This is a genomic window from Kitasatospora sp. NPDC054768 (genome assembly GCF_053612025.1).
The window spans coordinates 30,190-75,991 of the sequence record NZ_JBSHBN010000023.1; the positions used below are offsets into that span (position 1 = coordinate 30,190).

Here is a 45,802-nt window from a genome sequence, read left to right on the forward strand (position 1 = left end):
GCTCGCCCGCCGGCTGTCGTGGTGTGGCTACCGGGTGGTGGGGTTTGGGCGCCCGCCCCCTCCCCCAACACCGCGCCACCGACTTCCCACGCCCCCGGCTCCCACTCCACGCCCCCGGCTTCCCACTCCGTGCCACGCGCGGCCCCGGGCTCAGCGGCCGCCGACCGCCTGCTTGACCAGCGTCCGCCCGAAGTCCCACATCAGTCCGCTCCCCCGGTGGGCCTCGTCCATGATGTCGGTGAAGGCTTCCATGAACCGGTCCACATCGCGCTCGGTGATGATCAGCGGCGGGATCAGCTTGATCACTTCCAGGTGGTCGCCGGACACCTGGGTCAGGATGCGGTGCCGCTGCAGCAGCGGCACCACCACCATCTGTGCGAACAGCCCCTTGCGCGCCGCCTGGAGCGCGGTCCAACCGGTGCGCAGCTTGAGCGACTTGGGCCGGCCGAACTCGATCCCGATCATCAGCCCGCGCCCGCGCACCTCGGCGAGCAGCTCGTAGGTGTCGACCAGTGCGGCCAGCCGTTCACGGAAGTGGTCGCCCACCTTGCGGGTGTTCTCCACCACCTGCTCGTCGCGCATCACCTCCAGGGTCGCCAGCCCGGCCGCCATGGCCTGGGCGTTGGACCCGAAGCTGGCCGAGTGCACCAGCACCCGGTCCATCGAGGAGTACACCTTCTCGAAGATCCAGCTCTTGCCGAGCGTCGCCCCGATGGGCACGTACCCGCCGGACAGGGCCTTGGCCGCGCAGACGAGGTCGGGCAGGACCCCGTCCTCGTGCTGGTAGGCGAAGAACTCGCCGGTGCGGCCGATGCCGGTCTGCACCTCGTCGCAGATCAGCAGCGCCTTGTGCTCGTGCAGCAGGGCCTGGGCGGCCCGCAGCCAGCCGGGCGGCGGAGCCTGGACGCCCTTGCCCTGGATCGGCTCGACGATCAGCCCCGCGACGTCGCCGCGCTTCAACTCCTTGGCCAGCGCGCCGAGATCGCCGAGCGGGATGGCGGTGTCCGGCAGCAGCGGGTCGAAGCCCTTGCGGAATCCGTTCTCCCCGTTGACCGAGAGCGAGCCGGTGGTCAGCCCGTGGAAGGCGTGGTCGGCGTAGAGGATCCGCCGGCGTCCGGTGACGTACCGGGCGAACTTGAGCGCGGTCTCCACCGCCTCGGTGCCGCTGTTGCCGAAGAACACCCGGTCCAGTCCGGGCGCGTACGACAGCAGCCGCTCGGCCAGCAGTCCGGGCAGCGGCGGGCAGTCGAAGCGGACCAGGTCCGGCAGGTCGAGGTCCATCACCTGCTGGACCGCCGAGCGCACCACCGGGTGGTGGCGGCCGAGCGCGAAGATCCCGAAGCCGGCCAGCATGTCGAGGTACTCGTTGCCCTCGGCGTCGTAGAAGTACTGGCCCTCGGCTCGCTCGTAGTACTTGTCGAAGCCGATGGTGTGCAGCATGCGCGGCAGCTGCGGATTGAGGTATCGGCTCTGCAACTCGTAGCGCTCGCCGCCGCGTTCGGCGATCAGGGCGGCGAGGTCGAAGGGGCGGTCTGGGTCAGCCGGCATGGCGCGGGTTCGCTCCTCGGGTCGGTAGCAGGTTCTTGGCGAAGACGGCGGTCTGGGCGGCGACCCCGGTGCCGGTCAGTCCGGCCTCCTCCAGGATCTCCCCGCGCGAGGCGTGGCCGAGGAACTCCTGGGGCAGGCCGAGCACCCGCACCGGCACGTCCACGTCGGCGTCGCGCAGCGCCTGGGCGAGGACCGAACCGACGCCGCCGGTACGGCCGTTGTCCTCGACGGTGACCACCAGCCGGTGGGCGGCGGCCAGTTCGGGCAGCGCCGGGTCGACGGGCTTGACCCAGCGCGGGTCGACCACGGTCGCGGTGAAGCCCTCGGCGAGCAGCAGCCGGGCCGCGTCCAGGCAGGCGGAGGCGGTGGTGCCGACCGCGACCAGCAGGATCTCCGGCACCCGCCCGGTGCGCAGCAGCACGTCCACCCCGCCGATCCGCTCCACGGCCGGCACCGCGGGTCCGACGTTCCCCTTCGGGAAGCGCACGACGGTCGGGGCGTCCTTGACCTCGACGGCCTCGCGCAGCTGGGCGCGCAGCTGTTCGGCGTCGCGGGGTGCGGCGAGCCGCAGGCCGGGGACCACCTGGAGGATCGACATGTCCCACATGCCGTTGTGCGAGGCGCCGTCCGGCCCGGTCACCCCGGAGCGGTCGAGCACGAAGGTGACGCCCAGCCGGTGCAGGGCGACGTCCATCAGGACCTGGTCGAAGGCCCGGTTGAGGAAGGTCGCGTAGACCGCGACCACCGGGTGCAGCCCGCCGGTGGCCAGCCCCGCCGCACTGGTGACGGCGTGCTGCTCGGCGATCCCGACGTCGAAGGTCCGCTCCGGGTAGGCCTTGGCGAACGGGGCCAGGCCCACCGGCTGGAGCATGGCCGCGGTGATCGCCACCAGGTCCGGCCGCTCGGCGCCGAGGGTGACCAGCTCGTCCCCGAACACCGAGGTCCAGGAGACGCCGCCGCTGGGCGAGATCGGCAGGCAGGTATAGGGGTCGATCGGGTTGACGGCGTGGAAGCGGTCGGCCTCGTCCTGCTCGGCCGGCCGGTAGCCGCGCCCCTTGACGGTCAGGCAGTGCACGATGACCGGCCCGCCGAAGTTGCGGGCCTGGCGCAGCGCCTGTTCGACCGCGCCCAGGTCGTGGCCATCGATCGGTCCGAGGTACTTGAGGCCGAGGTCCTCGAACATGCCCTGCGGGGCGAAGGCGTCCTTGAACCCCTTCTTGGCGCCGTGCAGCGCGTCGAAGATCGGCTGGCCGACCAGCGGGGTGCGCTGCAGGGCCTCCTTGCCGAGGGCGAGGAAGCGCTCGTAGCCCTGGGTGGTGCGCAGGGTGGCCAGGTGGTTGGCGAGGCCGCCGATGGTCCTGGCGTAGGAGCGCTCGTTGTCGTTGACGACGATGACCAGCGGCCGGTCGCGCGCCTCGGCGATGTTGTTGAGCGCCTCCCAGGCGAGCCCGCCGGTGAGCGCGCCGTCGCCGATCACCGCGACGGTGTGCCGGTCGTGCTGGCCGAGCAGTCGGGCGGCCTTGGCCAGGCCGTCGGCGTAGGAGAGCGCGGTGGAGGCGTGCGAGTTCTCGACCAGGTCGTGCTCGGACTCGCCGCGCGAGGGGTATCCGGAGAGTCCGCCGCGCATCCGCAGCCGGCTGAAGTCCTGGCGGCCGGTGAGCAGCTTGTGGACGTAGCTCTGGTGGCCGGTGTCGAAGACGATCCGGTCGTACGGCGAGTCGAAGACCCGGTGCAGCGCGATGGTCAGCTCCACCACGCCGAGGTTGGGCCCCAGGTGGCCGCCGGTGCGGGTGACGGCGTCGATCAGGAAGTCGCGGATCTCGTCGGCGAGCAGCGGGAGTTCGGCCGCCGGGAGCTTGCGCAGCTCGGCCGGCGACGTGACGCGGGAGAGCAGTGACATGGGTACACCTCACGACTCGGAGCGGTGCGGTGGCGCCTCCGGCCGGCCCGGGCGGCGCGGGGCCCGGCCCGGTTCGGGAACGGGCCCGGCCCGGTTGGGCGGAGCCGGCCCGGGCGCGTGCCCGGGCCGGGGTGCCGACCCGGGGGCCGGCTCCCGTCTCAGCGGCCCTTGTTGCCGCTGACGGTCTCGGTGATGGCGCGCAGCGACTGCTGGAGCGAGCCCATCGTCGCGAGGACGGCGGTCGGCTCGTAGCCGCAGTGGGCCATGCAGTTCTCGCAGCGCGGGTCCTTGCCGCGGCCGTACTTGCTCCAGTCGGTCTTCTCGACCAGTTCGCGGTAGGTCGGCACGTAGCCGTCGGCCATCAGGTAGCAGGGCCGCTGCCAGCCGAACAGCGAGTAGTTGGGGATGCCCCAGGGGGTGCACTCGAAGTCGGCCTTGCCCTCCAGGAAGTCCAGGAAGAGCGGGCTGTGGTTGAGGCGCCAGCGCTTGCGGTTGCCGTCGGCGAAGGCCTTGCGGAAGAGCTCCCTGGTCTGCTCGACGCCGAGGAAGTGCTCCTGGTCGGGGGCCTTCTCGTAGGCGTAGGCGGGCGAGATCATCATCTCGTCCACCTTGAGCTCGTCGTTGAGGTAGTCCAGCACCTCGATGACGGTCTGCGGGGTGTCGGTGTTGAAGAAGGTGCTGTTGGTGGTGACCCGGAAGCCGCGGCGCTTGGCCTCCTTGATCGCGGCCACCGCCTCGTCGAAGGTGCCCTCCTTGGCCACGGACTCGTCGTGCCGCTCGCGCATGCCGTCGATGTGCACCGCGAAGGTGAAGTACGGCGAGGGCGTGAACTTGTCCATCTTCTTGCGCATCAGCAGCGCGTTGGTGCAGAGGAAGACGTACTTGCGGCGCTCGACCAGCTGCCGGACGATCTCGTCGATCTGCGGGTGCATCAGCGGCTCGCCGCCGGCGATCGAGACCATCGGGGCACCCGACTCCAGGACCGCGCCGACCGCCTGGGCCACGGGCATCCGCTGCTTCAGGACGCCCGCCGGGTGCTGGATCTTGCCGCAGCCCTCGCAGGCGAGGTTGCAGGCGAAGAGCGGCTCCAGCTCCACGATCAGCGGGAACTTGTCCCGGCGCTTGAACAGCTTCTGCTGCATGAGGTAGGTGCCGACCCGCACGGTCTGGCGCAACGGCATGGCCATGGCTAGCTCGCCTCCTGGGGGAGCGTCGAGGATGTGGGGTGGTTCAGGTCTGCGGAGCCGGGCGCGCGCTCCTGCCGGTACCAGTCGACCAGGGCGGGGACCGTCGCCCGCAGGGTCCGCCAGGCACGCACCCCGGCCGGGAGGGTGCCGAACCGCAGCAGCTCGTGCTCGGGTGTGTCCACCACCACCCGCAGGACGGCCGCCGGCAGCGCGGGCCGCACCTCGCACAGCGCGGCCAGGACGGCGGCGGCCTCCATGTCGACGGCGAGCGCGCCCTGGAGGTGCAGGGCGCGCCGTTCGATGCCGCGCACCACGTGGTCGGCGGTGTGGTGGACGCCGGTGTGCACGGTCAGGCCGCGCTCCTTCAGCGCCCGGGTGAGCCCCGGGCCGGAGTCGACCGGGTACAGGTGGCCCTCGGCGTCGCGCACGCCGTCGGCGGCCACCACGTCGCCGGGCAGGACGCCGGGGCCGACCGCGGCCCCGAAGCCGGCCACCACCACGGCGCCGTAGCCGGTGGGGGCGGAGCCGAGCAGCCGTCGGACGGCCGTCCCGGCGCGCCGCCGGCCGACCCCGGTGCGCACCAGTACCGGGGAGCCGCCGACCGCGCCGCGCCAGTCACCGCCGCGCAGGGCCCAGACCTCGGGGCCCAGGGCGCAGAGCACCAGCAGGGGCGCGGTGGTCACCGGGCCGCCCCGATCGCCGGGGCGCCGTCGGGCCGGCCCGTGCCCGGGGCGCCGTTGAGGTAGCGGCCGAGCGCGGTGACCGGGAAGACCAGCCGGTACAGGTGGTAGTTGATGGAGAAGTCCCACGGGAAGCCGGTGCCGGTGAACTGCGGCTCGTCCCAGGTGCCCTCGGGCAGCTGGGTGCGCACCAGCCAGTCCACGCCGCGCTCCACCGCCGGGTTGGCCCGGCCCTGCGGCCCCTCGCCGGCCGAGAGCAGCGCCATCAGCGCCCACGCGGTCTGCGAGGCGGTGGAGTCGCCGCGCCCGGCCCAGCGCGCCGGGTCGTCGTAGGAGCGCATGTCCTCGCCCCAGCCGCCGTCGGCGTTCTGCCGGTCCTCCAGCCACCGCACCGCCCGGCGGATCGCCGGGTGCTCGTCCGGGACGCCGGCCGCCACCAGGGCGGGCAGCACCGAGCCCGTGCCGTAGATGTAGTTGGTGCCCCAGCGGCCGAACCAGGAGCCGTCCGCCTCCTGGTTGCGCAGCAGCCATTCGACGCCGCGCCTGGTCCGGGGGTCGCGGGAGCGGCCGGTCTCGGCGAGCATCTCCACCACGTGCGCGGTGACGTCGGCGGACGGCGGGTCGACCACCTCGCCGAAGTCGCAGAACGGCAGCTTGTTGGGCAGCGTGCCGGTGTTGTCCACGTCGAAGGCGCCCCAGGCGCCGTTCTTGGACTGCATGCCGAGGTTCCACAGCACGCCCCGGTCCACCGCCGCGTCGACCTTGCCCGGATCGGGGTGGGCGACCCGGCGCAGCGCGAGCACCACCTCGGCGGTGTCGTCGATGTCGGGGTAGGTGTCGTTCTCGAACTCGAAGGCCCAGCCGCCGGGGGCGAGCCCGGGCCGCTTCACGGCCCAGTCGCCGGGCTTGCGGATCTCCTCGCCGAGCATCCAGTCGACGGCGGAGACCAGCGCCGGGTGGTCGGCCGGCACCCCGGCGTCGACCAGGGCGATGGTGGCCAGGCAGGTGTCCCAGACCGGGGACTGGCAGGCCTCCAGCCAGCGCTTGCCGTCCTCGGTGTGCACGGTGAAGCGGTCGAAGGAGGAGAGCCCGGCCTTCACCACCGGGTGCTCCAGCTCGTAGCCCTCCAGGTGCAGGGCGATCAGCGAGTAGACGGCGGGGGGCTGGATGCCGCCCCAGCAGCCGTCGGCCTCCTGCCGTTCGACGATCCAGCGGCAGGCCTGCGAGACGGCCAGTCGGCGCAGCGGGCGGAAGGCCCGGCGGTGGTAGGCGTGCAGCGCCTTGTCGAGGCGTTCGAAGAGGCCGTCCCAGGTGGTGGCGGGGGCGAGCGGCCGGTGGGGGTACGGGTCGTTCGGGTCGGTGTGCAGCTCGGTGAGCGCGAAGGGGGCGGGACGGACCGGGCGGTGGGACGAGACGACGGTCAGCGGGACGATGGTCTGGCGGGCCCAGCAACCGAAGGCGTAGATGTTCAGCGGCAGCCACTTGGGCAGGAAGATGATCTCGGGCGGCATCTCGGGCAGCCGGTCCCAGGGCCACCAGCCGAACAGGGCGAGCCAGATCCGGGTGAACACCCGGGCGGCCGCGATGCCCCCGGCGGAGCGGACGTAGCGCGCGGCGGCCAGCATGTGCGGGGCGTCCGGGTCGTCGCCGGCCAGCTTGAGCGCGACGTACGCCTCGACGGTGGTGGACAGCTCGGGCGGTCCGCCGTGGAAGGTGGACCAGGTGCCGTCCTCGCGCTGCTGGGAGCGGATCCACTCGGCGGTGGCGTGGGTCAGCTCCTCGGTGCGGATTCCGAGGAACTGGCGGAGCAGTAAGTCCTCGGCATCCATGGTGACGTTGGTCTCCAGGTCGCCCTTCCACCAGCCCTCGGACGACTGCAGGGAGAGCAGGTGGGTGGTGGCGCGGGTCAGGGCCTCCCGCGCGTCGGCCGGCCGCAGGTCCGCCCCACCGGCCGGCCGGAGCTGGTCGGTGTCCTCGGGCTGCCACCGCCCCGTGCCCAGCAGGGCCGGGGGGCGGTCGCCCACCGCGACCGGCTCGGGATCGTACTCAGGGTCGAGCCGGCCGTCCGCGGTTGCTGTCAACGTAACGTCACCTCTCTCGTACCACCACGAATTCGGCGAGTGCGACGAAGTGCTCGCGCACCTCGTCGGTCATGGGCACCTCGTCCAGGGCGGCGAGGGCAGTCGTGTGCTGGCGGCGGGCTTCCTCCTGGGTCCAGGCGCGGCCGCCGGCCTCCTCGATCAGCGCGGCCCGGTCGGCGAGCTCGGGCTCGCTCTCCTCCCCGCGTCCCTTCGGGTCGGCCAGTTGCTCGGCGAGCCGGCGCGAGGCCGCTCCGCCCTCGGCCAGTGCGGCGGCCACCGGCAGGGACTTCTTGCGCTGGCGCAGGTCTCCCCAGTGCGGCTTGCCGGTGACCTCGGTGGCACCCCAGATGCCGAGCAGGTCGTCGACCGCCTGGAAGGCCAGGCCGAGGTGGTGGCCGTAGCGCTGGAGCGCGCCGGAGACCTTGTCGTCGGCGCCGGCCAGGACGGCGCCGATCGCCGAGGCGGCGGCCAGCAGGGCCGCCGTCTTGCCGCCCTCCATCTCCAGGCACTCCGCGACCGTGACGCTGTCGCGCTGTTCGAAGGCGACGTCCATGGCCTGGCCGTCGATCAGCCGGCGGGTCGCCGTGGTGAGCAGTCGGACGGCACGCGCGGCGTCGGTGGCGCTGGCGCCGCCGGTCACCGCGGCGTCGAGCAGCACCTCGGTGCCGAGCGTCGCCAGGGCGTCGCCGACCAGGATCGCCTGGGCCGGCCCGAAGACCGTCCAGGCGGTGGCCCGGTGCCGTCGGGTCTCGTCACCGTCCATCAGATCATCATGGAGGAGGGAGAAGTTGTGCACCAGTTCAACCGCGACCCCGCCGGGCACCCCCACCTCGGCCGCCGCGCCGGTGGCCCGGGCGGACAGCAGCGCCAGCGCCGGGCGCACGGCCTTGCCGCCGTCCCCCGTCACCGGCGTGCCGTCCCGGTCGATCCAGCCGAAGTGGTAGGCGGCGACGGTGTCCATGGGTGCGGCCAAACGGGCGACGGCGGCCCGTAGCGGCGGGGTGCAGAGCGTACGGCTGCGGGCGAGCAGCTCCGGCACCGAGACCGGTTCGGCGTGCGCCGTGCCTCCGACGGCGAAGCCGGTGCGTGACTCCACGTGCGTTCCCTCTCCCTCGTGGTGCCGGACCGCACGGGGCGGCCGGGTGCCGGCAGTGCGGCAGGTGTCGAATCGAGTGCCGGTGCCGATGGTGCCGGTGTCGGTGGTGCCGATATCAGTGGTGCCGGTGTCGGTGGTGCCGGTGCGGCCGGACGGGCCGCGGCCGGTGGTTGCGCCGATGCGCTCGACGGTACGCCCGTCGGCTCTGGCGGGCTCTCCGGCGGCGGGGCCCGCCGTCACCTGGGCCACCTCCCGTCGCCGCGGTCCACCGGCACCCGGGTGCCGGCCGCGGCGAGCGCGGCGTCCGCCGCGGCGTGGCCGCTGCGCACGGCCCCTTCCATGGTCGCGGGCCAGCCGGTGGCCGTCCACGATCCGGCCAGCAGCAGGCCGGCGACGTCGGTACGGGCCGACGGGCGCAGCGCCCCGTTGCCCGGGGCCGGGTCGAAGGTGGCGGTGCGCTCCCGGGTGACGAAGAAGTCCAGCACCTCCGCCTGGGCCGCGGCCGGCAGCAGCCGGCCCAGCTCCGGCAGGTAGCGGCGGCGCAACTCGGCGACCGGGAGGTCGATCTCGTCCTGCGCGGCGGACTGCGACAGCGCCAGGTACTGGGCGCCCGGGTGGGCCCGGCCCAGCGGGGCGGCGGCCAGGCCGGAGTGCGCCGTGCGGTCGAAGACCCACTGGACCGGGGAGCCGAGCGCGGCGAAGAACGGCCGGCGCAGCACCTTGCGGTCGTAGATCACGTGCACGTTGAGGATCGGCGCGGTGCCGAAGCCGGCCAGCCGGTCCTGCCCGGGGATCGCGTTCGGCGGCAGCAGCGCGGCCGTGCTGTCCTGGGCGCCGGCCAGCACGACGGTGTCGGCGGTGAGCAGTTCCCCGCTCTCCAGCCGGACGTCGTGCTGCGGCGCGGCCGGCTTCAGTTCGGCCACCCGCGACCGCAGCAGCACCCGGACGCCGGCCCGCTCCAGCTCGGCGAGCGCCCGGTCGTGGTGGATCGTGCCGAGCGGGACGGCGGAGACGCCGATGTCCGAGGCGCCCGGGTCGGAGAGCAGACCGGTCTTGAACACCATCCCGGCGAGCGCCATCGACACCTGGTCGGCCCGGCCGTTCAGGGTGGCGACGCCGACCAGGTCCCACAGGGCGGCCTGGGTGGCGGCGTTCTGCCCGTTGCGGCGCAGCCACTCGCCGAAGGAGATCGCGTCCAGCTCCGGGTCGGCGAGGTCCAGCCGCCGCAGGGCGAGCGCGCCGCGGACCACCCGGGCGCGGTCGGCCGGGGACAGGTGCGGGTAGCGGGCCAGGCTGGCGGCCAGGTGCAGCGGGACGGGCAGGCCGGCCCGGCGCAGCCGCCCGAGGGTGCGCACCGGGGCGGCCTGCGGCCCGGTGACGGAGAGCACCGGGATGTCGAGGCGCTCCTGGAGGTGGACCAGCCGGGTGGCGCCGAGCCGCTCCAGCAGGCCGCGGTAGGCGGTGCAGCAGCGCAGGTAGACGTGCTGGCCGTTGTCGACGGTCAGCTCACCGCGCTGGAACGAGAAGGCCAGGCCGCCGAGCCGCGGCCGCCCCTCGGCGACGGTGACCCGGTGGCCGGCCTCGGCGAGGCGCAGTGCGGTGGTGATCCCGGCCAGACCGCCGCCGACCACGACGGCGGCCGGGCGCGCGGCATCGGCTCGCCCGGTCATCGGCCCTCCCCCTCGCAGTCGGTGGACCGCCCGCAGGCGGTCGCTGAAGCCGGTACTCGTCCGGTCGGCACGGAACTACCCGCACGTGATTCCACGCTGACACAGCGTGACAGAACTGGTGTGAGAATCAAGAACGCCCCCCGGCGAGCCCGGAAAGCGCCACATACGCCTTCTCCCAGCCCGGCAGGGAGACCCGGCCGCGCAGCACCGACTCCGGGTCGGTGGCGATCCGGCCGAGCAGTCGGTGGTAGATCCCGGCCATGGCGGCGGTGCAGGCGCGGCTGCGGCGGTCGAGCATCGGCAGCAGCCGCAGGCCCTCCTCGAAGGCCGCCTGGGCGCGGGCGGCCTCGAAGGCCACCAGGCCGGTGAAGTCCGCGCCGACCGGCGGCTCCGGCAGGGCGAAGCCCTGCTCGCAGCCGAACCGGACCAGGTCCTCGGCGGGCAGGTAGGTGCGGCCGTTCAGGGCGTCCTCGCGCAGGTCGCGCAGGATGTTGGTGAGCTGCAGCGCCAGGCCCAGGGTGTCCGCGTAGCGCGCCCCGAGCTCCGGGTCGTCGCAGCCGTAGACGCCCAGCGAGAGCCGCCCGATCGCGCCCGCCACGCAGCGGCAGTAGACCTTCAGCTCCTCGTAGGTCTGGTACTCGGCGCCCTTGAGGTCCATCTCGACGCCGTCGATCAGCTCGTCGAAGCCGCCGAGCGGGATCGGGAAGCGCCGGGCCGCGTCGGCCAGGGCGACCTTGATCGGGTCGGTGTCGTCCTCGGCGACGACCCCGGAGCGGACCTCGTCCACCAGTTCCCGGGTGCGCAGCAGTGCCTCGGCCTTGCGGTCGTCCGGGAGGTCTCCGTCCCCGATGTCGTCCACCCGGCGGGCCAGGGCGTACAGGGCCGACATGGCCAGCCGCTTGGGTTCGGGCAGCAACCGGATGCCGTAGCTGAAGTTGCGCGCCTGCAGTCCGGTGACTGCCTCGCAGTACCGGTACGCCGCCATGACCTGGGCCGACGCCAGTGGTGATACCGCCACTCGGGCGTTCACCTTCCCTTCGCGAAGATGGCCGCCGCCTTCGCTGCGAGGCGGCGCTTGTCAGGCTTCGCCTGCTGGGCGAGCACGTCGTACCCGGCGTCCTCGACGGCCGCCAGGGCCGCGTAGCCGCCTGCGGTGAATCCCGCCAGGAGCAGTCGAAGCCTCCCCCGAACCGTACCTACCAATGGTGCGCCGCGGTCGAGCAGGGTGCGGGCCCGCTCGACCTCGAAGGCGATCAGCTCGCGCACCGCGCCGTCGGCGGAGGGGGCGGCCAGGTCCGCCTCGGTGACACCGAAGCGGGCCAGGTCCTCGGCGGGCAGGTAGATCCGGCCGTGGGCGAGGTCCTCGGCCACGTCCTGGATGTGCTCGACCACCTGGAGGCCGCTGCACACGGCGTCCGAGAGCTCGATCCGCTCGGGGGTGGAGACGCCGGCGATGGCCAGCACGAGGCGGCCGACCGGGTCGGCGGAGAGGGTGCAGTAGCCGAGCAGGTCGTCGAAGGTCGCGTAGCGGGCGGTGGTCTGGTCCACCCGGTTGGCCTCGATCAGACGGCGGAACGGCTCGGGGGTCAGGCCGTGCCGGTCGACCAGCGGGACGAGCGCGTCCAGCAGCGGGTGGCGGGGCCGGTCGGCGCCGGCCCCGGAGCCGCCGGCGGTGCGCAGCGCGGTCTCGAAGACCCGGTCGAGGTCCTGCTCCAGTCCGTCGAGCAGGGCGAGCCGGAAGGCGGTCTCCTGCGGGGTCGGCGGGCCGGGCTGGGCCGAAGGGGTGGCGGGGGGCGTCCGCTCGACCCCGAGCAGGCGGGCGGTGGCGGCCGGGTCGGCCAGGTCGCCGTCGCCGGCGTCGTCGACCAGGCGGGCGAAGCCGTACACCGCCATCAGGTCGTCGCGCCAGGCCGCGGGCAGGAAGAAGGGGGCGACGGGGAAGTTCTCCGCGCCCGCCTTGTCCAGGGTCTGTCCTGCGGAACCGTTCACCGGCGTATCTCTGGGCTGGGCCGAAGCCGACACTGCTGTCACTCCCCCGTTCTACACCGCGTGGCACGACCGGCCCGACTCGGACACGCGTCCGAGCGCGGGGGCCACGCACGGCACACCGCCCCCGAGACCACCAGGCTGGCACGCCGGGGCGCGGCGGAAAAGAGCGCCCCGCCCCGGGCACCGCGCGCTCACCCCCGCGGCGGCGGGCCGGCCGGGACCGCGGGGCGTACGGACCGGGCCGCGGGCACGGTGAAGGGCCGGCTCCGGAAGTTCCGGAACCGGCCCCTGGGGTGTGACGGAGACTACGGTCGGTCGCCGCGCTCGTAGCGGCTGACGACCTCCTCGGTGGGTCCGTCCATGACCAGCTCGCCGGCCTCGATCCATATGGTCCGCTCGCAGACCTCGCGGATCGAGTTGTTGTCGTGGCTGACCAGGAAGACCGTACCGGCGGACTTGCGCAGCTCGTCGATCCGGCGCTTGCTGCGCTGCTGGAAGGCCTGGTCGCCGGTGGCGAGGGCCTCGTCGATCAGCAGCACGTCGTGGGTCTTCGCGGCCGCGATCGAGAAGCGCAGCCGGGCGCCCATGCCGGAGGAGTAGGTGCGCATCGGCAGGGAGATGAAGTCGCCCTTGTCGTTGATGCCGGAGAAGTCGACGATGTCCTGGTAGCGCGCCTTCACCTGGGCCGGGGTCATGCCCATCGCCAGGCAGCCGAGGATGACGTTGCGCTCACCGGTGAGCTCGTTCATCAGCGCGGCGTTGACGCCCAGCAGCGAGGGCTGGCCGTTGGTGTAGATGCCGCCCTTCTCGGTCGGCAGCAGGCCCGCGATGGCGGCCAGCATGGTCGACTTGCCGGAGCCGTTGGAGCCGATCAGACCGATCGCCTCACCCTTGTACGCGGTGAAGCTGACGCCCTTGACCGCGTGCACCTCGCGCACGCCGGCGGCACGCTTGCGGCTGATGATGCGGCTCAGCGCCGAGGTGGCGCTGCCCTTGCCGGAGCCGGCGCCGTGCACCTTGTAGACGATGTGCACGTCGTCGACGACGACGGTGGGCTCGCGGGCCACGTCCGTGTCCAGGACGGTGTCGCTCTTGCTCAGGTCGATGTCAGCCACGGCCGTACTCCTCCTCGGCCTTCCAGAAGAAGACGTATCCGACGACGAACATGCCCACGCCCCAGGCGAGGCCGTACGCCCACTGGTGCGGCGGGAGGGCCTGGTGCACCGGCTGGTGCGGGTTGTAGATGACCGGCGCGAAGGCGTGCCGCAGCAGGTCCATGTAGATCGACGCCGGGTTGAGCGACATCAGCGTCTGGATGTAGTGCGGCCAGTGGGTGATCTTGTCCTGGATGCTGAACATCACACCGGACAGGAACATCCAGGCGCGCATCACGAACGGGATCAGCTGGGAGATGTCGCTGGTCCGGGAGCCGATCCGGGCCATCACCAGCGAGATGCCGGTGTTGAAGAGCGTCTGCAGGAGCAGCGCCGGGATGATCAGCAGCCAGGTCCGGCCCGGGGTGATGCCGGCGGCGAGCACGGTGACGACCAGGACGACCATGGAGATCAGCAGCTGCTGGAGCTGGATCACGGTGAAGGCGATCGGGAGGCTGGCCCGGGGGAAGTGCAGCGCCCGGATCAGCCCGAGGTTGTCGGAGATCGCCCGGGTGCCGGCCTGCACCGCGTTCTGGGTGAACTGGAAGACGAAGACGCCGATGCAGAGCCAGGCGATGTAGGTGTTGTCCGGGAAGCCCTGCTTGCTCGCCAGGATCACGCCGAAGACCAGGTAGAACACCGCGCAGTTGAGCAGCGGGGTCACCACCTGCCACAGCTGGCCGAGCTTGGCGTTGGTGTACTGGGCCACCAGGCGGGCGGTGGCGAAGGCCCAGATGAAGTGGCGCCGGGCCCAGAGCTGCTTGGAGTAGGCGAACAGGCCGGGACGGGCACCGCTGACCGCCAGACCGTACTTGTCCGCAAGCTGCTTGGGGGTCAGGCCCGCGTCCACCCCTCTGGGGGCCGAGAGGCTGACGGGTTCACTCACTGTCGACACATTCGTCCTTCACGCGGGATCGGTCGGGGCGGCCGGTCGGCGAGGTCCGCCGGTGCACCGATGGGGATCCACTGGGATCTCGGGGGAGCCGGCCGGCGTGTGGGCACCGGCCGCAGCGATCGGGCATTCGATGCGGGTGCCATCGGATGCGATCAGATGATCGGTGGTCGGCCCAGCCTGGTCAGTCGCCAGACGGTACGCCACCGCATGGGCCGCCGCGGACCGCAGGGTTCGCGCCAGCCCGCCCGGAACCCGCCCCACCAGGCCTTCAGCGCCTCCGGGGAGGGGCGGCGGGCCAGGGTCAGCAGGAACCAGGTTCCCGGATAGAGAGGCACCAACAGGGCCGGAAGGTTCCGCCTCGCGAGCCAGACCCGGTTGCGGGCCACGTTGTGGAAGTAGGTCGCGTGGCGGGCCGGCGAGGTCGTGGGGTGGTGCAGCACCACGTCCGCCCGGTAGTCGATGGCCCAGCCGGCGTCCAGCGCGCGCCACGCGAGGTCGGTCTCCTCATGGGCGTAGAAGAACTCGGCGGGCAGCTGCCCGGCCTGCTCGAACACCTTGCAGCGCACCGCGCTCGCGCCGCCGAGGAAGGTCGTCACCCGGGACGAGCGCAGCGGGTCGCTGGCGCGCAGGCGGGGGACGTGGCGGCGCTGGGTGACCCCGGTGTCCGGATCCGCGATCCGGAAGGCGACGATGCCCAGCTCCGGGTCGGCGGTGAAGGCCTCGCGCAGCAGGCGGGCCGAGTCGGTGCGCGGCAGGTTCCCGTCGTCGTCCAGGAAGAGGACCGCGTCGACCTCCGCCCCGTCCCGGCCGAACAGCTCGATGCCGACGTTGCGCCCGCCCGGGATGCCCAGGTTCTCCGGCAGCTCGACGCTGCGCACGTCCTCCGGCAGCGGGGGCAGCTTCACGCCCTGGCCGACCACGGCCAGTTCGACCGCCGGGCCCTCCTGGGCGCGGACGGCCTCGATCAGGGCGTTGAGCTCGGCCGGCCGGTTGCCCATGGTGATGATCACGGCGCCGAGGCGGAAGTTCTCCGCGGTGGTCCCGTTCATCGCAGCCTGCTGGAGAGGACGATGCTCAGCAGGTGCAGCACGGTCTGGAGCATCGCGATCGCCGCCAGGACGACCACCGCGAGCCGGGTGAAGAGGAGTCCGCCGTGCACGGCATCCGCGACGCCGGCGGCCAGGACGAACAGCGAGGCCTCGACCGCGCCGACCAGGCGGTGGAACTTCAGGAAGGAGGCCGCCCGGCGGGCCCTGGCGACGGAGGACGACCGCGGCACCGAGGCGCTGTCCTCGACGGCCGTCATGCCGCTGCGCGCCCGGGCCACGTCCACCAGGTCGGTCTCGGACTTGATCAGGATCGCGCCGAGCGCGGCCAGGGTGCCGAGGAAGGCCCACTCCCAGTGCGACCCGGCGCCCTCGCGGTGCAGCAGGTCGGTGGCACGCAGGCCGAGGCCGGTCAGCAGGGCCGCCTCGGACATGTAGTGGCCGACCCGGTCCAGGTAGACCCCGGTGAGCGAGGTCTGCCGGCGCCAGCGGGCCACCTCGCCGTCCACGCAGTCCAGCAGCAGGTAGACCTGGATCAGCAGGGCGCCCAGGACGGCGCCCGCGATGCCCGGCACGACCAGCGCGGCACCGGCCAGGATGCCGGTGAACATCATCAGGTACGTCAGGCCGTTGGGCGTGATCGCCGTCATGGTGGAGAGCACGCGGGTGATCCGCAGCGAGATCTTCCGCATGTACAGGCGGCCGGCCCAGTGCTCGGCGCTGCGGCGCTGGAGCATGCCCTCCGGGTGGATCACCGCGCGCAGTTCCTCGATCGAGGGCCTGCGGCTCAGGTCCACCGGGGGCCGTTGGGCTCCCGCGGTGGAGGGGTCAGCTGTTGACGGCTTGGACATAGTCGGCGTACGCGTCCCTGATTGCGGAAGGGGAGAGGTCGAGGTGTTCGAGGATGGTGAAGCGCCCCGGTCGGGTGTTCGGAGCGTAGTGCACCGCTTCGGTGAACTCCGCCTCGGTGAAGCCGATCTGAGCGGCGGTCACCGGCAGTCCGTGGCTCGCCAGGCGCTCCACGATCAGACCGGTCAGCTCGCGCTCGCCCCGCAGGAAGCTGGCGAAGGCGGCGCCGAGGCCGACCTGCTCGCCGTGCTGGGCGGACCGCTTGGGATACAGCACGTCCAGGGCATGCGAGATCTCGTGGCAGGCACCCGACGAGGGCCGGGTGCTGCCCGCGATGTTCATCGCGATGCCGGACAGTACCAGGGCCTCGGCGAGCGCCGTCAGGAGGTCCTGGTCCTGGGTGCCGCCCGGGTGCCGCAGCAGGTTCTCGCCCGCCGAGCGGGCCATCGCCACGGCCAGTCCGTCCACCGGTTCACCGGTCACCGCGTGCGACAGCTCCCAGTCCGCGCACGCGGAGATGTTGGAGACGACGTCGCCCACGCCGGCCGCCACGAAGCGCGGCGGGGCCTGCCGGATCACGTCCAGGTCGACCACGATGCCGATCGGGCTGGGCACCCCGTAGGAGCCGCGCCCGGCGTCGTTGTCCAGGGTGGAGACCGGCGAGCAGATGCCGTCGTGGGCCAGGTTGGTGGCGACCGCGACCAGCGGCAGGCCGACCCGGGCCGCGGCGTACTTGGCGGCGTCGATGATCTTGCCGCCGCCGAGGCCCACGATCGCGTCGTAGTGCCCGCCGCGCATCGCCTCGGCCAGCCGCACCGCGCTGTCCAGGCTGCCGTCGTCCACGTTGTACCAGTCGGCTCCGGGCAGGGCCGGCTCCAGGCGACGGCGCATGGCCGAGCCGGAGCCGTTGCTGATCGCGACCGCGATCCGGCCCGAGGCCGACAGCCGCTGGTCCGCGAGGATGCCGCCGAGCGCGTCCAGCGCGCCCGGGCGGATCTCGACGAACAGCGGCGACGGAACCAGTCGGGTCAGTACCGGCACGCGATCTCCCGCGCCTTCGCCAGGTCGTCGTGGTTGTCGACCTCGACCCAGGAGACCTCGCCGATCGGCTGCACGTCGATCCGCAGGCCGCGGTTCACCATCTCCTGGTAGCCGTCCTCGTAGTACAGCTGCGGGTCGCGCTCGTAGGTGGCGCGCAGCGCGTCGGTCAGGTCGGCGGCGGCGGACGGGTTGATCACCGTGACGCCGATGTACTCGCCGGTCGCCTCGGCCGGCTCCATCAGCTTGGTGATGCGGCGCATGCCCGTGGCCGGGTCGACGATCACCTTCATCTCCTCGTCGGCGAGCTTCTTCACCGTGTCGAGGGCGAGCAGGATGCCGGGGGCGGTGCCGCACTCGGTCAGTCGCCGGTTGCCCTCCAGCATGGTCCGCTGGACGGAGACCGGGTGGACGGTGTCGCCGTTGGCGAGCAGCAGGCCCTCGGCGAACAGCTCGCGGGCGCACCACAGCGAGTAGGCGTTGTTCCACTCCTCGGCCTTGTCGTTCTCGACCAGGTGGAGCTTGACGCCGTACTTGTTCTCCAGCGCGTCCTTGCGGTCGTACACCGCCTCCTTGCGGTAGCCGACGACGATCGCGGCCTCGCGCAGTCCGACCTCGGCGAAGTTGCCGAGCGTAAGGTCCAGGACGGTCCGTTCCCCGTCGACCGGCACCAGAGCCTTGGGCAGGGTGTCGGTGTACGGGCGCAGCCGGCGGCCGGCGCCGGCTGCCAGAACGAGGCCGATCATGCGGGTCTCCTGATCCGTCGTGCTGTGCGCGGATCTGTGCCGGAGGTCGGCGGCGCCACCGGTTCGCCCGGACCGGCGTTCGACCGGGGCGGGCGGCGGCGCGCCGGTGCCGGCACAGATCCGGGCACCGTGTCGTATGTGATGGTAGGCGACCGGGGCGACCGGCCAGAACGCGCCCGTGGGCCCGGGGCGGCCGACAGGACGGCCGACGGGGCGGCGGGCCCCGGGCGGCGGGCGGGGCGAACGGCGGCCGCGGTGGCGGTGGAGCGGCCCGGGGCGGCGGTGGAGCGGCCCGGGTTCCGCACCGGCTCCGCCGGGCCGGTCGAACGGGCTCCGAACGCGCGGCGAACGGTTCTGCGAATTCCGTGCCCCTTTCGGGGGCTTCCCGGATCCTTCTCTGGCCGGTTTCCGATTCCTCCGGGTCATGATCCGTCCGGTTGTGCGTGGGGCCCCTGGCGAGTGCCACCCATACGGCAGACTGGAGCCCGACGCCGGCGCCGGTGCCCCTGCTGTGTCCGCCGCACTCCACCCGGTGCGTCGGAGACACCCGATGCTCCCGTTGCTCCCGCTCCCGAAAGAGGCCCCATGCCCCAGAGTCTGCCGACCGACCCGACGCACTTCGCTGCCGAGATCGACACCGGTCTCGACGTGGAGACCGATGTCACGGTCGACCCCCGGGCCACCGGATCCGCCCCGGCCGGAGCCGAGATCCTGCTGGAACTGGTCGACGACGAGGGCGTCACGATCGGCACCGGCGAGAAGCTCTGGGCCCACCAGCAGCCGGGCCGTCTGCACCGGGCCTTCTCCGTCTTCCTGTTCGACCGCCAGGGCCGGCTGCTGCTCCAGCGCCGGGCGCTCGGTAAGTACCACTCCCCCGGCGTCTGGTCGAACACCTGCTGCGGCCACCCGTACCCGGACGAGCCGCCGTTCGTCGCCGCCGCCCGACGCACCGCCGAGGAGCTGGGCGTCGCGCCGGCGCTGCTGTGCGAGGCGGGCACCGTCCGCTACGACCTGCCGGACGAGGCCTCCGGGCTGATCGAGCGGGAGTGGAACCACCTGTTCGTGGGACTCGTCACCGCGCCGGTCGAGCCGGACCCGGAGGAGGTGGACGACTTCGCCTTCGTGACCGCGCAGGAGCTGCGGGAGCTGCGGGCGGAGCGGCCGTTCTCGGTCTGGTTCGAGACGGTCTTCGAGGCCGCGCTGCCGGGCATCCGGGAGATCGCCGGGCGGGACTGGTAGTCCCGGTCCGGCCGCTCCGGCCGTCGGCCCGGCCGGTCAGTGGCCGGGCTCCGGGGGGACGGGCAGCGAGGCCCAGATGACCTTGCCGCCCTCCCCCGTGTGTTCGACGTCGCACACCCCGCCGGCCTGCAGGGTGACGCTCTTCACCAGCAGCAGGCCGCGCCCGCCGGTGCTCGCGGTGTCGTTCTCCAGTGCCTTCGGCCGGTACGGATCGCCGTCCTCGACCGACACCCGCACCGAGGCCCGGCGCACCGACAGCTCGGTGACCACCTCGGGGGACAGCTCGGCGGCGTGCGTCACCGCGTTGCTCACCAGCTCCGAGACGATCAGCAGCAGGTCGTCCACCAGCTCCTGGTAGCGCACCCCGGTCATGCCCTGGGCCAGCAGACGGTCCCGCACCGCGTGCCGGGTGAGCGGCACCGAGGCCTCGGTGGCGGGCGCCGGGAAGCGCCACACGCCCTCGGCGGGGCCTCCGGAGACCGTGGCCCCGCCCCGGCCCTCCATCCGCCTGTCGCGTCTCGGTTCGGCCTTCGCCGCTCCGCTGATCTGCTCCACGTCCAGCCGCCCTTCGTCCGCGACCCGGGAATCAGGCGATCCGCTTCATGGCGCCCTCGGTCCACAGACGCTACGAGAGCCGTCGCGGCGGCCGTGGCACCGTCGACAAGTTGCCCGTGTCGGACCGGTTCCGGCCGCAACCGACCGCGGCCGGTGCGGGAGTCGACCGGTTCCTTCGCGGACGCCACCGGTTCGGGCCGGATTCGAGCGCGTTCCCAGGCCGTACCAACCTGTGCGGGCCGCGTTCCGGGCCGTGTGCGGTCGGTACGGGCCGCGTTCCGGGCAGGCTCCTGGCTCGCCGCGGGCGCGGTACGGCCCGGGCGACGCGGCCCGCGGGGGCCGGACGGGCCTCGGACCAGGATGTCCGGTGGCCCCGCCCCGAGGAAGCGCAGGTGAGAAGCACTCCAGAACCCTGGTAATGTTCTCTCTGTCGCCGAGGGGGCGAGGAAAAACCCCCGAAGCACACACCCGGTCCGGGTGGCGGAATGGCAGACGCGCTAGCTTGAGGTGCTAGTGCCCTTTATCGGGCGTGGGGGTTCAAGTCCCCCCTCGGACACAGCCGAATTCCCCGTGGGAGCCGAAAGGCACCCACGGGGAATTTCGTTTTTCGGGCCGCCCCTTTCCCGGGCGGGCCCCGGTCGCCATCCCCGGCCACCACCCCTTCCGGGCACTGTGGCCTCGGTCTCCTCGCCGGTCCGCACCGGCCCGGACGCCGGACACGAGATGGCAACAATCGGACGGTTTGAGCTTCCTCTGAGGTATTCGCCCGTTTTCGGAACATAGGCTGCTCTCCGTTTGTCCGAAATACCGACTCAAAATCGCAAAAACACCGACACCACCCGATGAACCACGAGCGAGAGGACCGATACGTTGAGTGAGCCCGAATCGTCGACGGCATCACACCAGAACTACCGCCGATCGCTCGGCACGATCAGCCTGACCGCGGTCGGGCTGGGGTCGATCATCGGCTCCGGGTGGTTGTTCGGTGCCGAGCGGGCCGCCAAGCTCGCCGGACCCGCCTCGATCCTCGCCTGGGTGATCGGTGCCGCGGTGGCGCTGACCATCGCGCTCACCTACAGCGAGCTGGGCTCGATGTTCCCCAAGGCCGGCGGCATGGTCCGGTACGGCCAGTACTCGCACGGGTCGCTGGCCGGCTACCTGGCCGCCTGGGCCAACTGGATCGCCATCGTCTCGGTCATCCCGGGTGAGGCCACCGCCTCCGTGCAGTACATGAGCTCCTGGCACTTCGGCTGGGCACAGGGGTTGTTCGACGGCAAGGAGCTGACCCTCAGCGGAGTGGCGCTGGCCAGCGTGCTGCTGCTCGTCTACTTCGCCCTCAACTGGTTCGCGATCACGCTGTTCGCCAAGACCAACACCGCGATCACCGTCTTCAAGGTCGTCGTCCCGACGGTGACCGCCGGTGCGCTGCTCTTCGCGCACTTCGACACCGCCCACTTCACCGACCACGGCGGCTTCGCGCCGAACGGCTGGAGCTCGGTGTTCACCGCCGTCGCGGTCTCCGGCATCGTCTGGGCCTTCAACGGCTTCCAGTCCCCGCTCAACCTGGCCGGCGAGGCCCGCAACCCCGGCAAGTCGCTGCCGAAGGCCGTCATCGGCTCGATCCTGATCGCCCTGGTGATCTACGTCGCGCTGCAGATCGCCTTCCTCGGCGCCATCCCCGGCGGCGACCTGGCGAACGGGTGGAGCAACCTCTCCTACACCTCGCCGCTGGCCGACCTGGCCATCGCCTGGGGCCTGAACTGGCTGGCGATCACGCTGTACGCGGACGCCTTCATCTCGCCCTCCGGCACCGGCATGATCTACGCCGCCACCACCTCGCGCATGATCCACGGCGTGCAGGAGAACGGCCACCTGCCCAAGATCTTCGGCAAGGTCGACGCCAAGACCGGCATCCCGCGCCCGGCGCTGGTGCTCAACCTGGTGGTCGCCTTCCTGTTCCTCGCGGTCTTCCGCGGCTGGGGCTCGCTGGCCGAGATCGTCTCGGTGGCCACCGTGATCTCGTACATCACCGGCCCGGTCGCCGTGATGGCGCTGCGCCGCCTGGCCCCGGACCTGCCCCGGCCGGTCCGGCTGCGCGCCATGCCGGTGATCGCCCCGGTCGCGATGGTGTTCGGCTCGCTGGTGCTCTACTGGGCCCGCTGGCCGCTCACCGGCAAGGTCATCCTGCTGATGGCCGCCGGTCTGCCGATCTGGGCCTGGTACGAGCTGCGCAAGCCGTTCGCCGAGCTGAAGCCGCACCTGAAGGCGGGCGCCTGGATGGTCGCGTACCTGTTCGTGATGGCCGGCGTCTCCTGGGCGGGCAGCGCCGACTTCGGCGGGCACGACTACCTGCCGGAGGGCTGGGACCTGCTGATCGTCGCCGCGATCGGGCTGGCGTTCTACCGCTGGGGCGTCGCCAGCGCCTGGGCCAACCCCTCGCTGGCCGCGGTCCGCCAGGAGATGGCGGAGGAGGCGCGGAGCGCCGCGCCGGACGACGCCGCGGAGCCCTCGCGGGTCTGAGGCGCCTGAGCGCGTGAACTCACGGTGAAGGGCCGGTCGGAATCCTCCGACCGGCCCTTCGGCGTTCGCGGGGACCGTGCGCGGTGCGCACCGTTCCCGGTGCGCTCCGTTCCCGGTGTACGTCCATGCTGCCGTGGCGGGCACCCCCCGGTCACCGTCTTCGGGGATGATCTTCGTCGCGGTTTCCGCGCCTAGCGTGGTCGCGGGCGGTCCTCGACGGGAGGGCCCGGGCAGGGAGCGTCGTCGACGTGACGGAAGCACAGCAGTACGGTCAGGATCCGGCCCTCGTGCGGGAACTGACCGGAATGATGGCCGAGGACGGCGCGGCCGCCCGGCTGGCGAACAGCCCCGACCTGGCCGAGCAGGCGGCCTGGCGCCGGCTCACCGCCCGGCACGGGGACCGGCTCGCGGAGATCATGGCGGCGCACGGCTGGCCGACCGAGCGCACCGTCGGCCCCGAGGCCGCCCGGGCGGCCTGGCTGGTGGCGCAGCACGCGGACCGGCAGCTCGACGTCCAGCGGCAGGCCGCGGCGCTGATGGGCGTGGCCGTCGCCAGGGGCGAGGCGAGCGCCCGCGACCTGGCCTTCCTCCAGGACCGGCTGGCGGTCAACGAGGGCCGGGAGCAGCGCTACGGGACGCAGATCGGCGCGGTGACGGACGGCCGCCCGGTGCCGTGGCCCTGCGAGGAGCCCGAGCGGCTGGACGAGCGGCGCGCCGAGGTGGGCATCGAGCCGTTCGACGAGTACACCGCGCGGTTCGCCCCGAAGTAACCGTCACGTCCGCCGGGCGGGATTGACTCTTGCGCGCGGCCGTCCGCGCCGCATTGACTGGCCTCCGACCAGCGCTGCTGGTCAAGGGTCGGCTGAGTGGACGAGAGGACGATCGGTGCGGCAGTACGCGCAGTACCCGAAGCACGGCGACCAGTACATCGACGGCGAGTGGCGGCCCTCCGGTGACACCGGGTCGATCACCGTGCTGAACCCGGCGACCGAGCAGGTACTGGCCACGGTGCCGGCCGGCGGTCCGGCCGACGTCGACGCGGCGGTGACGGCGGCCCGCCGGGCGGCCCGGAGCTGGGGCTCCACCACCCGCGAGGAGCGGCTGGCCCTGCTGACCCGGCTGCGGGACGGGATCGCCGCCGCGCAGAACGAGATCACCGAGACCGTCGTCGCCGAGCTGGGCTCGCCGGTCGGCTTCGCCGGGGCCGTGCACGCCGGGCTGCCGCTCGCCGTGGCGACCTCCTACCTGACCCTGCTCGCCGAACACCCCTTCGAGGAGCGGATCGGCAACTCGGTGGTGCACGCCGAGCCGGCCGGGGTGGTCGCGGCGATCACGCCCTGGAACTACCCGCTGCACCAGATCGTGGCCAAGGCCGTCCCGGCGCTGGCGGCCGGCTGCCCGGTGGTCCTCAAGCCGGCCGAGGACACCCCGCTGGTGGCCCGGCTGTTCGCCCGGCTGGTGCACGAGGCCGGCTTCCCGGCGGGCACCTTCCACCTGGTGACCGGCACCGGCGCGGTGGCGGGCGCGGCGCTCGTCGGGCACCGGGAAGTGGACCTGGTCTCCTTCACCGGCTCCACCGCCGTCGGCCGGCAGATCGCCGAGACGGCCGGCCGGGGGCTGAAGCGGGTCTCCCTGGAACTGGGCGGCAAGTCGGCCAACGTGGTGCTGCCGGGCGCCGACCTGGCCCGCGCGGTCAAGGCCAACGTCGCCAACGTCTTCGCCAACTCGGGCCAGACCTGCAGCGCGCTGACCCGGCTGCTGGTGCACGAGGACCAGTACGACGAGGCGGTCGCCCGGGCCGAGGAGCTCGCCGCCCAGTACCGGCCGGGCGACCCGACCGACCCGCGGACCCGGATCGGCCCGCTGGTCAACGCCAGGCAGCTGGACCGGGTGCGCGGCTACATCGACGGCGCGCTGGCCGAGGGCGCCCGGCTCGTCGTCGGCGGCTCGGAGCCCGTCGCCGAGCTGCCCACCGGCTACTACGTCCGCCCGACCGTGCTCGCCGACGTGACCCCGGAGATGACGGTGGCCCAGGAGGAGGTCTTCGGCCCGGTCCTGGCGATCCTCCGCTACCGCGACGAGGACCACGCCGCCGAACTCGCCAACGGCACCCCGTACGGCCTGGGCGGCGGCGTCTGGGCCCGCGACACCGACACCGCCGCCGCCTTCGCCCGCCGCCTCGACACCGGCCAGGTGGACCTCAACGGCGGCCGCTTCAACCCGCTCGCGCCCTTCGGCGGCTACAAGAACTCGGGCCTCGGCCGGGAGCTGGGCCGCCACGGGCTGGAGGAGTTCCTCCAGTACAAGTCCCTGCAGTACTAGCCGCACCGGGCCGTCGCCCGCGCCCGGGGAGGTGGAGGCCGGGCGGGGCGGGGCCGGAGGCCGGGCGGGGCCCGGCGAACGGCTGACAACTGACAACTTTCAGATTTCAGCGAACAGATGACAGATTTCGAAATCTGTCATCTGTTCGCCGTCTGCCGTCCGCCGTCAGGCCAGGTCGACGCCCGGGTAGAGCGGGTACGGGGCGAGCAGGTCGGCGGCGCGCTTGGCGGTGGCGTCGCGCAGGGCGGCGTCCAGGCTGTAGGCGGCCTTGGACGGGGAGCCCTTGGCCGTGGTGGTGGGGGTGGTGGCGCTCAGGACGGTGTGGATCAGGTCGGCGATCTCGTCCATCTCCGCGGTGCCGAGGCCGCGGGTGGTGAGGGCCGGGGTGCCGAGGCGGACGCCCGAGGTGTACCAGGCGCCGTTCGGGTCCAGCGGGACGGAGTTGCGGTTGGTGACGATGCCCGAGTCGAGCAGGGCCGCCTCGGCCTGGCGGCCGGTCAGGCCGTAGCCGGAGACGTCGGCGAGGACCAGGTGGTTGTCGGTACCGCCGGTGACCAGCTTGCCGCCGCGGCGCAGCAGGCCCTCGGCGAGCGCCTGGGCGTTGGCGACGACGGCGCGGGCGTAGGCCTGGAACTCGGGGCGGCGGGCCTCGGCGAGGGCGACCGCCTTGGCGGCCATGACGTGCGAGAGCGGACCGCCGAGCACCAGCGGGCAGCCGCGGTCGACGTGCTCGGCCAGTTCGGACTGGCACAGCACCATGCCGCCGCGCGGGCCGCGCAGGGACTTGTGGGTGGTGGTGGTGACGATGTGGGCGTGCGGGACCGGGTCGTGGTCGCCGGTCAGCACCTTGCCCGCGACCAGGCCGGCGAAGTGCGCCATGTCGACCATGAGGGTAGCGCCGACCTCGTCCGCGATCTCGCGCATCCTGCGGAAGTTCACCAGGCGCGGGTAGGCGGAGTAGCCGGCGACGATGATCAGCGGGCGGAACTCGCGGGCGGTCTCGCGCAGCGCGTCGTAGTCGATCAGGCCGGTGGCCGGGTCGGTGCCGTAGCTGCGCTGCTCGAACATCTTGCCCGAGATGTTGGGCCGGAAGCCGTGGGTGAGGTGGCCGCCGGTGTCCAGGGACATGCCGAGCATCCGCTGGTTGCCGAGCTCCTGGCGCAGCCGCGCCCAGTCCTCCTCGGTGAGGTCGTTGACGTTGCGCACCGCGGCGCGCTCCAGGGCCGGGCTCTCGACCCGCTGGGAGAGGACGGCCCAGAAGGCGGTGAGGTTGGCGTCGATGCCGGAGTGCGGCTGGACGTAGGCGTGGTCGGCGCCGAACAGTTCGCGGGCGTGCTCGGCGGCGATGCTCTCGACGGTGTCGACGTTGCGGCAGCCCGCGTAGAAGCGGCGGCCGACGGTGCCCTCGGCGTACTTGTCGCTGAGCCAGTTGCCCATGGTGAGCAGGACCGCCGGGGAGGCGTAGTTCTCGCTGGCGATCAGCTTGAGCGAGGCGCGCTGGTCCGCCAGCTCCTGGCCGATGGCGGCGGCGATCCGGGGTTCGACGCCGGCGACCACGTCGAGGGCGCTGCGGAAGGCGGTGTCGGCCGCGGCGGAGGCGGCGGTGTGGGGCTGCTGGGCCATGGCGGTCTCCTGGTGGGGATGCGGGGGCCCAGGCGCTCGGCAAGTTCACGTGAGGATTCACGGGGCCGCTTCCCGATGGTTGATTCCATCCCTACGCGCCAGTTGCGGCCCACCGGGATCGTACCAACACCGGAGGGACTGTGGCGGAGGTCTCAGAATGCGGAACAGGCAGTCCGCTATGTTCCGCTATGTCCGTTCTTTTGCAACGCCGGTGTTTCGGCGAAATGAAGCCGCCACATATCCCGAAACAGTTCCGCAGGAATGACCAGAACGACCGTCGAAGGTGATTTGCGGAACCTCGGACGCATCCGATCCAATGGCGCTCGAACGGCCGCCGGGAAAACCCCGGTACGCCGTACCGGAAATGCACACCAGCGCACCCTCACCCATGGGGCGGCGGAGAATTCGGGGGTTACGCCTCATGGCAGCGGTCGACACCGTCCCAGGCACCACGGCCGGGCCCGCGCCCGCCGCCGACCCCGGCCTGCTCCGCCGGATCCTGCGGGACCGGGTCGGCGCCGCCGCCCTGGCGGTGGTGGTGCTGTTCCTGCTGCTCGCCCTCGGCGCCCCGCTGGTCGCCGCGCTGTACGGGAAGAACCCGGTCGACCACTACGGCCAGAACGTCCCGGGCCTGCTCAGCGACAGCGGACTGCCGATGCTGCCGAACGGCGGGATCTCCGGCGACTTCTGGTTCGGCCTGGAGCCCGGCCTCGGCCGGGACGTCTTCACCCAGCTGCTGTACGGCATCCGCACCTCGCTGCTGATCGCCTTCGCGGCCGCCGCGGTGACCACCACCCTGGGCGTGCTGGCCGGCGTCGCGGTCGGCTACCTGGGCGGGATCACGGACCGGCTGTTCGGATTCCTCGCGAATGTGCTGCTGGCCTTTCCCACGCTGCTCCTGCTGCTCGCGCTCAGCCCGGTGATCCAGTCCCGTTTGGTCGACCCGGGCACCGCGGAACCGGAGTGGATGCAGTTCCTGGTGCTGATCCTGGTTTTCTCGGCGTTCGGCTGGATTCCGCTCGCGCTTTCCCTGCGGGCCACCGTCCGCTCACTCCGGGAAAGGGATTTCGTGCAGTCCGCACGGGCCCAGGGCGCCGGCCGGTTCCATGTCGTCGTCCACGAACTTCTGCCGAATGTGCGCTCGCAGCTGCTGGTGCACGCCACCATGGCGGTGCCGACCTTCGTGGCCTCCGAGGCCGCGCTGTCCTTCCTCGGCGTCGGCATCACCGAGCCGGTCCCGGACTGGGGGCGGATGATCGCGCGCGGCTCCGAGGTCTTCCAGGCCGACCCCACCTACATGGTGTTCCCCGGCGTGGCGCTGCTGCTGTTCGTCATCGCCTTCAACCTGCTCGGCGACGCCGTCCGGGACGCGCTGGACCCGCGCGCCCGCACTGCCCGCTGAGCCCCCTCGCCTCCTCTCATCCATCAACCCGAGCCCGCCCCGGCACGATCCGCCGGGGCAAGGAGAGATTCGCCATGCGCTGGACCAGACCGTCCCTCGCCGTCATCGCCACCGCCCTGCTGGCGACCTCCTGCTCGGCCGGCGCGGGCAGCACCACCGGCTCCGGCGGCGCCGCCGGGGCCTCCGCCAAGGAGACCTCCCCGCTGACCGCCGTGCTCGGCAGCGAGCAGGAGAGCGCCGGCCCGGCCCCGGCCGTCCCGGGCGCCCGCGCGGGCGGCACGGTGAACGTGTACAACAGCGTGGAGTTCCGCCACCTCGACCCGCAGAAGGTCTACGCGGGCGCCACCTACAACGCCTCGCTGCTCTGGGGCCGCCAGCTGACCCAGTACCAGGTCGTGGACGGCAAGGCCAAGCTGGTCGGCGACCTGGCCACCGACACCGGCACCCCGGCCGACGGCGGCCGCACCTGGACGTACCGCCTCAAGCCGGGCGTCGCCTGGGAGGACGGGCAGCCGATCACCGCCCAGGACGTCAAGTACGGCATCGAGCGCACCTTCGGCAAGGGCTACGAGGTCGGCCCGCCGTACTGGCCGCAGTGGCTCACCGGCGAGGCCGGCTACGAGGCGGCGCGCACCAAGTACGCGGGCCCGCAGGCCGGCGACCTGGACGCGATCGAGACGCCGGACGAGCGCACGATCGTCTTCCACTTCCCGCAGCCGCAGGCCGACGTCCCGTACATGGCCGCGCAGTCCTCCTCCTCCCCGGTGCGCCGGGACAAGGACACCGGGACGGACTACGACCGACTGCCGTTCGCGACCGGGCCGTACCGGATCGTCGAGCACGTCCAGAACACCCGCATGGTGCTGGAGCGCAACCCGGCCTGGAAGCCCGAGACGGACCCGATCCGCAGCCAGTACCCGGAGAAGTTCGTCTTCACGTACGGCAAGGAGGCGCTCAACCTCAACCAGGAGATCCTCTCCGGACGGGACGGCGGCGCCAACGCCACCACCGCCTCCGACACCCTCTCCGCCGAGCTGTACCAGACCACCGACACCGACCCGAAGGCCAAGGAACTGGTGGTCTCCGGGCGGCAGGGCGCCTTCGTCACCCAGCTGATGATCAACAACGCGCGGGTGCCGGACGTCGAGGTCCGCAAGGCGCTGCACCTGGCCTACCCGCGCCAGCAGGCCCGCCAGGTCCAGGGCGGTGCCCGGACCGGCGAGCTGGCCACCACGCTGAGCTCCCCCGCGCTGATCGACTACCAGAAGTACGACCTCTACCCGGCCAGGCCCGAGGGCGACCCGGAGGCCGCCAGGGCCGCGCTCGCCAAGGCCGAGCAGGCGCCCGGGAGCCTGACCTACGCGTACCGGAACACCCCGACCGGGCAGCGCGTCGCGCAGGTGCTGGTCGAGGGCTTCGGCAAGGCCGGGATCACCGTCGTGCCCAAGCCGGTCGACCCCAAGGCCTTCCTGGACGAGGTGCACCGCACCGACTCCCCGTACGACCTGTTCGAGGAGACCAGCTCGGTCGACTGGCCGACCCCGTCCACCCTCGTCCCGTTCTCCTTCGACGGCCGGGCCGGCAGCGACATCAACTCCGCGCGCTACCGCAACCCGGAGGTCGACAAGGAGATCGACCGGATCAACCAGATCGGCGAACCCCGCGCCAAGGCCAAGGAGCTGTACGCGCTGGAGCAGACCGTGATGAAGGACCTGCCGGTGCTGCCGTTCGCCTACCCGACGGTCAACCAGCTGCGCGGCAGCAACGTCGGCGGGGCGTTCGTCCACCCGATCTACGGGACCGTCTCGCTGGCCTGGCTGTACCTGAAGTCCTGAGTGCCGGGGCCCGCTCCCGTTCCCCGGGTTCCCCAGGTTCCACGGCGGAACGGGGGCGGGCCCCTTCCCCCTCCCCTCTCGCGCCCTCCCCTCTCGCGCCCTCCCCTCTCGCGCCCTCCCCTCTCGCCCGCTTCCCGCTCAGCTGCTCGCCCTTCGCGCGCCTCCCCCCGTCACGTCGACCCCGGATCGGCCATGCTCTCCTTCGTCCTGCGGCGGACCGCCCAGGCCCTCGCGGTCCTGGTCGCGGTCTCCGCCGCCGCCTTCGCCCTCTTCTACGCCGCGCCCGCCGACCCGGCCCGCGCCGCCTGCGGCCCGCGCTGCGACAGCGGGCAGGTCGCGGCGGTGCGCCAGAGCATGGGCCTGGACCAGCCGCTGCTCACCCAGTACACCGACTACCTGGTCGGAGTGGTCGCCGGGCGGGACATCGGCGACGTGGACGGCTCGACCATCCACTGCGACGCACCCTGCCTCGGCTACTCCTACCGGCTGCACCAGCCCGTCACCGAGGCACTGGCCGACCACCTGCCCGTCACCCTCTCGCTGACCGCCGGGGCGCTCGCCGTTCTGCTGGTGTTCGGTCTCGGCACCGGGTTCGTCTCCGCGCTGCGGCACGGGCGGCGGACCGACCGACTGCTCTCCGGCTTCACCCTGGTCGGCGCGAGCGTGCAGATCTACTTCCTCGGGTACGTCGCGCAGTGGCTGCTGGTGTACTCCACCGGGCTGCTGCCGCTGCCCTCCTACACTCCGCCGGCCGACGACCCGGCCGCCTGGGCGGGCGGGATGCTGCTCCCCTGGTTCGTCCTCGGCTTCGTCAACTCGGCCGTGTTCGCCCGGCTTTCGCGCTCGCAGCTGCTGGAGACGATGAACGAGGAGTACGTCCGCACGGCCCGCGGCAAGGGTCTGGGACGGCTGCGCGCCCACCTGAAGTACACCTCGCGCGGCGCCGCCGGGCCGCTGGTGCAGCTGATCGGGCTGGAGGCCGGGGTGCTGCTCGGCGGAGCAGTGATCACCGAGACGGTGTTCGGGCTGAACGGGGTCGGACGGTTCGCCGCGGAGGCCGTCGCCGGGCAGGACCTGCCCGCCGTGGTCGGCGCGGTGTTGCTGGCCGCCTGCTTCATGGTGCTGTTCGTCGCGCTGGCCGACCTCGCGGTCGCCTGGCTCGATCCGCGTGTGCGGCTGAGCTGATGGGGAGTCCTTCGATGAAATCCACTGTTCCCGGGGACGGCGTGCGGCACGAAGGGGCGAAGGGCACCGCGGCGGGGAGCGACGAGCCGGTGCTGAGCGTCCGCGACCTGACCGTCGCCTTCGCCGACCCGCGCGGCGGCGCACCCGTGACCGCCGTCCGGAACCTCTCCTTCGACCTCGCGCCGGGTGAAGTCCTGGGCCTGGTCGGCGAGTCGGGCTCCGGCAAGTCGACCGTCGGGCTCGCCGTCCTCGGTCTGCACGACCCGCGCACCACCACCGTCACCGGCTCGATCCGGCTGGGCGGACAGGAAGTCGTCGGTGCCGAGGAGTCCGCGCTGCGCGGGGTGCGGGGCGGACGGGCCGCGCTGGTCTTCCAGGACGCGCTCACCTCGCTCAGCCCCTTCCACGGCGTGGGTGCCCAGCTCGCCGAGATGTACCGGCTGCACCACCCGGGCACGGGCCGCGCCGAGGCGGGCCGGCGGGCAGCCGAGATGCTCGACCGGGTCGGCATCCCGGCGGCCCGGAGCCGCGACTACCCGCACCAGTTCTCCGGCGGCATGCGCCAGCGGGTGATGATCGCGATGGCGCTGATGAACGACCCCCGGCTGATCATCGCGGACGAGCCGACCACCGCCCTGGACGCCCGCGTCCAACGGCAGGTCCTCGACCTGCTCGGCGAGTTGCAGCGCGAGCACGGGACGGCGGTGCTGCTGGTCAGCCACGACCTGGGCGTGGTCGCCGGGACGACGGACCGCACGCTGGTCATGCGCGGCGGGGCCGGGATCGAGTCCGCGCCGACCGCCGAACTGCTGGCCGCGCCGCGCGAGCCGTACACCCGGGCCCTGGTGGGCGCGGCGCTCCGGCTGGACTCGGTGCCGGGCACCGCCCTGCCGACGGTCGACGAACCGACACCCTCGCGGACGTTCCGGCCGCGGACCGTCGAGCGCCCCGAGCGCTGGCTGGTCGAGGTGGACGACCTGTCCGTGCACTTCCCGGGGCGCCGGCGCTTCCCCGGCCTGCGGGCCGAACCGGTCCGGGCGGTCGAGGGCGTCGGCCTGCGGATCGCCCCCGGCGAGACACTCGGGCTGGTCGGCGAGTCCGGCTCCGGGAAGTCCACCACCTCGCGGGTCCTGGCCGGACTGCAACGACCAACCGGCGGAAGGGTGCTGTACGACGGCCAGGACGTCACCCGGCCCGACCGGGAGCTCCGGAGGCGGCTCAGCCGCGAGATCCAGCTGGTCTTCCAGGACCCGTACGCCTCGCTCAACCCGCGCCGGACGATCGGCCGGACCCTGGACACCCCGCTGCGCCTGCACACCTCGCTGGGCCCGGCCGAACGGCGGGAGCGCTCCGTCGAACTGCTGGAGCAGGTCGGGCTGGAGGCCGGGCACCTGGACCGCTACCCGCACGAGTTCTCCGGCGGGCAGCGCCAGCGGATCGGCATCGCCCGGGCGCTGGCCCCGCAGCCGCGGCTGATCATCGCCGACGAGCCGGTCTCCGCGCTCGACGTGTCGGTGCAGGCCCAGGTGCTCAACCTGCTGATGGAGCTGCGCGAACGGCTCGGCGTGGCGTTCCTGTTCGTCTCCCACGACCTCGCGGTGGTGCGGCACTTCTGCGACCGGGTGGCGGTGATGCACCGGGGCCGGCTGGTCGAGTCCACCGACCGGGACCAGCTCTTCGAGGCGCCGCACACCGCGTACACGAGGGAGCTGCTGGCGGCGGTGCACTGAGACGGTCCGGGCCGCCCGGCGAGTGGCCCGGCGGACGGCTCGACGGACGGCCCGACGGACGGCTCGGCGGACGGCTCGGCGAGTGGCGTGGAAGTGAACGGGCAGGTCGTTCGCCGTTCGTTCGGCTGCGCCGGTCCGGCTCAAGACGCTAGCGTGCAGGCGATGTGACGTAGGAGACCCGAGCAAGGAATCACCAACCGAGGAGGCACATTTGTCGGACGACCTGCTCATCGCAAAGATCAACCACGGCTTCGATCACCTCGACGCCGACGGCGACGGCCTGCTCACCGAGCGGGACCACGTCCTGATGGGCCTCTCGGTGGCCCGCTCGCTCGGCCATCAGGAGGGTTCCGAGGCCGAGGCCGTGATAGTCCGCGCCTACCTGACGACCTGGCACGACCTGCACCTCGCCCGGCTGCCCGCCGGCACCGAGGCGATCACCCGTCAGCAGTTCGTCACCTCGACCGGCTCTCTCGCCGACGACCCCGAGGCCGCGCGCGAGATCCTCGGCGCGCTCGCCGAGGCCTTCCTCGCCGTCGCCGACGCCGACCGCAGCGGGACGGTGGACGCCGGTGAGTTCTTCGTCTTCCAGCGCGGCCACTTCGCCGGCCTCTCCCGCGACGACGCCGACGAGGCCTTCCGCCACCTCGACACCGACGGCGACGGCGTGCTCTCCGCCGCCGAGTTCACCACCGCGATCATCGAGTTCTGGACCAGCCGCGACCCGGACGCGCCCGGCAACTGGTGGACGGGCAAGCCGCCGTACGCCTTCTGAGCCGTACGGCGGACGGCCCTCCCCCGTGAGCCGGAAGCGCGGGGGCGGGCCACCGTTGACATCGTGGACGCCGTGGCCGTCACGACTGCTGTGGATGCCGTGGCCGCCGTCCGGGGCGGTGGTGGTGGGCCGGGCTCACCTCCGAGCGGACGGCTCCTTCACCGGACGGGCCGGACTCCCGCCGCGCGACGAGCCGCCCGAACGCCGGCTGACGCTCACCACCAGGCAGACGCCCGCCACCACGATCGCGCCGCCCGCGAGGGTCGGGCCGGTCAGCGGTTCGGCGAGGATCAGCCAGCCCAGCAGCACCGCGACCACCGGGTTCACGTAGGCGTAGGTGGCGACCAGGGTGAGCGGGGCCGACCGCAGCAGCCAGGCGTACGCGGTGAAGGCGAGCAGCGAGCCGAACATCACCAGGTAGGCGAGGGCCAGCCAGGACCGCCCGGAGATCGTTCCGAGATCCAGCCCGTGCTGCTCTCCACGGCCCAGTCCGATCACCAGGTCGCCGACTCCGCCGACCAGCATCTGGTAGGCGCTCGCGGCCAGCACGTTGTCGGGCATCGGGATCTTCTTGGTCGCGAAGGAGCCGGTCGCCCAGAGCAGGGTGGCAGCGATGATCATGATCACGCCGGTCGGCTCGATCGACCCGCCGATCGCGGGCGCCGACAGGACGCCGAGACCGACCAGTCCGAGCAGCACCCCGGCCAGCTCGGCGGGCCTCGGGCGCTCGCCGCCGACCGCCGTGAGCACCACCATCCACAGCGGGACCGCGGCCACCAGCAGGGCGGCCAGCCCGGAGGGGACGGAGGTCTCGCCCAGGACCACCAGTCCGTTGCCCCCGGTCAGCAGCAGCAGGCCGACCAGGGTGGAGGAGGCCAGCTGCCGCTTGGTCACCTTCAGACCTGCCGGGCCCTGGCGCACCAGGAGGTAGCCGGTCAGCAGCAGGCCGGCGACGAGGAAGCGGGCGGCGGCGGAGAGGAAGGAGGGCATCGTCTCCACGGCGATCCGGATCGCGAGGTACGTCGACCCCCAGACGATGTAGACCACGAGGAGGGCCAGCCAGACCGCGCCGCCGAGGCGGGGGGCGCGGGCGGGGGCCGCCTCGGCCCTGACGGCGGCGTCGGCGGGGACGGCGGCGTCGGTAGGGACGGGGGCGTCGGTAGGGACGGGGGCGGGAACGCCGGGGGTCAGACCGGGATCCGCGGCCGGTTGGGAGGGTGAAGCGGGCGATGTCATGGGTGTCCCCCTTGGACGGTGCTGGCCGAACATCCGACATGACAGCGCATGGACGGCCCGGCGCGCCAGTCCGTATCGGAACCCGGACCGCGGGACGTACGGTGGGCGATCCCCGACGAGGAGGTCGAACCCGTGCCCGCATCCGAGGAGTCCCTGCCGTTCTTCGTGTACGGCACCCTGCGCAGCGGCGGCCGCAATCACGCCGCCCACCTGGCCGGACGCTGCGCCGGGATCCGGCCGGCGGTCCTGGAGGGCGCCGCGCTGCACGAGGGCCCCGGCTTCCCGTACGCGGTGCCGGATCCGGCGCCCGGGCGCCGGATCCTGGGTGAGCTCGTCACCGTACGCCCGGGCGCGTACGCCGGAGCCCTGGACGCCCTGGACCGGCTGGAGGACTGCCGGGCGGACGGGACCGGGCTGTACGTGCGGCGGCGGATGGCGGTGCGGACGGCGGCGGGCGAGCTGCGGGACGCCTGGGTCTACCTCGCCGGACCGAGGGCCGAGGCACGGCTGCGGGAGCGGCCAGCGCTGATCGAATCGGGGGACTGGGGAGCAGAAGGGGGAGGAGTGGGATGACGGGTGGCGGATGACAACCGCCAGGTAGGCTGCCCCGGCCAATGAGATTTCCTGCTCATCGGCCCATCGAACGACGAGGAGCCACCCGGTGCCCGAGCTGCCACCCCCGATCACCGTCGTCGGGATCGGGGCCGACGGCTGGCCCGGCCTCGCCGCCGACTCCCGGGCCGCGCTGCGGGAGGCCGAGACCGTCGTCGGCGGCCCCCGCCAGCTGGACCTGCTCCCCCACGACGACGTCACCGCCGAGCGCGTCCCCTGGCCGTCCCCGCTGCGCCCCGCCGTCCCCGGACTGCTCGCCGCCCGCGCCGGCCGCCGCATCGCCGTCCTGGCCAGCGGTGATCCGATGTTCTACGGCATCGGCCGCACCCTCGCCGAGACCGTCGGCGCCGAACGCCTGCGCGTCCTGCCGCACCCCTCCGCCGTCTCCTACGCCTGCGCCCGGCTCGGCTGGCCGCTGGAGGCCACCGAGGTGGTCAGCCTGGTCGGCCGGCCGCTGGACGCCCTCTCCCTCGCCCTCCACCCCGGCCGCCGCCTGCTGGTGCTCAGCGCCGACGCCGCCACCCCGGCCGCCGTCGCCGAGCTGCTCACCGCCCGCGGCTTCGGCGGCGCCCGCCTGCGGGTGCTCGAACAGCTCGGCGCCCCCGCCGAACGCCACCTCGACGGCCCCGCCGACGGCTGGCCGCACCCGCCCGGCGACCCGCTGAACGTCATCGCCGTCGACCTCGGCGACGGCCCCCGCACCTCCCTCGTCCCCGGCCTGCCCGACGCCGCGTACGAGAGCGACGGCCAGCTCACCAAGCGCCACGTCCGCGCCGCGACCCTCGCCACGCTGGCCCCCTCCCCCGGCGAGCTGCTCTGGGACGTCGGCGGCGGCTCCGGCTCGATCGCCGTCGAGTGGCTGCGCGCCCACCGCGACTGCCGGGCCGTCAGCATCGAGCGCGACCCGGCGCGCGCCGAGCGGATCGTCCGCAACGCCGCCGCACTCGGGGTGCCCCGGCTCCGCGTGGCGACCGGCCCCGCCCCCGCCGCTCTCGCCGAACTCCCCACCCCCGACGCCGTGTTCATCGGCGGCGGCCTCACCGCGCCCGGCCTGCTGGACGCCTGCTGGGCCGCGCTGCGCCCGGGCGGCCGGATCGTCGCCAACACCGTGACGCTGGAGTCCGAGGCGCTGCTCACCGAGTGGTACCGGCGCCACGGCGGGGAGCTCGTCAAACTCGCCGTCTCCCACGCCGTCCCGGTGGGCGGCTTCACCGGGTGGCGCCAGGCCATGCCGGTCACCCAGTGGTCCGCAGTCAAGCCCGAAACCCCTCAGGAGAACGCCTCGTGACCGTCCACTTCATCGGAGCCGGCCCGGGCGCCGCCGATCTGATCACCCTGCGCGGCCAGCGCATCCTGGCCCGCGCCGAGGTCTGCCTGTACGCGGGCAGCCTCGTCCCGCGCGAGCTGCTGGACGAGTGCCCGCCCGGCGCCCGCCTGATCGACACCGCCCAGCTCAACCTGGACCAGATCACCGCCGAGCTGGTCGCCGCCCACCGGGCCGGCCAGGACGTGGCCCGGCTGCACTCCGGCGACCCGTCCGTCTTCTCCGCCGTCGCCGAGCAGATGCGCCGCCTGGACGCGGCCGGCGTGCCGTACGAGGTGGTCCCCGGCGTGCCCGCCTTCGCCGCCGCCGCGGCCGCGCTGAAGCGGGAGCTGACCGTCCCGACCGTCGGCCAGACCGTCATCCTCACCCGGATCGCCAAGCGCGCCACCCCGATGCCCGAGGGCGAGGACCTCGCCACCCTCGGCCGCAGCGGCGCCCTGCTGGTGCTGCACCTGGCCGCCGGCTACGTGGACGACGTGGTCGAGCAGTTGCTCCCCCACTACGGCGCGGACTGCCCGGCCGCCGTGGTCGCGATGGCCAGCCGCCCCGACGAACTGGTGCTGCGCGGCACCGTCGGCGACATCGCCGAGCAGGTCAAGGCGGCGGGCGTGGTCCGCACCGCCGTCATCCTCGTCGGCCGCACGCTGGCCGCCGAGCAGTTCCGCGACAGCCACCTCTACTCGGCGGACCGCGAGCGCCCGCACGAGCCCTGCGGGGCGTGATGCGGCACGTCCTGATCCTCGGCGGCACCACCGAAGGGCGGGCGCTGGCCGCCGAGCTGGCCCCGACCGCGCACCGGGTCACCAGTTCGCTGGCCGGCCGGGTCGCCCAGCCGCGGCTGCCCGCCGGGGAGGTACGGATCGGCGGCTTCGGCGGACCGGAGGGTCTGGCCGACTGGCTGCGCACCGAGCAGGTGGACGCGGTGGTGGACGCCACCCACCCGTTCGCCGCCGGCATCTCCCGGAACGCCGCCCTCGCGGCCGCCGCCACCGCGGTCCCGCTGCTGGTGCTGCGCCGCCCCGGCTTCACCCGCGTCGACGGCGACCGCTGGCTCCCCGTCCCCTCCCTCGCCGCGGCGGCCGACCTGCTGCCCCGGCGCGGGGAACGGGTCTTCCTCACCGTCGGACGACAGGGCGTCGGCGCCTTCGCCCACCTGGACGGGGTCCACTTCCTCGCCCGCTCGGTGGACCCGCCCGAGCCCCCGGTACCGCCCTCGTTCGAAGTCCTGCTGGACCGGGGGCCGTTCACGATCCACGGCGAAGAGGCACTGCTGCGCCGACACGACATCGACGTCCTGGTCACCAAGGACAGCGGCGGCGCCGCGACCGCCCCCAAGCTGGCCGCCGCGCGCGGACTCGGCCTGCCCGTCATCATCGTGGAACGCCCTCCGGTCACGGGAGGCGTCCCGGTCGCACCGGACGTCCCCGGCGCACTGCGCTGGCTGGAGCACCTGGGCTAGCCGGCCCGGGCGCTGGACGGCCCGGGCGCCAGCCGGCCCGGGCGCTGCGGCTGCTCACCGTCGTGCTGTTGCCCGCTCGCTGTCGTGCTGGTGCCCGCTCGCCCGGTCGTGCCGCGGAAATTGCGGGGCGGCCCCGGTGGACGTCGGGAAGGATGGCCCGATGACCGATGATCAGCGTACGCAGACTCCCCGCACCGCCGACGAACGCGCCACCCTGGCAGGCTTCCTGGACTACCAGCGCGACACCCTCGCGATGAAGTGCGCGGGCCTCACCGCGGAGCAGCTCCGCGCCCGCGTGCTGGAACCGTCCGGGCTCTCCCTGCTCGGGCTGGTCCGCCACCTCGCCGAGGTGGAGCGCAGCTGGTTCCGCAACGTCCTCGACGACGAGGGCCTGCCGGGCTTCTGGAAGCACCCGGACGGGTCCTTCGCCGAGTTCGACGCCGACACCGCCGACCCCGACGAGGCCTTCGCGACCTGGCGCCGGGAGTGCGACCACGCCCGGGAACTCGTGTCCGCCGCCGAGTCGTTGGACGTCCTGGGCCACTACGGCGACGAGGTCTTCTCGCTCCGCTGGATCCTCACCCACATGATCGAGGAGTACGCCCGCCACAACGGCCACGCCGATCTGCTCCGCGAGCACCTCGACGGCACCACCGGCGAGTAGCACCGGACGCGGCCGGACGACGAGGGATCGAGCAGAGCGTGCGGACCCGCCAGAAGGAACGCGACACCCCCGGGCCGTCCGAGCCCTGGAACGAGATCGTCCCCGGGCTCTGGATGGGCGGGCACTACTTCACCCGGCCCGGCGGCGAGCTGGAACTCGCGATCGTACGGGCTGAGTTCGACCTGGTGGTCAGCCTGTTCACCCGTTCCGGGCACGGTCCGGCACCGGGGGTGGAGCACGTCGTCCGGGAGGTGCCCGACGCCCCGCTCTCCCCCGGTCAGCTGCTCGCCGTCCAGGAGGCGGCCGAGCTCACCGCGGCGGCCGTCCGCCGGGGCCGGCGGACGCTGGTGCGCTGCCACTCGGGGTACAACCGCTCGGGCCTGGTGGCGGCGCAGGCGCTGATCGGCCTCGGCCACGAGAGCGGCGAGGCGGTCCGGCTGGTCCGGGAACGGCGCTCGCCCTCGGCACTGAACAACCCGGTGTTCGTGGACTACCTGGACACCGGACTGGAGGTCGCCGTGCTGCTGACCGGCCTCAACGGGTGAGGCCGGTCAGTGACATGACGTTCCGTCCGGTTTCTCAGATGTCGCGGAAGGTCTCGATCTGGGCGCCGATGGAGTTGAGGCGCTCGGCGAGGTCCTCGTAGCCGCGGTTGATGACGTAGACGTTGCGCAGCACCGAGGTGCCCTTGGCGGCGAGCATGGCGAGCAGGATGACCACGGCGGGGCGCAGGGCCGGCGGGCACATCATCTCGGCGGCGCGCCACCGGGTCGGCCCCTGGACCAGCACCCGGTGCGGGTCGAGGAGCTTGACGTCGGCGCCGAGGCGGGTCAGCTCGGTCAGGTAGATCGCGCGGTTGTCGTACACCCAGTCGTGGATCATCGTGGTGCCGTGCGCGGCCGCGGCGATGGCGGCGAAGAACGGCACGTTGTCGATGTTGATGCCGGGGAACGGCATCGGGTGGATGGTGTCGATCGGCGCGGTCAGCTTGGACGGGCGCACGGTGAGGTCGACCAGCCGGGTGTGACCGTTGTGGGCCCGGTACTCGGGGGTGCGGTCGTAGTCGAGACCCATGCCCTCCAGCACGGCGAGCTCGATCTCCAGGAACTCGATCGGCACCCGGCGGACGGTCAGCTCGGAGGAGGTGACGACGGCGGCGGCCAGCAGGCTCATCGCCTCCACCGGGTCCTCGGCCGGGGTGTAGTCGACGTCGCAGGTGATCTGCGGGACGCCGTGCACGGTGAGGGTGGTGGTGCCGATGCCCTCGATCCTCACGCCCAGCTTCTCCAGGAAGAAGCAGAGGTCCTGGACCATGTAGTTGGGCGAGGCGTTGCGGATGACGCTGACGCCGTCGTGCCGGGCGGCGGCCAGCAGGGCGTTCTCGGTGACCGTGTCCCCGCGCTCGGTCAGCACGATCGGGCGGTCCATCGGGGCGCCCGGCTCGACCGAGGCGTGGTAGGCGCCGCCGGTGGTGGCGACCTCCAGGCCGAAGCGGCGCAGCGCGGTCAGGTGCGGCTGCACGGTGCGGGTGCCGAGGTCGCAGCCGCCCGCGTACGGGATGGCGAAGTGCTGGGCGCGGTGCATCAGCGGGCCGAGGAACATCAGCACGCTGCGGGTGCGGCGGGCCGCCTCGACGTCCATCGCCGCGAGGTCCAGCTCGGCGGGCGGGGTGAGTTCGAGGTCGCGGCCCTCGTTGATCCAGCGGCTCTTGACGCCGATGCTGGTGAGCACCTCAAGGATGCGGTAGACCTCCTCGATCCGCGCGACGCTGCGGATCGTGGTGCGGCCGGTGGTCAGCAGCGAGGCGCAGAGGATCGCCACGCAGGCGTTCTTGCTGCTGCGGACGTCGATCGCACCGGAGAGCCGGGTGCCGCCGGCGACGCGCAGGTGCATCGGGCCGGAGTAGCCGAGGGAGACGATCTCACTGTCGAGGGCTTCGCCGATGCGGGCGATCATCTCAAGGCTGACGTTCTGCTTGCCCTGTTCGATGCGGTTGACCGCGCTCTGGCTGGTTCCGAGGGCCTCTCCGAGCTGCGCCTGGGACCAGCCGCGGTGCTGGCGCGCGGTACGGATGAGGGTGCCGATACGGGTGAGGTAGTCGCCTGTCACTCGCCAGACGATATCTCATGGTTGAGATGGCGACAGACCGGGGGTCCGGCGTGGTACTCCATTTGTCCGTTTCTCGCCCCGTATGGACGTCAGTTCTTCACATCACCAGGTGAGGTTGTCGCGCCGTCGTGACACTCGTGACAGTGTCACGGCCCGAGCGGCTCCGCCCGGCCGACGACGGTGCCCGCGCGGTCGATGCAGATGACGTCCACCGCGACCGGCGAGCCCAGCAGCACGCCGAGCGCCGTCGCCCGGGCCGCCTCGGCGACCAGATCCCCGAGCGGCACCCCGGCCGCCCGGCACAACTGCACCGCTTCCAGTGCGGTGTTGGCACCCGCGACCGCCCCGGCCAGCGCCTCGTCGGCCCCGCCCCGACGGGCCAGTTCGGCCAAGTACCCCTTGTCCACCTGGGAGCGCGCCGAGTGGAGGTCGAGGTGGCCGGCCGCGAGCTTGGACAGTTTGGCGAAGCCGCCCGCGATGGTCAGCCGGGGCACCGGGTGGCGCTTGAGGTACTTGAGCACGGCGCCGGCGAAATCGCCCATGTCCAGCAGCGCGTCCTCCGGCAGCCCGTGCTCCGCCACCGCGACCTTCTCCGAGGTCGACCCGGTGCAGCCGGCCACGTGGGTGCGCCCTGCCGCCCGGGCCACGTCCACCCCGCGGCGGATCGAGTCGATCCAGGCCGAGCAGGAGTAGGGGACGACCACCCCGGTCGTGCCGAGGATGGACAGACCGCCGAGGATGCCGAGCCGGGGGTTCCAGGTGGAACGGGCGATCTCCTCGCCGTGGTCGACCGAGATCTCCACCACCACGTCCCCGCTGCCACCGCGGGCGGCGGCCACCTCGGCGACCGCGTCCCGGATCATCTGCCGGGGCACCGGGTTGATGGCGGGCTCGCCGACCGGCAGCGGCAGGCCGGCCTTGGTGACCGTCCCCACCCCGGGACCGGCCCGGAACACCACCCCGGTGCCGGGCGCGCCGGGCCGTACGGTCGAGCGGATCAGCGCGCCGTGGGTGACGTCGGGGTCGTCGCCCGCGTCCTTGACCACCCCGGCCATGGCGGCGATGCGCCGGTCGGGGCCGGGCGCACCGGGCTTGTCGGGCTTGCCGGGCGCACCGGCCGGCTCTCCGGCGACGGGGTTCGCGGCGGTGGCCGGCTCCTCGGCGGCGGTCAGTTCCTCGGCCGCGAGGGCGAAGGCGGGCTGCTGGCCCTTGGGCAGGGTGATGACCACCGGGTCCGGGAACTCGCCGGTGAGCAGCGCGGTGTACGCCGCCTTGGTGGCCGCGGTGGCGCAGGCCCCCGTCGTCCAGCCGGGCCGCAGGCCGCTGCTCTTCAGCTGGCCGGCCCGGCCTCCCGCTCCGGCTCCCGCCTCGGCTCCCGCTGCGGCCACCTGCGCCCCGTTTCCGACGGCGCCCGCGCCGTCCTGCTCCGCTCCGGCGGCCACACCGGCCGCCGCCGCCGATTTTCCCCCACCGGGCCGGGCGGGACCCGACCGGGGTGGCGGCACCCGCGTCCCTGCGCGGTGCGGAGGAATCCCGAGCACGAGCCGCACGGGGCCGCTGCCCCGCGTTCCCGAAGAGTTCTCTGCGCGGGCCTCGCCCACCGTGCCTACCAGTGAGTAATCTGGCGGTCCGCCAGAAGCGGGTTCATGACAGACGTGGGCCCGGCCGGGGTCGAAGCGCCCCGCCGGGCCATCAGCATGTGGGGGTTTTTGTGGCAGGGATGAGTCGGCGTACGTTCCTCACCGGTACGTCGGTGGCCGCCGCCTGGTCGGCCTTGTCGCTGGGCGGCGCGCAGTTCGCCTCGGCCGCGGCGCGCGACCGGGCGCTGGCGACGACGGCCGAACGGGCGGTCAGGATCACCGGGACCACGCTGGAGCAGGTGGCCACCCCGGTCGGTACCGGTGGCTACAAGCGGCTGACGGCCGGACCGGGCTGGCCGCTGACGGTGCGCGGCGACCTGGCGTCGGCGACCACCGGACGGGACGACCGCCGGACCGGCCTCGCCAGCTTCGTCCAGTTCAGCGACCTGCACCTGGTGGACACCGAGTCCCCGGTGCGCTTCGAGTACCTGGCCAAGCTCAACGGCAGCGCCTACCGGCCGCAGGAGGCCCTGAACGCCCGCGGTGTCTCGGCCCTCGTCGAGCGGGTCAACTCGCTCGCCGGCGGCCCCTACACCGGGATGCCGTTCAGCATGGTGATGGCCACCGGCGACAACACCGACAACCACGAGCTCGCCGAACTCGACTGGTACCTCAAGGTCATGGGCGGCGGCCGGCTGGCCCAGAACACCGGTGACCCGAGCCGCTACGAAGGGGTGCAGAACTCCGGCAACGCGGCCTACTGGAACCCCGAACTCTCCTACAGCGACGGCTACAAGGCGAAGGGCTTCCCGCAGATACCCGGCTTCCTGTCCGCCGCCGGCCGCCCCTTCGACGCGCCCGGCCTGCGCACGCCCTGGTACACCACGGTCGGCAACCACGACGACAGCATCGAGGGCTCGCTGCCGGACCTCGGACTGCTGAACGACCTGTACGCCGGCCAGTACAAGCTGGAGGGCTGCGACGACGCCACGGCCGCCCAGCTGATGGACTCGCTGCGCCGTGACCCGGCGGGCGCCGTACTGCTGCTCGCGAAGCTGATCGCCAGCGGCGACCTGGTGCGCAGGATCACCCCGGACGATCGCCGCCGGCCGTTCACGCTCAAGGAGTTCGCCAAGGCCCACCTGGACCCGGCGGTCACCGGCGCGGGCCCGTACGGGCACGGCTTCACCTCGGACATGGCCAACAGCGGCAAGCTCTACTACACCTTCCGCATCTCGGAGAAGGTGGTCGGCATCAGCCTGGACACCACCAACCAGGCCGGGTTCGCCGACGGTTCACTGGGCACCGCGCAACTGCGCTGGCTGGAGCAGCAGTTGAAGGCGCACAGCGGACACTGGTACGACGCCGACGGGCGCAAGGTGACCGGCGGGAGCACGGACGAGCTGATCCTCGTCTTCAGCCACCACACCAGCGGCACGATGGGCAACCTGCTGCCGGACCCGCGCAACATCTTCGAGGGGCGACACGACGGCAACGAGCTGGTGGCGCTGCTCCAGCGCTACCCGAACGTGGTCGCGTGGGTGAACGGGCACACCCACATGAACAAGATCACGCCGCACGGCCACGCGGTGCCGGAGCGGGCGTTCTGGGAGATCAACACCGCCTCGCACATCGACTACCCGCAGCACGGGCGGATCATCGAGATCGCGGACAACGGGGACGGCACGCTCTCACTGTTCACCACGCTGATCGAGTCCTCCGCACCGTACGGGACGGACTTCGGCAGCACCTCGGACGCCAACCTCGCGGCGCTCTACCGCGAGCTGTCGTACAACGACCCGAACGGCCGGCCGACGGCACTGCTGGGCACGGACGGGGACCACAACACGGAGCTGCTGCTCACCAAGCCGACCCGGTAACGGCCGGGGTCCGGCGAACGGCGGCCAACGGGTGACGGCCGACAGTCGACGGATGGCGGATGGCGGATGACAGCTGACGAATGACGGATGACAGCGAACAGATGATGAAATCTGTTCGCTGTCATCCGTCGCCCGTCACTCCTCCGGGTACCGCCGCGGCGTCCAGACGACCTCCACGCCGCCGCCCCGCTCGACCGTCCGGGTCTGCGAGGAACCGATCAGCAGGACGGTCCGCATGTCGACCAGCGCCGGGTCCAGCTCGCCCAGCCGGACGATCCGCACCCGCTCGGTCGGGCCGCCGACGTCGCGGGCCATCACCACCGGGGTCTCCGGCGCCCGGTACTCCAGCAGCAGGTCCCGGGCGAGCCCGACCTGGGTGGTCCGGGACTTCGAGCCCGGGTTGTACAGCGCGAGCACCAGGTCCGCCCCGGCGGCGGCGCGCAGCCGCTTCGCCACCACGTCCCAGGGCTTGAGCCGGTCCGAGAGCGAGATCGTCGCGTAGTCGTGCCCGAGCGGGGCGCCGGCCCGGGAGGCGGCCGCATGGGCGGCGGTCATCCCCGGGAGCACCCGCACCGGGACGTCCCGGTACGCCTCCTCACAGGCGACCTCCAGCACCGCGGTGGCCATCGCGAACACCCCCGGGTCACCCGAGGACACCACCGCGACGCGGTGCCCGCGCCGGGCGAGGTCCAGGGCGTACTCGGCGCGCTCCGACTCCACCTTGTTGTCCGAGCCGTGCCGCCGCTGCCCCGGCCGTTCCGGCACCCGGTCCAGGTAGGTGGTGTAGCCGACCAGGTCGGTGGCCTCGGACAGCGCGCCGCGCGCCTCGGCGGTCAGCCAGAGCGGTCCGGCCGGCCCGGTGCCGACCACGGTCACACTGCCGACGCCCTCCGACAGCCGGATCTCCGGCTCCAGCGGCGCGACCTTGCTCGGCAGCACCACGACCGAGAAGTACGGCACCGTCCCGTCCTCGACCTCGGCGAGCGGCGCGACCCGCTCCCCCGCCATGAAGGCCCGCTCCACGTACTGCGCGTCCGCCAGCCGCCCGGCCCGCTCCAGGGCCCGGCGGACGGTCGGGAAGGTGCGCCCCAGCTTCATGATCACGGCCGAGTCGGCGGCCGCGATCCGCGCCGTCAGCTCCTCCTCGGGCAGCGTGCCGGGGATGACGGTGAGCGTCTCCTCGGCCTCGGTCAGCGGCTGTCCGAGCCGGGCGGCGGCCGCGCTGAGCGAGGTCACGCCCGGCACCACCTCGGTCGGGTAGCGGTGCGCTAGCCGCTTGTGCATGTGCTGGTAGGAGCCGTAGAAGAGCGGGTCGCCCTCCGCGAGGACCACCACGTCGCGCCCGGCGTCCAGGTGGGCGGCCAGCCGGGCGGCGGCCTCCTCGTAGAAGTCGTCCAGCGCGCCGCGGTAGCCGCCCGGGTGGTCGGTGGTCTCGACGGTGAGCGGGTAGACCAGCTTCTCCTCGACCTGACCGCCCGTTAGATACCGTTCGGCGATCGAGCGTGCGATGGACCGCCCGTGCCGGGCGCTGTGGTAGGCCACCACGTCGGCCTTGCCGATGAGTTCGGCGGCCCGGACGGTCACCAGCGACGGGTCGCCCGGGCCGAGCCCGACACCGTACAGCCGGCCCGTGTGGTTCTGATGTTCCGTCACTCTTCTTCGCTCGCAATCGCGTTGACGGCGGCGGCGGCCATCGCGCTGCCGCCGCGCCGGCCGCGCACCACCAGGTGCTCCAGGCCGGACGGGTGCTCGGCCAGGGCCTGCTTGGACTCGGCGGCGCCGATGAAGCCGACCGGAACGCCGATCACCGCGGCCGGTCGCGGTGCGCCCGCCTCGATCATCTCCAGCAGCCGGAACAGCGAGGTCGGCGCGA

General features: G+C 72.9%; 38 protein-coding genes, 1 tRNA gene and 1 riboswitch. Of the genes, 17 read left to right on the forward strand and 22 right to left on the reverse strand.

Translation table 11 applies throughout. From position 1 onward, the window contains the following. Nucleotides 1-150 precede the first annotated feature (150 nt). The 15 genes from ACWGKU_RS09905 to ACWGKU_RS09975 all read right to left on the reverse strand — a co-directional run bounded on the left by ACWGKU_RS09905 (nucleotide 151) and on the right by ACWGKU_RS09975 (nucleotide 17,879). The gene (locus ACWGKU_RS09905) at nucleotides 151-1,548 is read right to left on the reverse strand and encodes an aspartate aminotransferase family protein (RefSeq protein ID WP_452177890.1); all 1,398 of its coding nucleotides are present in this window, start codon (nucleotides 1,546-1,548) and stop codon (nucleotides 151-153) included. Next, nucleotides 1,538-3,448 (reverse strand): 1-deoxy-D-xylulose-5-phosphate synthase, encoded by a 1,911-nt coding sequence (gene dxs / locus ACWGKU_RS09910; protein WP_452177891.1) that lies wholly within the window; start codon nucleotides 3,446-3,448, stop codon nucleotides 1,538-1,540. Before dxs ends, ACWGKU_RS09905 begins: the two co-directional genes overlap by 11 nt. Before the next feature lie 158 nt (nucleotides 3,449-3,606). Then, on the reverse strand, nucleotides 3,607-4,635 hold the full coding sequence (gene hpnH / locus ACWGKU_RS09915; protein ID WP_401054291.1) for an adenosyl-hopene transferase HpnH: 1,029 nt from the start codon (nucleotides 4,633-4,635) through the stop codon (nucleotides 3,607-3,609). Nucleotides 4,636-4,637: 2 nt separating this feature from the next. Then, nucleotides 4,638-5,318, reverse strand: coding sequence for a phosphorylase family protein (locus tag ACWGKU_RS09920; protein ID WP_387685253.1), 681 nt, complete (start codon nucleotides 5,316-5,318; stop codon nucleotides 4,638-4,640). Continuing rightward, on the reverse strand, nucleotides 5,315-7,252 hold the full coding sequence (shc, locus tag ACWGKU_RS09925; protein WP_452177910.1) for a squalene--hopene cyclase: 1,938 nt from the start codon (nucleotides 7,250-7,252) through the stop codon (nucleotides 5,315-5,317). Before shc ends, ACWGKU_RS09920 begins: the two co-directional genes overlap by 4 nt. Nucleotides 7,253-7,403: 151 nt before the next feature. Further along, entirely contained in the window at nucleotides 7,404-8,492 is a 1,089-nt protein-coding gene (locus ACWGKU_RS09930) for a polyprenyl synthetase family protein (protein WP_380348844.1), read from the reverse strand. A 236-nt stretch (nucleotides 8,493-8,728) separates the two neighbouring features. Continuing rightward, nucleotides 8,729-10,162, reverse strand: coding sequence for a hydroxysqualene dehydroxylase HpnE (gene hpnE, locus ACWGKU_RS09935; RefSeq protein WP_452177892.1), 1,434 nt, complete (start codon nucleotides 10,160-10,162; stop codon nucleotides 8,729-8,731). A 127-nt stretch (nucleotides 10,163-10,289) separates the two neighbouring features. Further along, nucleotides 10,290-11,147 (reverse strand): presqualene diphosphate synthase HpnD, encoded by an 858-nt coding sequence (gene hpnD, locus ACWGKU_RS09940; protein WP_380539628.1) that lies wholly within the window; start codon nucleotides 11,145-11,147, stop codon nucleotides 10,290-10,292. Nucleotides 11,148-11,188: 41 nt separating this feature from the next. Further along, nucleotides 11,189-12,151 carry a squalene synthase HpnC gene (gene hpnC, locus ACWGKU_RS09945; protein ID WP_452177893.1) on the reverse strand — a complete coding sequence of 321 codons (963 nt, stop codon included), beginning with the start codon at nucleotides 12,149-12,151 and terminating at the stop codon, nucleotides 11,189-11,191. A gap of 305 nt (nucleotides 12,152-12,456) precedes the next feature. Continuing rightward, the gene (locus ACWGKU_RS09950; protein WP_359901613.1) at nucleotides 12,457-13,266 is read right to left on the reverse strand and encodes an ABC transporter ATP-binding protein; all 810 of its coding nucleotides are present in this window, start codon (nucleotides 13,264-13,266) and stop codon (nucleotides 12,457-12,459) included. Next, complete coding sequence (locus tag ACWGKU_RS09955) at nucleotides 13,259-14,200, reverse strand: ABC transporter permease (protein ID WP_380348796.1); 942 nt, start codon at nucleotides 14,198-14,200, stop codon at nucleotides 13,259-13,261. Before ACWGKU_RS09955 ends, ACWGKU_RS09950 begins: the two co-directional genes overlap by 8 nt. Before the next feature lie 152 nt (nucleotides 14,201-14,352). Then, nucleotides 14,353-15,249, reverse strand: a complete 897-nt coding sequence (locus tag ACWGKU_RS09960) for a glycosyltransferase family 2 protein (protein WP_452177894.1) — start codon at nucleotides 15,247-15,249, stop codon at nucleotides 14,353-14,355. Further along, nucleotides 15,246-15,983, reverse strand: a complete 738-nt coding sequence (locus ACWGKU_RS09965; RefSeq protein WP_359901747.1) for a CDP-alcohol phosphatidyltransferase family protein — start codon at nucleotides 15,981-15,983, stop codon at nucleotides 15,246-15,248. Before ACWGKU_RS09965 ends, ACWGKU_RS09960 begins: the two co-directional genes overlap by 4 nt. 91 nt (nucleotides 15,984-16,074) lie before the next feature. Then, entirely contained in the window at nucleotides 16,075-17,136 is a 1,062-nt protein-coding gene (locus ACWGKU_RS09970; RefSeq protein WP_359901620.1) for an iron-containing alcohol dehydrogenase family protein, read from the reverse strand. After that, nucleotides 17,124-17,879, reverse strand: a complete 756-nt coding sequence (locus tag ACWGKU_RS09975) for a phosphocholine cytidylyltransferase family protein (RefSeq protein ID WP_401053196.1) — start codon at nucleotides 17,877-17,879, stop codon at nucleotides 17,124-17,126. Before ACWGKU_RS09975 ends, ACWGKU_RS09970 begins: the two co-directional genes overlap by 13 nt. A gap of 585 nt (nucleotides 17,880-18,464) precedes the next feature. On the opposite strand from ACWGKU_RS09975, the gene idi reads away from it, so the two are divergent. Further along, a complete protein-coding gene (idi, locus tag ACWGKU_RS09980; protein ID WP_359901625.1) occupies nucleotides 18,465-19,118 on the forward strand; it encodes an isopentenyl-diphosphate Delta-isomerase in 654 nt (217 codons plus the stop codon). 36 nt (nucleotides 19,119-19,154) lie between these two features. On the opposite strand, the gene ACWGKU_RS09985 is transcribed toward idi, so the two are convergent. Then, nucleotides 19,155-19,622, reverse strand: a complete 468-nt coding sequence (locus ACWGKU_RS09985) for an ATP-binding protein (RefSeq protein WP_452177911.1) — start codon at nucleotides 19,620-19,622, stop codon at nucleotides 19,155-19,157. A 522-nt stretch (nucleotides 19,623-20,144) separates the two neighbouring features. On the opposite strand from ACWGKU_RS09985, the gene ACWGKU_RS09990 reads away from it, so the two are divergent. The 4 genes from ACWGKU_RS09990 (at nucleotide 20,145) to ACWGKU_RS10005 (ending at nucleotide 24,515) form a co-directional block, all read left to right on the forward strand. Then, nucleotides 20,145-20,229, forward strand: a tRNA-Leu gene (locus ACWGKU_RS09990). A gap of 314 nt (nucleotides 20,230-20,543) precedes the next feature. Beyond that, nucleotides 20,544-22,193, forward strand: a complete 1,650-nt coding sequence (locus tag ACWGKU_RS09995) for an APC family permease (RefSeq protein WP_401048303.1) — start codon at nucleotides 20,544-20,546, stop codon at nucleotides 22,191-22,193. Nucleotides 22,194-22,498: 305 nt separating this feature from the next. Continuing rightward, entirely contained in the window at nucleotides 22,499-22,963 is a 465-nt protein-coding gene (locus ACWGKU_RS10000; protein WP_401048305.1) for a DUF6624 domain-containing protein, read from the forward strand. A 115-nt stretch (nucleotides 22,964-23,078) separates the two neighbouring features. Further along, nucleotides 23,079-24,515, forward strand: a complete 1,437-nt coding sequence (locus ACWGKU_RS10005) for an aldehyde dehydrogenase family protein (RefSeq protein ID WP_401048301.1) — start codon at nucleotides 23,079-23,081, stop codon at nucleotides 24,513-24,515. 165 nt (nucleotides 24,516-24,680) lie between these two features. Here the strand turns inward: ACWGKU_RS10005 and ACWGKU_RS10010 are convergent, their stop codons facing one another. Then, nucleotides 24,681-26,138, reverse strand: a complete 1,458-nt coding sequence (locus ACWGKU_RS10010) for a glycine hydroxymethyltransferase (protein WP_380539514.1) — start codon at nucleotides 26,136-26,138, stop codon at nucleotides 24,681-24,683. A gap of 19 nt (nucleotides 26,139-26,157) precedes the next feature. Continuing rightward, nucleotides 26,158-26,254, reverse strand: a riboswitch (ZMP/ZTP riboswitch). Between the two features lie 305 nt (nucleotides 26,255-26,559). Here ACWGKU_RS10010 and ACWGKU_RS10015 point away from each other — a divergent pair. The 5 genes from ACWGKU_RS10015 (at nucleotide 26,560) to ACWGKU_RS10035 (ending at nucleotide 33,065) form a co-directional block, all read left to right on the forward strand. Then, complete coding sequence (locus tag ACWGKU_RS10015; RefSeq protein WP_401048299.1) at nucleotides 26,560-27,540, forward strand: ABC transporter permease; 981 nt, start codon at nucleotides 26,560-26,562, stop codon at nucleotides 27,538-27,540. Between the two features lie 74 nt (nucleotides 27,541-27,614). Further along, nucleotides 27,615-29,375 carry an ABC transporter substrate-binding protein gene (locus ACWGKU_RS10020; RefSeq protein WP_452177895.1) on the forward strand — a complete coding sequence of 587 codons (1,761 nt, stop codon included), beginning with the start codon at nucleotides 27,615-27,617 and terminating at the stop codon, nucleotides 29,373-29,375. 192 nt (nucleotides 29,376-29,567) lie between these two features. After that, nucleotides 29,568-30,560: an ABC transporter permease gene (locus ACWGKU_RS10025; protein ID WP_360338545.1), complete on the forward strand. Its 993-nt coding sequence runs from the start codon at nucleotides 29,568-29,570 to the stop codon at nucleotides 30,558-30,560. Nucleotides 30,561-30,574: 14 nt separating this feature from the next. Further along, nucleotides 30,575-32,290 carry a dipeptide ABC transporter ATP-binding protein gene (locus ACWGKU_RS10030; RefSeq protein WP_401053241.1) on the forward strand — a complete coding sequence of 572 codons (1,716 nt, stop codon included), beginning with the start codon at nucleotides 30,575-30,577 and terminating at the stop codon, nucleotides 32,288-32,290. Between the two features lie 211 nt (nucleotides 32,291-32,501). Continuing rightward, a complete protein-coding gene (locus tag ACWGKU_RS10035) occupies nucleotides 32,502-33,065 on the forward strand; it encodes an EF-hand domain-containing protein (protein ID WP_359901645.1) in 564 nt (187 codons plus the stop codon). A gap of 135 nt (nucleotides 33,066-33,200) precedes the next feature. Here ACWGKU_RS10035 and ACWGKU_RS10040 read toward each other — a convergent pair whose 3' ends face one another. Next, nucleotides 33,201-34,301 carry an EamA family transporter gene (locus ACWGKU_RS10040; RefSeq protein WP_452177896.1) on the reverse strand — a complete coding sequence of 367 codons (1,101 nt, stop codon included), beginning with the start codon at nucleotides 34,299-34,301 and terminating at the stop codon, nucleotides 33,201-33,203. 132 nt (nucleotides 34,302-34,433) lie between these two features. Here ACWGKU_RS10040 and ACWGKU_RS10045 point away from each other — a divergent pair, with 132 nt between their 5' ends. The 6 genes from ACWGKU_RS10045 to ACWGKU_RS10070 all read left to right on the forward strand — a co-directional run bounded on the left by ACWGKU_RS10045 (nucleotide 34,434) and on the right by ACWGKU_RS10070 (nucleotide 38,905). Then, nucleotides 34,434-34,874 carry a gamma-glutamylcyclotransferase family protein gene (locus ACWGKU_RS10045; RefSeq protein WP_452177897.1) on the forward strand — a complete coding sequence of 147 codons (441 nt, stop codon included), beginning with the start codon at nucleotides 34,434-34,436 and terminating at the stop codon, nucleotides 34,872-34,874. Between the two features lie 88 nt (nucleotides 34,875-34,962). Continuing rightward, the gene (gene cbiE / locus ACWGKU_RS10050) at nucleotides 34,963-36,201 is read left to right on the forward strand and encodes a precorrin-6y C5,15-methyltransferase (decarboxylating) subunit CbiE (protein WP_452177898.1); all 1,239 of its coding nucleotides are present in this window, start codon (nucleotides 34,963-34,965) and stop codon (nucleotides 36,199-36,201) included. Beyond that, on the forward strand, nucleotides 36,198-36,959 hold the full coding sequence (cobM, locus tag ACWGKU_RS10055) for a precorrin-4 C(11)-methyltransferase (RefSeq protein WP_359901657.1): 762 nt from the start codon (nucleotides 36,198-36,200) through the stop codon (nucleotides 36,957-36,959). Before cbiE ends, cobM begins: the two co-directional genes overlap by 4 nt. Beyond that, complete coding sequence (locus ACWGKU_RS10060) at nucleotides 36,959-37,696, forward strand: cobalt-precorrin-6A reductase (protein ID WP_452177912.1); 738 nt, start codon at nucleotides 36,959-36,961, stop codon at nucleotides 37,694-37,696. The genes cobM and ACWGKU_RS10060 overlap by 1 nt, the downstream gene beginning before the upstream one ends. Nucleotides 37,697-37,856: 160 nt before the next feature. Beyond that, nucleotides 37,857-38,360 carry a DinB family protein gene (locus ACWGKU_RS10065; RefSeq protein WP_452177899.1) on the forward strand — a complete coding sequence of 168 codons (504 nt, stop codon included), beginning with the start codon at nucleotides 37,857-37,859 and terminating at the stop codon, nucleotides 38,358-38,360. Nucleotides 38,361-38,398: 38 nt separating this feature from the next. Further along, a complete protein-coding gene (locus ACWGKU_RS10070; protein ID WP_452177900.1) occupies nucleotides 38,399-38,905 on the forward strand; it encodes a protein-tyrosine phosphatase family protein in 507 nt (168 codons plus the stop codon). A gap of 34 nt (nucleotides 38,906-38,939) precedes the next feature. On the opposite strand, the gene ACWGKU_RS10075 is transcribed toward ACWGKU_RS10070, so the two are convergent. Together ACWGKU_RS10075 and ACWGKU_RS10080 are read right to left on the reverse strand one after the other, a co-directional pair. After that, nucleotides 38,940-40,469: a UDP-N-acetylglucosamine 1-carboxyvinyltransferase gene (locus tag ACWGKU_RS10075; RefSeq protein WP_380348769.1), complete on the reverse strand. Its 1,530-nt coding sequence runs from the start codon at nucleotides 40,467-40,469 to the stop codon at nucleotides 38,940-38,942. A 146-nt stretch (nucleotides 40,470-40,615) separates the two neighbouring features. Beyond that, on the reverse strand, nucleotides 40,616-41,857 hold the full coding sequence (locus tag ACWGKU_RS10080) for a cobalt-precorrin-5B (C(1))-methyltransferase (RefSeq protein ID WP_452177901.1): 1,242 nt from the start codon (nucleotides 41,855-41,857) through the stop codon (nucleotides 40,616-40,618). 332 nt (nucleotides 41,858-42,189) lie between these two features. Between ACWGKU_RS10080 and ACWGKU_RS10085 the strand changes: the two genes are divergently transcribed. Then, entirely contained in the window at nucleotides 42,190-43,929 is a 1,740-nt protein-coding gene (locus ACWGKU_RS10085; RefSeq protein ID WP_452177902.1) for a TIGR03767 family metallophosphoesterase, read from the forward strand. 135 nt (nucleotides 43,930-44,064) lie between these two features. Here the strand turns inward: ACWGKU_RS10085 and ACWGKU_RS10090 are convergent, their stop codons facing one another. Both ACWGKU_RS10090 and ACWGKU_RS10095 read right to left on the reverse strand, forming a co-directional pair. Next, a complete protein-coding gene (locus ACWGKU_RS10090) occupies nucleotides 44,065-45,582 on the reverse strand; it encodes a precorrin-2 C(20)-methyltransferase (protein ID WP_401044844.1) in 1,518 nt (505 codons plus the stop codon). Continuing rightward, nucleotides 45,579-45,802: precorrin-8X methylmutase (locus tag ACWGKU_RS10095; protein WP_452191394.1), on the reverse strand; the 224-nt coding region annotated here is incomplete at its 5' end. The genes ACWGKU_RS10095 and ACWGKU_RS10090, both read right to left, overlap by 4 nt.

Bases quoted from the DNA above. Each gene is read 5' to 3' on its own strand.
- ACWGKU_RS09905 (WP_452177890.1), bottom strand. From the start codon at position 1,548: ATGCCGGCTGACCCAGACCGCCCCTTCGACCTCGCCGCCCTGATCGCC.
- hpnE (WP_452177892.1), bottom strand. From the start codon at position 10,162: ATGACCGGGCGAGCCGATGCCGCGCGCCCGGCCGCCGTCGTGGTCGGC.
- ACWGKU_RS10015 (WP_401048299.1), top strand. From the start codon at position 26,560: ATGGCAGCGGTCGACACCGTCCCAGGCACCACGGCCGGGCCCGCGCCC.
- ACWGKU_RS10010 (WP_380539514.1), bottom strand. From the start codon at position 26,138: ATGGCCCAGCAGCCCCACACCGCCGCCTCCGCCGCGGCCGACACCGCC.
- ACWGKU_RS10025 (WP_360338545.1), top strand. From the start codon at position 29,568: ATGCTCTCCTTCGTCCTGCGGCGGACCGCCCAGGCCCTCGCGGTCCTG.
- ACWGKU_RS09985 (WP_452177911.1), bottom strand. From the start codon at position 19,622: ATGGAGGGCCGGGGCGGGGCCACGGTCTCCGGAGGCCCCGCCGAGGGC.
- ACWGKU_RS10030 (WP_401053241.1), top strand. From the start codon at position 30,575: ATGAAATCCACTGTTCCCGGGGACGGCGTGCGGCACGAAGGGGCGAAG.
- ACWGKU_RS10065 (WP_452177899.1), top strand. From the start codon at position 37,857: ATGACCGATGATCAGCGTACGCAGACTCCCCGCACCGCCGACGAACGC.
- ACWGKU_RS10020 (WP_452177895.1), top strand. From the start codon at position 27,615: ATGCGCTGGACCAGACCGTCCCTCGCCGTCATCGCCACCGCCCTGCTG.
- ACWGKU_RS10040 (WP_452177896.1), bottom strand. From the start codon at position 34,301: ATGACATCGCCCGCTTCACCCTCCCAACCGGCCGCGGATCCCGGTCTG.
- ACWGKU_RS10000 (WP_401048305.1), top strand. From the start codon at position 22,499: ATGATGGCCGAGGACGGCGCGGCCGCCCGGCTGGCGAACAGCCCCGAC.
- ACWGKU_RS09960 (WP_452177894.1), bottom strand. From the start codon at position 15,249: ATGAACGGGACCACCGCGGAGAACTTCCGCCTCGGCGCCGTGATCATC.
- ACWGKU_RS10060 (WP_452177912.1), top strand. From the start codon at position 36,959: ATGCGGCACGTCCTGATCCTCGGCGGCACCACCGAAGGGCGGGCGCTG.
- ACWGKU_RS09965 (WP_359901747.1), bottom strand. From the start codon at position 15,983: ATGCTCCAGCGCCGCAGCGCCGAGCACTGGGCCGGCCGCCTGTACATG.
- ACWGKU_RS09975 (WP_401053196.1), bottom strand. From the start codon at position 17,879: ATGATCGGCCTCGTTCTGGCAGCCGGCGCCGGCCGCCGGCTGCGCCCG.
- idi (WP_359901625.1), top strand. From the start codon at position 18,465: ATGCCCCAGAGTCTGCCGACCGACCCGACGCACTTCGCTGCCGAGATC.
- dxs (WP_452177891.1), bottom strand. From the start codon at position 3,448: ATGTCACTGCTCTCCCGCGTCACGTCGCCGGCCGAGCTGCGCAAGCTC.
- hpnD (WP_380539628.1), bottom strand. From the start codon at position 11,147: ATGGCGGCGTACCGGTACTGCGAGGCAGTCACCGGACTGCAGGCGCGC.
- ACWGKU_RS10085 (WP_452177902.1), top strand. From the start codon at position 42,190: ATGAGTCGGCGTACGTTCCTCACCGGTACGTCGGTGGCCGCCGCCTGG.
- hpnH (WP_401054291.1), bottom strand. From the start codon at position 4,635: ATGGCCATGCCGTTGCGCCAGACCGTGCGGGTCGGCACCTACCTCATG.